The sequence below is a fragment of the Mesorhizobium sp. WSM4829 genome, from assembly GCF_055811475.1.
This window is the reverse complement of sequence record NZ_JBVVQJ010000004.1, coordinates 1-43101: the sequence shown is the minus strand read 5'-3', so window position 1 is coordinate 43101 and position 43101 is coordinate 1. Positions and strand designations below refer to the sequence as shown.

Annotated in this window: 40 protein-coding genes, 1 tRNA gene, 1 other RNA gene and 1 pseudogene; 18 read left to right on the top strand and 25 right to left on the bottom strand. The window is 62.3% G+C overall.

Features of this window, described 5'->3' with window-relative positions; translation table 11 throughout:
- From pdxR to AC0L17_RS05400, 4 genes and pseudogenes are all read right to left on the bottom strand, one after another.
- Positions 1–1563 (bottom strand): MocR-like pyridoxine biosynthesis transcription factor PdxR (gene pdxR, locus AC0L17_RS05415; protein ID WP_473515065.1); only part of this gene is annotated, 1563 nt, incomplete at its 3' end.
- Positions 1564–1752: 189 nt separating this feature from the next.
- Positions 1753–2367 carry a Fic family protein gene (locus tag AC0L17_RS05410; protein ID WP_473515064.1) on the bottom strand — a complete coding sequence of 205 codons (615 nt, stop codon included), beginning with the start codon at positions 2365–2367 and terminating at the stop codon, positions 1753–1755.
- A 48-nt stretch (positions 2368–2415) separates the two neighbouring features.
- The gene (locus tag AC0L17_RS05405; RefSeq protein ID WP_473515063.1) at positions 2416–2631 is read right to left on the bottom strand and encodes a hypothetical protein; all 216 of its coding nucleotides are present in this window, start codon (positions 2629–2631) and stop codon (positions 2416–2418) included.
- 215 nt (positions 2632–2846) lie between these two features.
- Positions 2847–3713, bottom strand: a pseudogene (locus AC0L17_RS05400) (IS1 family transposase).
- A 124-nt stretch (positions 3714–3837) separates the two neighbouring features.
- On the opposite strand from AC0L17_RS05400, the gene AC0L17_RS05395 reads away from it, so the two are divergent.
- Positions 3838–4914 carry a P63C domain-containing protein gene (locus tag AC0L17_RS05395; protein ID WP_473515062.1) on the top strand — a complete coding sequence of 359 codons (1077 nt, stop codon included), beginning with the start codon at positions 3838–3840 and terminating at the stop codon, positions 4912–4914.
- A 205-nt stretch (positions 4915–5119) separates the two neighbouring features.
- Here the strand turns inward: AC0L17_RS05395 and AC0L17_RS05390 are convergent, their stop codons facing one another.
- On the bottom strand, positions 5120–5320 hold the full coding sequence (locus tag AC0L17_RS05390; RefSeq protein WP_473515061.1) for a hypothetical protein: 201 nt from the start codon (positions 5318–5320) through the stop codon (positions 5120–5122).
- Between the two features lie 247 nt (positions 5321–5567).
- Between AC0L17_RS05390 and pgi the strand changes: the two genes are divergently transcribed.
- Positions 5568–7211 (top strand): glucose-6-phosphate isomerase, encoded by a 1644-nt coding sequence (pgi, locus tag AC0L17_RS05385; RefSeq protein WP_473515060.1) that lies wholly within the window; start codon positions 5568–5570, stop codon positions 7209–7211.
- A gap of 5 nt (positions 7212–7216) precedes the next feature.
- Positions 7217–7939 (top strand): HAD family hydrolase, encoded by a 723-nt coding sequence (locus tag AC0L17_RS05380; protein ID WP_023802893.1) that lies wholly within the window; start codon positions 7217–7219, stop codon positions 7937–7939.
- Here AC0L17_RS05380 and AC0L17_RS05375 read toward each other — a convergent pair.
- Together AC0L17_RS05375 and AC0L17_RS05370 are read right to left on the bottom strand one after the other, a co-directional pair.
- Positions 7923–8690, bottom strand: a complete 768-nt coding sequence (locus AC0L17_RS05375) for a class I SAM-dependent methyltransferase (protein ID WP_473515059.1) — start codon at positions 8688–8690, stop codon at positions 7923–7925. The two genes, AC0L17_RS05380 and AC0L17_RS05375, sit on opposite strands and share 17 nt — an antisense overlap.
- Before the next feature lie 29 nt (positions 8691–8719).
- Positions 8720–10669: a long-chain-fatty-acid--CoA ligase gene (locus tag AC0L17_RS05370; protein WP_473515058.1), complete on the bottom strand. Its 1950-nt coding sequence runs from the start codon at positions 10667–10669 to the stop codon at positions 8720–8722.
- A gap of 429 nt (positions 10670–11098) precedes the next feature.
- Between AC0L17_RS05370 and AC0L17_RS05365 the strand changes: the two genes are divergently transcribed.
- The 5 genes from AC0L17_RS05365 to AC0L17_RS05345 are packed head-to-tail and all read left to right on the top strand — an operon-like array spanning position 11099 to position 16381.
- Positions 11099–12691, top strand: a complete 1593-nt coding sequence (locus AC0L17_RS05365) for an ABC transporter substrate-binding protein (protein ID WP_023802896.1) — start codon at positions 11099–11101, stop codon at positions 12689–12691.
- 58 nt (positions 12692–12749) lie between these two features.
- A complete protein-coding gene (locus AC0L17_RS05360) occupies positions 12750–13757 on the top strand; it encodes an ABC transporter permease subunit (protein ID WP_027151636.1) in 1008 nt (335 codons plus the stop codon).
- A 1-nt stretch (position 13758) separates the two neighbouring features.
- The gene (locus AC0L17_RS05355; RefSeq protein ID WP_023802898.1) at positions 13759–14676 is read left to right on the top strand and encodes an ABC transporter permease subunit; all 918 of its coding nucleotides are present in this window, start codon (positions 13759–13761) and stop codon (positions 14674–14676) included.
- 2 nt (positions 14677–14678) lie between these two features.
- Entirely contained in the window at positions 14679–15554 is an 876-nt protein-coding gene (locus AC0L17_RS05350) for an ABC transporter ATP-binding protein (protein ID WP_287050970.1), read from the top strand.
- Positions 15551–16381, top strand: coding sequence for a dipeptide ABC transporter ATP-binding protein (locus AC0L17_RS05345; protein WP_473515057.1), 831 nt, complete (start codon positions 15551–15553; stop codon positions 16379–16381). Before AC0L17_RS05350 ends, AC0L17_RS05345 begins: the two co-directional genes overlap by 4 nt.
- A gap of 75 nt (positions 16382–16456) precedes the next feature.
- On the opposite strand, the gene AC0L17_RS05340 is transcribed toward AC0L17_RS05345, so the two are convergent.
- The 3 genes from AC0L17_RS05340 to AC0L17_RS05330 form a co-directional block, all read right to left on the bottom strand.
- On the bottom strand, positions 16457–16990 hold the full coding sequence (locus tag AC0L17_RS05340; protein WP_473515056.1) for a DUF2380 domain-containing protein: 534 nt from the start codon (positions 16988–16990) through the stop codon (positions 16457–16459).
- Positions 16991–17117: 127 nt separating this feature from the next.
- A complete protein-coding gene (locus AC0L17_RS05335) occupies positions 17118–17444 on the bottom strand; it encodes a hypothetical protein (protein ID WP_027151640.1) in 327 nt (108 codons plus the stop codon).
- A 65-nt stretch (positions 17445–17509) separates the two neighbouring features.
- A complete protein-coding gene (locus tag AC0L17_RS05330) occupies positions 17510–17935 on the bottom strand; it encodes a globin family protein (protein WP_023802903.1) in 426 nt (141 codons plus the stop codon).
- Positions 17936–18224: 289 nt separating this feature from the next.
- Between AC0L17_RS05330 and AC0L17_RS05325 the strand changes: the two genes are divergently transcribed.
- Positions 18225–19352, top strand: a complete 1128-nt coding sequence (locus AC0L17_RS05325; RefSeq protein ID WP_473515055.1) for a PQQ-dependent sugar dehydrogenase — start codon at positions 18225–18227, stop codon at positions 19350–19352.
- Between the two features lie 124 nt (positions 19353–19476).
- On the opposite strand, the gene AC0L17_RS05320 is transcribed toward AC0L17_RS05325, so the two are convergent.
- Positions 19477–19552, bottom strand: a tRNA-Thr gene (locus AC0L17_RS05320).
- Between the two features lie 331 nt (positions 19553–19883).
- Between AC0L17_RS05320 and AC0L17_RS05315 the strand changes: the two genes are divergently transcribed.
- On the top strand, positions 19884–21116 hold the full coding sequence (locus tag AC0L17_RS05315) for a hypothetical protein (RefSeq protein ID WP_473515054.1): 1233 nt from the start codon (positions 19884–19886) through the stop codon (positions 21114–21116).
- A gap of 106 nt (positions 21117–21222) precedes the next feature.
- Here the strand turns inward: AC0L17_RS05315 and AC0L17_RS05310 are convergent, their stop codons facing one another.
- Positions 21223–22824 (bottom strand): cisplatin damage response ATP-dependent DNA ligase, encoded by a 1602-nt coding sequence (locus tag AC0L17_RS05310; RefSeq protein WP_473515053.1) that lies wholly within the window; start codon positions 22822–22824, stop codon positions 21223–21225.
- A 76-nt stretch (positions 22825–22900) separates the two neighbouring features.
- Positions 22901–23911: a ligase-associated DNA damage response exonuclease gene (locus AC0L17_RS05305; RefSeq protein ID WP_473515052.1), complete on the bottom strand. Its 1011-nt coding sequence runs from the start codon at positions 23909–23911 to the stop codon at positions 22901–22903.
- Positions 23912–24127: 216 nt separating this feature from the next.
- Between AC0L17_RS05305 and AC0L17_RS05300 the strand changes: the two genes are divergently transcribed.
- Positions 24128–24460: a hypothetical protein gene (locus AC0L17_RS05300; RefSeq protein ID WP_027151648.1), complete on the top strand. Its 333-nt coding sequence runs from the start codon at positions 24128–24130 to the stop codon at positions 24458–24460.
- Here AC0L17_RS05300 and AC0L17_RS05295 read toward each other — a convergent pair.
- From AC0L17_RS05295 to AC0L17_RS05255, 9 genes are all read right to left on the bottom strand, one after another.
- Complete coding sequence (locus tag AC0L17_RS05295) at positions 24457–25398, bottom strand: 2-hydroxyacid dehydrogenase (RefSeq protein ID WP_473515051.1); 942 nt, start codon at positions 25396–25398, stop codon at positions 24457–24459. The genes AC0L17_RS05300 and AC0L17_RS05295 overlap by 4 nt on opposite strands.
- A 31-nt stretch (positions 25399–25429) precedes the next feature.
- Positions 25430–27058, bottom strand: a complete 1629-nt coding sequence (locus AC0L17_RS05290; RefSeq protein WP_473515050.1) for an ABC transporter ATP-binding protein — start codon at positions 27056–27058, stop codon at positions 25430–25432.
- On the bottom strand, positions 27055–27555 hold the full coding sequence (locus tag AC0L17_RS05285; RefSeq protein ID WP_473515049.1) for a type II toxin-antitoxin system VapC family toxin: 501 nt from the start codon (positions 27553–27555) through the stop codon (positions 27055–27057). Before AC0L17_RS05285 ends, AC0L17_RS05290 begins: the two co-directional genes overlap by 4 nt.
- On the bottom strand, positions 27555–27788 hold the full coding sequence (locus AC0L17_RS05280) for a hypothetical protein (protein WP_473515048.1): 234 nt from the start codon (positions 27786–27788) through the stop codon (positions 27555–27557). Before AC0L17_RS05280 ends, AC0L17_RS05285 begins: the two co-directional genes overlap by 1 nt.
- A gap of 139 nt (positions 27789–27927) precedes the next feature.
- Positions 27928–29067: an ABC transporter permease gene (locus AC0L17_RS05275; RefSeq protein ID WP_473515047.1), complete on the bottom strand. Its 1140-nt coding sequence runs from the start codon at positions 29065–29067 to the stop codon at positions 27928–27930.
- Positions 29067–30161 (bottom strand): microcin C ABC transporter permease YejB, encoded by a 1095-nt coding sequence (locus tag AC0L17_RS05270; protein ID WP_473515046.1) that lies wholly within the window; start codon positions 30159–30161, stop codon positions 29067–29069. Before AC0L17_RS05270 ends, AC0L17_RS05275 begins: the two co-directional genes overlap by 1 nt.
- Before the next feature lie 279 nt (positions 30162–30440).
- Positions 30441–32327 (bottom strand): extracellular solute-binding protein, encoded by a 1887-nt coding sequence (locus tag AC0L17_RS05265; RefSeq protein WP_473515045.1) that lies wholly within the window; start codon positions 32325–32327, stop codon positions 30441–30443.
- Positions 32327–34204 (bottom strand): extracellular solute-binding protein, encoded by a 1878-nt coding sequence (locus AC0L17_RS05260; protein WP_473515044.1) that lies wholly within the window; start codon positions 34202–34204, stop codon positions 32327–32329. The genes AC0L17_RS05265 and AC0L17_RS05260 overlap by 1 nt, the downstream gene beginning before the upstream one ends.
- A 158-nt stretch (positions 34205–34362) precedes the next feature.
- Complete coding sequence (locus AC0L17_RS05255) at positions 34363–35058, bottom strand: c-type cytochrome (protein ID WP_473515043.1); 696 nt, start codon at positions 35056–35058, stop codon at positions 34363–34365.
- A 193-nt stretch (positions 35059–35251) separates the two neighbouring features.
- On the opposite strand from AC0L17_RS05255, the gene AC0L17_RS05250 reads away from it, so the two are divergent.
- The 4 genes from AC0L17_RS05250 to AC0L17_RS05235 all read left to right on the top strand — a co-directional run bounded on the left by AC0L17_RS05250 (position 35252) and on the right by AC0L17_RS05235 (position 38462).
- The gene (locus AC0L17_RS05250) at positions 35252–35980 is read left to right on the top strand and encodes a 3-deoxy-manno-octulosonate cytidylyltransferase (RefSeq protein ID WP_027151656.1); all 729 of its coding nucleotides are present in this window, start codon (positions 35252–35254) and stop codon (positions 35978–35980) included.
- Positions 35981–36007: 27 nt separating this feature from the next.
- Positions 36008–36871: a prephenate dehydratase gene (locus AC0L17_RS05245; protein WP_473490553.1), complete on the top strand. Its 864-nt coding sequence runs from the start codon at positions 36008–36010 to the stop codon at positions 36869–36871.
- Between the two features lie 44 nt (positions 36872–36915).
- Positions 36916–37719, top strand: a complete 804-nt coding sequence (locus tag AC0L17_RS05240; RefSeq protein ID WP_473515042.1) for an alpha/beta hydrolase — start codon at positions 36916–36918, stop codon at positions 37717–37719.
- Positions 37720–37811: 92 nt separating this feature from the next.
- The gene (locus tag AC0L17_RS05235; protein WP_473515195.1) at positions 37812–38462 is read left to right on the top strand and encodes a glutathione S-transferase family protein; all 651 of its coding nucleotides are present in this window, start codon (positions 37812–37814) and stop codon (positions 38460–38462) included.
- On the opposite strand, the gene AC0L17_RS05230 is transcribed toward AC0L17_RS05235, so the two are convergent.
- The 3 genes from AC0L17_RS05230 to AC0L17_RS05220 are packed head-to-tail and all read right to left on the bottom strand — an operon-like array spanning position 38459 to position 40166.
- Positions 38459–38752 carry a Dabb family protein gene (locus AC0L17_RS05230; protein WP_128170948.1) on the bottom strand — a complete coding sequence of 98 codons (294 nt, stop codon included), beginning with the start codon at positions 38750–38752 and terminating at the stop codon, positions 38459–38461. The genes AC0L17_RS05235 and AC0L17_RS05230 overlap by 4 nt on opposite strands.
- 18 nt (positions 38753–38770) lie before the next feature.
- A complete protein-coding gene (gene nudC, locus AC0L17_RS05225; RefSeq protein ID WP_473515041.1) occupies positions 38771–39712 on the bottom strand; it encodes an NAD(+) diphosphatase in 942 nt (313 codons plus the stop codon).
- Between the two features lie 34 nt (positions 39713–39746).
- Positions 39747–40166, bottom strand: a complete 420-nt coding sequence (locus AC0L17_RS05220; protein WP_023802081.1) for an HIT domain-containing protein — start codon at positions 40164–40166, stop codon at positions 39747–39749.
- 365 nt (positions 40167–40531) lie between these two features.
- Between AC0L17_RS05220 and ffs the strand changes: the two genes are divergently transcribed.
- The 3 genes from ffs to AC0L17_RS05205 all read left to right on the top strand — a co-directional run bounded on the left by ffs (position 40532) and on the right by AC0L17_RS05205 (position 42981).
- Positions 40532–40628: signal recognition particle sRNA small type (ffs, locus tag AC0L17_RS05215), an RNA gene on the top strand.
- A gap of 105 nt (positions 40629–40733) precedes the next feature.
- Complete coding sequence (locus AC0L17_RS05210) at positions 40734–42575, top strand: DNA polymerase III subunit gamma/tau (protein ID WP_473515040.1); 1842 nt, start codon at positions 40734–40736, stop codon at positions 42573–42575.
- Positions 42576–42657: 82 nt separating this feature from the next.
- Positions 42658–42981 (top strand): YbaB/EbfC family nucleoid-associated protein, encoded by a 324-nt coding sequence (locus tag AC0L17_RS05205; protein WP_023802083.1) that lies wholly within the window; start codon positions 42658–42660, stop codon positions 42979–42981.
- Positions 42982–43101: the final 120 nt, after the last annotated feature.

The window sequence follows — 43101 nt, the reverse complement described above, 5'->3', positions numbered from 1 at the left end:
CCCCGCGCGCGCTCCGATGCGGGGCGGCCCCCCCCCCGCGGGGGGGGCCCCCCCCCCCCGCCCCCGGGCGGGGGGGGGGGGGGCCCCCCCCCCCCCCCCCCTCGCCAGTTCGCGGATGCCGGGCTCGATGTGCTGCAGCGCGATCGAGGATATGCCCAGCCGCATGAAGCGCGACGGCTTTTCGGTGCGGTCGAAGAAACGGTCGCCGGGCTCGATGATGACGCTGCGCGAGGCGGCGGCCTCCGCCAGCCCGCGCGAATCGGTGCCGCGCGGCCCTTCGAGCCAGAGCGACGCGCCGCCGGCGGAATCGGTCGAGCGCCACTCCGGCAGGAAGGCGGAAATCGCATGGATCAGACGCTTGCGCCGTTCGTCGAAGGCGCTCGACAGCCGCCGCACCAGCGCCTCGTGATGGCCAAGCGACAGGAACAGCGCGACCGCGCGCTGGTTGTTGGCCGGCGGATGACGCAGCATGAAGCGGCGCAGCGCGCGAAGCTCGGAGATCAGCCCGGCCGAGGCGACGATGTAGCCGAGCCTAAGGCCCGGAGCCAGCGTCTTCGACATCGAGCCGACATAGATGACGCGGCCGGAACGGTCGAGGCTCTTCAGCGCCTGCTGCGGCGCCTCGTCCAGAAGCTGGCTGTCATAGCCGTCCTCGATGATGATCTGGTTGTGGCGATTGGCGCGCGCCAGCAAATCCTGCCGGCGCTCCGCCGACAGCGGCACCATGGTCGGGCAATGGTGGCTGGGCGTCACGAAGACGAAGCCGGAATCGTTGGGAATAGAAGCGGTTACAATGCCGGAATGGTCGACCGGGACCGGTGCGACGTCGGCACCCGCCAGCCGGAAGATCGAGCGTGCGTCGGGATAGCCGGGGTCTTCCATGGCCACCTTGGAGCCCTTGGTCATCAGCAGCGTCGCCAGCATGTAGAGCGCGTTCTGCGCGCCGAGCGTGACGATGATCTCATCGGGATTGGCGAAGATGCCGCGCCGCGGCAACAGCCGCGCCTGGATCTGCTCGATCAAAAGCGGATCGTCGCGGTCAACCATGTCGGACGCCCAATTGCGGATCTCGAGCACGGCCAGCGCCATGCGGTTGCACTCGCGCCACTCGGCTGTCGGGAACAGTGCCGGATCGAACTGGCCATAGACGAAGGGGTAGGACGACTTGATCCAGTTGTCGTGCTTGGCCGGCGGCGGCATGTCGCTGGCCGCGATCTGCCGGCGCGCCTTCCAGTCGATCTCATTGGCCTGGTCTGGCGCCTTCTGGTGCGGTTTGGCAGGCGTCGCCAGCACGTCCGGATTGACGAAATGGCCGCGCCGTTCGCGCGCCACCAGAAAACCCTGGTCGACGAGCTGCTGGAAGGCCAGCACCACGGTGCCGCGCGCCACGCCGAGTTTCTCGGCCAGGATCCGGCAGGACGGAAGCGGCATCGAAGCGGCGATCTGCCGGTCGAGGATGGCGGCGACGATCGCTTGGCGGATCTGCGCCTGCAGGGTCTGGCCGGATTCCGCCGAAATCCGGAACAGGCCGGACCATATGGCCGTGTCGTTTCGCTGTGGCATGGGAGATGTTCCTCGATGGCCAGCCTTTTCACCTGGCTGGACCAGTCGAATGTACCGGTGGCACAAGCTGTTGCGCCAATCAATTTTTCTGATTGCTGGGATTTACGCCAGTGATCCTTCCCAAGGGTGACGCAAAGCGTCATCGCGGTGCGATGCAACGCGTCATCCCCGGGTAGTGTCTCTGTTGAATTACTGGCCCTCGTAGGGCAAACCGTCATCGTCAATCTGAGCGTCAACGAGAGCGGCCAAATAATCCTCCATCTCGGTGAAATCGAGGTCGCCAGATTCCCAAGCAGCGTCTGCCGCCTTGAGTGCTTTCTCGTATCCGTCGCGATTTTCGCGAATACGCTCTGGAACTATCTTGCGGCCGGGCAATAGTGAACCTGTGCGAACGCACAAAAGATAGTAGCACGTTGCTCTTGCTGTTCGCCCATTTCCTTCTACAAAAGGATGAATCCAGTTAAGACGCCATAACCCGTAGGCGGCCAACTCGGTCGGCGTCCAGATATACCAATTTTCATGGATCGTTGAAATAAACCGGTCCATCCAATCGCGCACATCTCTAAAGTGCGGTGGCCGATGGTCGCCCACATAGATTGGTTCTTCTCGAAAACGCCCGCCAAAGGCAGAAATATTTGCCACCGCCACCGCGTTTAGAGACCACAGCATATACTTGTCTATCGCGGTTGGCCCCTGCTGCAAACCAATCTCGATGCAATTGGTCATCAGATCGTATTGACGCAGCAGGTTCTGCTCTTGAACACGGTCATATAAGTCGGGGTCGTCCTGCTCTAGAACCAGCATAAAACAAGGCCCGGCGCTTTGGCCGGGCCCTCCCTCTTTCTGTTGATACTAAGCCGCCGGAGCGGCGACGCGAATGTGCTTCGTTGCCCTGAGTGCGGACTCTTTTGTGATCCGCGATCCCTTCGGCGCATTCCCGTACACGAAACTTGCGCGCTGCTCCTGCAACTGCTCTTCGGTCAACACAACTGTCTTCGCGCGTTCCAGCTTCGCTTTGAGTTCTGGGCGTTCTGGTGCTCGCTTAAGGGCTGATTTTCGTTCGGCCATTGTGATTCTCCCTTGGTGCAATGAGATCGTAAATACGAAATCGTTAACATCCGCCATTGTTCCGCTCGGAACATTTGCGCGTCGTCTCATTGTTTCAATCAATGATGGCTTCGGCGCAGCTTCCCGAATGGGTGCGTTTGCCTATTGAACATTAACTGCTTCGCTGTCGTTCTGCCAGCGGTATGTGATCGCGATGGCGACGTTTTTTCGCGAGCCTATGGACGTGTTTTGTGCGGTCCACGCTTCCTGGTTTGGCGCAGTTGCGTCCATCGCCGTGCAAATATCGTCCATTGACCAAGGGGTTTTGGACACGCCAGCGGCCATTGCCGGCGACGTTTTCAGTGTCTTGTGAATGCGGATGAAGTTTGTACCAGACGGTGTAGAGCGCGACCATTGAACGCGATTTTCGAACTTCTTCGAAAAGGCGTTGGTCAACCGCGTGAAGCGGCGCATCTGCATACGCATGGTGAGGTTCTGTCGTTCGACATGTGACGTGCTGACATGCGCTAGATCGGGTTCGCCTTATCCGGGTCTTCTTCGCGCCAGTGCAGGCGGCGGGCTGTAGCGGCGTTCCTGTGGCGCGGCACGGTCTTCCGGCTCGCCGTACATCTTTACCAGCATTGCATAGTCATATCCGCCCCAAAGGCTTTCTCGCCCGCGTTCAGGTATGCCTTGTGACCGTTGGTCGTAAGTTGGACGCGGTTGGAAGACGGTCCCTCACGTCATCCATGAAGGCCAGCGCATATTCGCCGTCACGTCCGCCGACCACCCAGGAAATGATAAGCTTGCTGTCGCTGTCCAGGTCCATGTGCCGCCCGCGCCATCAACGGTATTTTTCATCGCGGCGACGTTCTTCTGCTTCACTGCTGTAAATGACCAAATCTCATCATATTGAACGCGCTTGGCGTTCACGTTGCGGACTCCGCGGTTGTGCAGATCGGCGCAGAACTTGCCGGCATCAACCAGAAGCTTTGAAGCCGTGTTTGATCGAAACATCGGCAAGGCGAGATCGAACGCATCGACGATCCCTCGCAAAGCATGGAAAGGATTTGCACACCGGTTTTGCGCGGCAGCCCGTTCAAGTCCCCAGTATCTGAACTTTTATGCTTAGTGTAAAGCATGAATGCAAGCATTACTGAAAATAATGCTTGCATACAACAGCGAGTCGCCATAACTTGCAAGCATCATAGTCGGAGTGCTTGCAAAATGAACGATGAACAGGAAGCGGTGGGCAAGGCCAAAGGTGGTCATGCTCGTGCCGCGAAACTTTCAAGCGAAGAGCGTTCAGCGATTGCCAAGAACGCGGCAAAGAAGCGGTGGGCCGAGAGCGATCAGGCCGTTGACGGCGCACCGCGCGTTCTTGAGAGCTTCAAGAGCAAAGTAAATATAGCAGGCGTGCTTATTCCCTGTGCGGTCGTCATGGGTCCTAATGGCGTCCAGCGCGTGCTAAGTGAGACCGGCATCACCAATGCCGTGCTAGGGGAGCGAAGCGGTGCATCGAAGCGGCTCAAGAAGGCGTCTGCGGAAGGCGGGGCCCCCTTGCCTATATTCTTGGCACCCAGCCAACTAAAGCCATTTATTTCCAGGGACTTAATTGAAGGGCCCCTACAACCGATCGATTATATCGACGGATCGCGGATTGTGCGCGGATACGATGCGCAGATTTTGCCCGCCATCTGCAATGTATGGCTTAAAGCCAGAGAAGCTGGAGCGCTCCAAGGCCAACAGCTCGATAAGGCTATGAAAGCCGAGATTCTCACGCGGGCTCTGGCAGAGACCGGTATTGTCGCTCTTGTTGATGAGGTCACGGGTTATCAAAGTGTCCGACCTCAAAACGCACTCCAGTCATATTTGGAGCTCGTCATCCGGCGGGAATTGGCTGTCTGGGCCAAAAAATTTCCGGATGAGTTTTATGAGAATATCTACAAGCTAAAGGGCTGGAAATGGCCTGGCATGAGTAAGAACCGTTTCAGCGTTTGCGCAAGCTACACGACTAACTTGATCTATGATCGCTTGGGGCCGGGCATCACAGAAGAGCTAATCCGAAAGACGCCGATGACGGATAAGGGCTATCGTCCAAATCGGCTGCACCAATGGCTTTCAGAGGACATCGGCGATCCGATGTTGGCCACCCATATGCACTCGGTTCTGATGTTCCAGCGGCTGGCTATTGCAAACGGATATGGGTGGAAGCGCTTTTTGCATATGGTCGATCAAGTGCTGCCTCGAAAAGGAAGTACGCTAGAACTTCCGCTGGAGTTTACCGATTCCAGCGAGCGCTAGCCGCCCTCTTGGAGATCTCGGACCGCCGCTCTGGCGTCATGTTCTCGCCGCGCTTCTTTCCGCCCTTGGTTCCTAGAGCCTTGGCAGCAGGTCTTTGCCGTCGTCAATCACGGTGCCTTCTTCCTCGCCAGTCGCAATGCGCATGACCTTAACGGCATTGCCGATCCGTCGGCGGGGCGCTTCTGGCCTTTAGGTCCGGTTGGCATTAGAACCACCCTTTTCTGTCGCCATCGCGATAAAGCCGCTCGGCATATTGTTCGGGGCTTATCTCGTGCTTGTTGCTCTTGCGCTGGACAATGCCGTCGCGTTCGGCTTTGGCGTATAGCGGACAAACCGCCTCGGGCTTCCGGCCATGGTTGGCCACAAGCTCCCTCATGAAATCGACCTGCTTGATGATCTGGGACATGCCCCAGAGATAATGCTTGGCGGTAAGCTGTCAATTGGGCGTCAATTTCAAACTGAGACACTACCCATCACCATCGTGACGCAGCGCGGCATGCCCAGCGATGACGCCTTGCGTCATCGCTGCCTGGCGCAACGCGTCATCGCGGCGCATTGAAACCAGTGGATTTCGGCTAGATAGTTCGCCGCGACGACACGCGCCGGAAACACCCGGTCTGTTATGTTGGCATTTCAAGGCTCGGAGTGAGGCAGTGGATCAATCGTCCTTTCAAAAACAACTCGACGCCCTGCGCGATCACCGTGCGGCCAAATCGGGCAGCATGCGCGAGGCCTTCGCTGCCGATCCGCAGCGCTTCGAAAAATTCTCCGCCACCGACGGCGACCTGCTGCTCGACTGGTCGAAATGCGCGGTCGATGCGCAGACGATGGATCTGCTCGAGCAGCTGGCGGCAGCCGCGGATCTCGAAGGCCGGCGCGCGGCGATGTTCTCGGGCAAGAAGATCAACGTCACCGAAGGCCGCGCCGTGTTGCACACCGCGCTGCGCAACCTGAACGGCAAGGGCATTGTGCTCGACGGTCAGGACGTGAAGGCGCAGGTTGTCGCCGTGCTCGATGCGATGGGCGGCTTCGCCGATGCCGTGCGATCCGGCAAGGCGGCCGGCGCCACCGGCAAGAAGATCACCGACATCGTCAACATCGGCATCGGCGGGTCCGACCTTGGCCCGGCCATGGCGACGCTGGCGCTGGCGCCCTATCACGACGGGCCGCGCACGCATTACGTGTCGAACATCGATGGCGCCCATATCCACGACACGCTGAAGGGCCTTTCCGCCGAAACCACGCTGTTCATCGTTGCTTCCAAGACCTTCACCACCATCGAGACGATGACCAATGCCGAGACGGCGCGCGAATGGGTGCAGAAGGCGCTCGGCAAGGAAGCGGTCGGCAAGCATTTCGCCGCCGTCTCGACGGCGCTCGACCTGGTGGCCAAGTTCGGCATTGCGTCCGACCGCGTCTTCGGCTTCTGGGACTGGGTCGGCGGACGCTATTCGGTGTGGGGCGCGATCGGCCTGCCGGTGATGATCGCCGTCGGCCCGAAGAATTTTCGCGCCTTTCTCGATGGCGCGCATGCGATGGACGAACATTTCCAGACGGCGCCGCTGGCCAGCAACCTGCCGGCGCTGATGGGGCTGATCGGCTGGTGGCATCGGGTGATCTGCCAATACCCCGCCCGCGCCGTCATTCCCTACGACCAGCGCCTGTCCAGGCTGCCGGCCTATCTGCAGCAGCTCGATATGGAATCGAACGGCAAGAGCGTCACCCTCGACGGCGGCGCTGTCACCACGCCGACCGGCCCGCTGGTCTGGGGCGAGCCGGGCACCAATGGCCAGCACGCCTTCTTCCAGCTGCTGCACCAGGGCACCGATTTCATTCCGGTCGAATTCCTCGCCGCAGCCATCGGCCATGAGCCGGATCTCAAGCATCACCACGACCTGTTGCTCGCCAACTGCCTGGCGCAGTCGGAGGCGTTCATGAAGGGTCGCACGCTGGAGGAAGCGCGTGCGCAGATGCTGGCAAAGGGCATGGCGCCCGCCGAGGTCGACAGGATCGCCCCGCATCGCGTCTTCTCCGGCAACCGGCCCTCGGTGACGATCCTCTACAGACAACTCGATCCGCATACGTTCGGACGGCTGATCGCGCTCTATGAGCACCGCGTCTTCGTCGAGGGCACGCTCTTCAACATCAATTCCTTCGACCAATGGGGCGTCGAGTTGGGCAAGGAACTGGCGACCGGGCTACTGCCTGTCGTGGAAGGCAAGGAGAATGCCGCAAAGCGGGACGCTTCGACTGCCGGACTGGTGGGACACATCCATCGATTGCGCGGATCGGAGTAAGCGGCTTGGCCGAGATCAAGGGAATATTGTTCGACAAGGACGGCACCCTTGTCGACTTCAACGCGACGTGGCTCGGCGTTGCCGATTTCATGGCGATGGATGCGGCGGAGGGCGACCGCTGGAAGGCCGACAGGCTGCTTGCCGCGGCGGGCTACGATTTCGCCACCAAACGCTTCAAGCCCGATTCCATCTTTGCCTCCGGCACCAACATGGATGTCGTCGAGCTTTGGTTTCCGCGACTGTCGGATGAAGACCAGATGCTTGCCGTCGCCCGCTTCAACGAGATAACCTCGGTGCAGGGCTCGTCGATGGCGGTGGCGCTGCCGGGCATCGTCGAGACGCTTGGCGTTCTTCACAGGAAATCCTACCGGCTCGGCGTCGCCACCAACGATTCGACCACTGGCGCTGAGAAGACATTGCTCACGCTGGGCGTCGCGCAGCTGTTCGACGCCGCCTATGGTTACGACGCGGTGGCCAATCCGAAACCGGCGCCCGACACGATCCTCGCCTTCTCGGACCTGACCGGCCTGAGGCCTGCCGCGATCGCCGTGGTCGGCGACAATCGCCACGATCTGGAGATGGCGCGGGCCGGCGGCTGCGGTCTGGCGATCGGCGTGCTTTCCGGCACCGGCACGCGGGAATCGCTGTCGCAGATCGCCGATGTCATTCTGGATTCGGTTGCCGATCTGCCCGACTTTCTTTCGGCAAAGGTCAAGGAGACGATCTGAACTCGCCTCCGAGTTGCTCCGGCTCGAACGAGAAGACGCCGCTCGGCTTCGTCGCCGCGCCTTTTGCTTGGCCGACATCCGGCACCTGGTATTCGGCCAATTGGCGAAGCCGGGAGCGGGGCAAGTAGGCGCGGCCCGGGTCGCCGATCAGCACGTTGATGCCGGCGGCCAGGCAGCGGTCGAGGAAGGGGATGACCCGGTCGGCGAGATCTTGCCGGTAAAACAAGTCGCCGGCTGCCACGACGTCCACGGGCGGCGGCGGACCAGCGGTGATGTCCTCGCCGACGACCGTGATTTCGACGCCGTTCGCCGCCGCATTGAGACCGAGCGCGGCGACGCCGTTGCGGTCGATCTCGGATGCAATCACTTGGCTGGCGCCGGCCCTTGCCGCGGCGATACCGACGAGGCCAGACCCGGCGCCGAGATCGAGCACGCGAAGCCCAGCCACGGTCTCCGGTCGATCGAGGATGTAGCGGGCAAGCACCGCGCCGCCGGCCCAGGCATAGGCCCAGTAAGGAGGCTGCGACTCGGGGCCATCCTCGTCGGCTTCGTTTGCTTCTTCTTCCGGCTCGGCTGCTCGTCCTTGTGGACGCGTCAGCCGCCACAGTCCGCTCGCTGGATGGGCTGCATAAAGCCGGATTTCGGGAAGCGCGGCAACAGGGGCGATACGCATGTTCGCCTTGATGAACGTTAGCGGATCGGGACGGGAAAGCGTATCCGCCGCGTCATCGACAGTAAGGCTATCGGCCAAAATTGTCCCTATTCCCGCCCAAACTCTTCCTATTCCCGCAACGCCCGCCGCAGGATCTTGCCGACCGGCGTTTTCGGCAGTTCGGTCCGAAACTCGATGTATTTTGGCCGCTTGTAACCGGTCAGGTTCTCGCGGCAATACACAGTCAGCACCTCTGCGGTCAGCAACGGGTCCTTCTTGACGACGAACAGCTTCGGCACTTCGCCTGAATGCTCGTCCGGCACGCCGATCGCGGCCACTTCGAGCACGCCCGGATGCAGCGCCACCACTTCCTCGAGTTCGTTCGGATAGACGTTGAAGCCGGACACAAGGATCATGTCTTTCTTGCGGTCGACAATCTTGGTGAAGCCGCGCTCGTCCATGAAGCCCATGTCGCCCGACTTGAAGAAACCGTCCTTGGTCATCACCTTGGCGGTCTCGTCCGGCCGGTTCCAGTAACCGGCCATCACCTGCGGTCCGCGGATGCAGATCTCGCCGACTTCGCCGGGCGGCAAATCATTGCCGTCTTCGTCGCGAATGGCGATCTCGGTCGAGGGCAGCGGCAGGCCGATCGTGCCGGTGAAGTTGCCGTCGCTGAATGTGTTGGCGGTTGCCACCGGCGAGGTTTCCGAAAGCCCGTAGCCCTCGGTGACCGGGCAGCCGGTCAACGCCTTCCAGCGTTCGGCGACACCCTTTTGCACCGCCATGCCGCCACCCAGCGTCAGGATCAGCGGCTTGAAGTCGAGCTTACGGAAATCCTCATTGTTGAGCAGCGCGTTGAACAGCGTGTTGAGGCCAGGAAAGATGTGGATCGGGTATTTGCCGAGTTGCTTGACGAAGCCGGGAATGTCGCGCGGATTGGGAATGAGAATGTTCTGGCCGCCCAGTTGCATGCCCATCAGTGCGTTCACCGTCAGCGCGAAGATATGATAGAGCGGCAGCGCGCAGATGAAGTTGAGATGCGCCGGTTTTGGCTTGACCGTGAAGGCGTCCTCGATCCACAGCGCGTTCTGCGCCACGTTGGCCAGCACGTTGCTGTGCAGCAGCACCGCGCCCTTCGAGATGCCGGTGGTGCCGCCGGTATATTGCAGGAAGGCGACGTCGTCGGCAGCGACATGCACCGGCTTGAAATTCATGCCGGCGGCTGCCTTCAACGCGGCATTGAACTTGACATGGCCCGGCAGCGACCAGGCCGGCACCATCTTCTTCACGCGGCGCACGACGAGATTGACGATCGTCCCCTTCAGGCCGCCAAGCATGTCGCCCATCGCCGCGACCACGACATGCTTGACCGCCGTTTTGGCGATCACCGCCTGCAAGGTGTTGGCGAAATTCTCGAGAATGACGATGGCTTGCGCGCCGGAATCCTTGAGCTGATGTTCCAGTTCCCGCGGCGTGTAGAGGGGGTTGATGTTGACCACGACATAGCCGGCGCGCAGCACTGCCATCATCGCCACCGGATATTGCAGCACGTTCGGCATCATCAGCGCCACGCGTGCGCCTTTCGGCAGTCCCGTCGATTGCAGATAGGCGCCGAAGGCGGCCGATTGCCTCTCGACTTCCGCATAGGTGATGGTCTTGCCCATGCAGGTAAAGGCGGGCCGGCTGGCGTACTGCTTGCAGACGTCGGCGAGCAGATCGCCGATGGAGCCGAAGGGCAGAGCGCCGATCTCGGCCGGAACGACTTTCGGATAGCTTTTGAGCCAAGGTTTTTTGAGCCAAGTTTTTTCCGGCAATCCGGCGGCAACCACATTCGGCAACCTTGTGGCCGGACCTGGGTTTGACGCCGATGCAGCCGCTGTCGGTGCCGCCTTCGCCGCCGGTTTGACGGCGGCGGGCTTTGCGCCAGGCTTCGCGGATACATTGGCCTTCGCGGGCACCGCGGCCGCCTTCGGCTTGGCTTTGGCCGTCGGCGCTTTTAGCTTGTCGGGGCTGGCCGGTTTCGCAGCTGGTTTGGCCTGGGCTGTCGCTGGTGCCGTCGTCCTTGGAGTTTTTGCCACTCGTCCCTCCCTCGATTGTTCTTATTGTCTCTGCCTGCTCGCCGCGTCGCCTCCGAATGACAGAGACGTCCTCCGCTGCTGCCGGCATCCAGGAAATCCAGCCTCTCATCTATGTATTGCGACTATCGGCAGCCGTGCAAGTCTGCCCCTGCGGCAAGGTGGGAAGAAATCGTCCGCAGCAACGACCAGCCGATGGTCGCAGTTCCTCACCAACGCCGGGTTGAAAGATCAATAAAAAAATGCAGTCGTTAACATTACCGTGATAGGCGGTAATTGACATTTCCTTCTCCTTTTTGGCGAGTGCGCAGAAATAAATTCTGCTTCCCATGGGGTAGGCAAACGGGGTGTTCCAAAGCCGGAAAAACGGTGCTTATATGCGCGCTTCACGAGCCTGATAGAGGGGCTTGGAAGAACATCAGGGAGTCCTCCATGAAAAAGAAACTGACTTTTGCGGCCGCGTTGCTGGCCGCAAGCGTCCTCGGCGGCATGGCCAATGCGAAACAGCTGGTCTACTGCTCGGAGGCGTCGCCGGCCGGCTTCGACCCGTCGCCGTGGAGCGGTGGCAACGATTTCGACGCGTCGTCGCGCACCATCTATTCGCGCCTGGTCGAGTTCGAACACGGCAAGACCACCATCACGCCTGGCCTCGCCGAGAGCTGGACGGTTTCCGACGACGGTCTCGAATACACGTTCAAGCTTCGGCCGGGCGTGAAGTTCCAGACCACCGACTACTTCACGCCGACGCGCGATCTCAACGCCGACGACGTGATCTTCTCCTTCGAACGCCAGTGGAAGAAGGAAAACCCGTGGTTCGACTATCTGGCAGGCACCGGCTGGGAGTATTTTGCCGGCATGGGCTTCCCGGATCTTCTCAAGGAGATCGTCAAGGTCGACGACCTGACGGTGAAATTCGTGCTGAACAAGCCTGAGGTCGCTTTCCTGCCGGATCTCGGCATGGATTTCGCTTCGATCGTCTCCAAGGAATATGCCGACCAACTCGACAAGGCCGGCACCAGGCAGCAATTCACCCAGAAGCCGATCGGCACCGGTCCGTTCCAGTTCGTCGACTACCAGGTCGACGCGGTCATTCGCTATGCGGCATGGGACGGCTACTATGGCGGCCGCCAGAAGATCGACGATCTGATCTTCGCCATCACGACCGATCCGGCCGTGCGCGCGCAGAAGCTGAAGGCGGGCGAGTGCGATATCATGTCGTACCCGGCGCCGGCCGACATTGCCGGCCTGAAGGCCGACCCGAACCTCAAGGTCGACGAGCAGGAAGGCCTGAACATCGGCTACATGGCCTACAACACGACGCAGGCGCCCTTCGACAAGGTCGAGGTCCGCAAGGCCCTCAACATGGCCGTCAACAAGCAGGCCATTCTCGATGCGGTCTATCAGGGCGCTGGCCAGGCGGCGATAAACCCGATCCCGCCGACGATGTGGTCCTATAACAAGGAGGTCAAGGACGATCCGTACGATCCGGACGCGGCCAAGAAGATGCTGACTGATGCCGGCGTCACGGATCTGTCGATGAAGATCTGGGCAATGCCGGTCAGCCGCCCGTACAATCCGAACGCCCAACGGGTCGCGGAACTGATCCAGGCCGACTACGCCAAGATCGGCGTGAAGGCCGAGATCGTCAGCTACGAATGGACCGAGTATCGCGAACGCGGCAAGCAGAAGGACCGTGACGGCGCCTTCCAGCTCGGCTGGACCGGCGACAATGGCGACCCGGACAACTTCCTGTTCCTGCTCGGCTGCGATGCCATCGGCCAGTCCAACTATGCGATCTGGTGCAACCAGGAGTTCGAAGCCCTGCTGCAGAAGGGCAAGGCGACCACGGATGTCGCCGAGCGCACCAAGATCTACGAGGAGGCTCAGGTCGTGTTCAAGCGTGAGGCGCCGTGGCTGACCATCGCCCATTCCAAGGTCTTCATGCCGATGAACAAGAAAGTTACCGGCTTCGTCATGGATCCGCTCGGCATCCATCGGTTTGACGGCGTCGACGTCGCCGAATAACTGCTGAGAAATAGAACGGCGACGCTGGACTTAAAGCGCCGCCGTTCTATGAAGCAAGATGCTCCGCTATCTCCTCCACAAGCTCGCCTTGATCATCCCGACCGTGTTCGGCATATCGCTGGCGGCGTTCGCTTTCGTCCGGCTTCTGCCGGGCGACCCGATCACGGCCCTGGCCGGCGAGCGCGGCGTCAGCCCGGAACGCTACGCCGAGCTTGTCGAGCGGTTTGGCTACGACCGGCCCTATGTCGTCCAGTATCTCGAGTATATCGGCAGGGTCCTGACCGGCGACTTCGGCATATCGCTCGCCACCAAGCGGCCGGTGCTCGGTGAATTCCAGGCGCTGTTTCCGGCGACGCTGGAACTGGCGACGATCGCGCTGATCATCGCCGTGCTCATCGGCATTCCCGCCGGCATCTTCGCCGCGGTCAAGCGCGGATCCTGGTTCGACCAGGCGACGATGGGCGTGGCGCTGACCGGCTATTCGATGCCGATCTTCTGGTGGGGGCTGCTGCTCATCATCTTCTTCTCCGGCTATCTCGGCTGGACGCCGGTGTCCGGCCGCATCGGCCTTCAATATTTCTTCAAGCCGACGACGGGGTTCATGCTGATCGACAGCCTGATCTCCGGCAAGAGCGGCGCTTTCAGGTCCGCCGCCAGTCATCTTGTCCTGCCGGCGATCGTGCTTGCGACAATCCCGCTCGCCGTCATAGCGCGCCAGACGCGGTCGGCGATGCTGGAGGTGCTGGGCGAAGACTACGTCCGCACCGCCCGCGCCAAGGGCCTGGCGCCGCGTCGCGTCATCGGGCTCCACGCTTTTCGCAATGCGCTGATCCCCGTCGTTACCACCATCGGCCTGCAGGTCGGCACGCTGATGGCGGGCGCCATCCTTACCGAAACGATCTTTTCCTGGCCCGGTATCGGCAAGTGGATGATCGACGCGATCGCCAAGCGCGACTATGTTGTCGTCCAGAGCGGCTTGCTGATCATCGCGCTGATCGTCATGGCGGTGAACCTGATCGTCGACGTGCTCTACGCCGTCATCAACCCACGTATCCGGGTGCAGTGAGATGACCGACCAAACCACTGCAGAAGCCACCGCCGCCTCCATTCCGACCGGCGGCCGGCAACGCGCCTTCACCGAGTTCTGGCATTACTACTCGATGAACACCGGCGCCGTCATCGGCCTGGTCGTGTTCACTGCGCTGGTGCTGGTGGCGATCTTCGCGCCGCTGGTCGCACCGCATTCGCCTGACGAACAGTTTCGCGATGCGCTGCTGGCGCCGCCGGCCTGGCAGGAGGGCGGCAGATCGACGTTCCTGCTCGGCACCGACGCCGTTGGCCGCGACATGCTTTCGCGGCTGATTTTCGGGGCTCGGTTCTCGCTGTTCATCGGTCTGGTCGTCGTTGTTTTCTCGCTGACCAGCGGCATCGTCCTCGGCGTGCTCGCCGGCTATTTCCGCGGCTGGGTCGATACGCTGATCATGCGCGTCATGGACGTCATCCTGGCCTTCCCGTCGCTGCTGCTTGCCCTGGTTCTGGTGGCGATCCTCGGACCCGGCCTGTTCAACGCCATGCTGGCGATCGCTCTGGTGCTGCAGCCGCATTTCGCGCGGCTCACCCGTGCGGCGGTGATGGCCGAAAAGAACCGCGAATATGTGATCTCCGCCAAGGTGGCCGGTGCCAGCCATCTCAGGCTGATGGTGAAGACGATCCTGCCGAACTGCATGGCGCCGCTGATCGTGCAGGCGACGCTGTCCTTCTCCAACGCGATTCTCGAGGCCGCGGCTCTCGGCTTCCTTGGCGTCGGCGCGCAGCCGCCAACGCCGGAATGGGGTACAATGCTGGCCACGGCGCGCGAGTTCATCCTGCGCGCGCCATGGGTGGTGACCTTCCCCGGCCTTGCCATCCTGATCACGGTGCTCGCCATCAACCTGATCGGCGATGGCCTGCGCGATGCCTTCGACCCCAAGCTGAAGCGGTCGTGACCATGCCTCTTCTCGACATCAAGAACCTCACCGTGTCGTTCGATACCGCCGCCGGACCGTTCATGGCCGTGCAAGGCATCGACCTGTCGATCGAGCCGCGCGAGGTGCTGGCGATCGTCGGCGAATCCGGCTCCGGCAAATCGGTGGCGATGCTGGCGGTGATGGGGCTGTTGCCGAACACGGCGACGGTAAAGGCCGATCGCATGGCCTTCGACGGCATCGACCTGCTTGAGCTCAGCCCGTCCGAGCGCCGCAAGATCGTCGGCAAGGACATCTCGATGATCTTCCAGGAGCCGATCGCCAGCCTCAACCCGTGCTTCACCGCCGGCTTCCAGATCGAGGAGGTGCTGCGCTTCCATTTGGGCATGGACCGCGCCCAGCGCCGGGCCCGAGCCATCGAACTGATGAAGCTGGTCGGCATCGCCGATCCGGAAGAGCGGCTGAACTCGTTCCCGCACCAGATGTCGGGCGGCCAGTGCCAGCGCGTCATGATCGCCATCGCCATCGCCTGCAATCCCAAGCTGCTGATCGCCGACGAGCCGACCACCGCGCTCGACGTCACCATCCAGAAGCAGATCCTCGATCTTTTGGTCGGCCTGCAAGCCAAATACGGCATGGGGCTGATCATGATCACCCACAATATGGGCGTCGTCGCCGAGACAGCCGACCGCGTCATCGTCCAGTACAAAGGCCGCAAGATGGAAGAGGCCGACGTTCTGTCGCTGTTCGAGCAGCCGAAGAGCAACTACACCCGCGCGCTGCTGTCGGCGCTGCCGGAAAACGCCGTCGGCGACAGGCTGCCGACCATTTCCGACATGCTGTTCGAACCGGCCCCCTCTGCTGCTGGGAGCGGGCCTGCAACGGGAGCCGCGTCATGAGCGCGACGGTTCTCGAAGGCAAGAACATCGTGCGCGACTACCATGTCGGGGGCGGCCTGTTTCGCCCCTCGCGCACGGTGCACGCGGTCAAGGGCGTTTCGTTCAGCGTCGAAAAGGGCAAGACGCTGGCCATCGTCGGCGAAAGCGGCTGCGGCAAGTCAACGCTCGCACGTATCATAACCCTGATCGATCCCGCGACGGCGGGCGAGCTCTTCATCGACGGCAACAAGGTCGACATCGCCAGGGATGGGCTGACGAAGGAGATGCGCCGCAAGGTGCAGATCGTCTTCCAGAACCCTTACGGTTCGCTCAATCCGCGCCAGAAGATCGGCGACGTTTTGGGCGAGCCGCTGCTCATCAACACCGACACGCCGGCCGACGAGCGGCGCGATCTCGCCATGAAGATGCTGAAGAAGGTCGGCCTCGGACCCGAGCATTACAACCGCTACCCGCACATGTTCTCGGGCGGCCAGCGCCAGCGCATCGCCATTGCCCGCGCGCTGATGCTCAATCCGAGCCTTTTGGTGCTCGACGAACCGGTCTCGGCGCTCGATCTGTCGGTGCAGGCGCAGGTGCTCAACCTGCTCGCCGACCTGCAGGACGAGTTCGAGCTGACCTATGTCTTCATCAGCCACGACCTGTCGGTGGTGCGCTACATCGCCGACGAGGTGATGGTCATGTATTACGGCGAGGCCGTCGAATACGGCTCGCGCGACGAGGTCTTTGCCGACCCCAAGCACAGCTACACCAAGACGCTGTTTGCGGCGACGCCGCGCGCCGACGTCGCCAGCATCAAGGCGAGGCTGGCGAAGAAGAAGGCCGCCTGACGCCGCAATTGCGGTACCCAGCCCATGCTGAGGTTCAGGGCACCGGCTGATCAAAGGCTACAGCGACCGCGATTCCTACGGAATGCAGTGCTTCTCGACGTCACGCGCCGTGAAGTCTGCTGCTCGCCGCCATGCTTCGTCGGTATCTCCCCGGTAAGTCAGGTATCTATCGCAGACAGGTTTGTTGTTGCTCAAATCCAGCACTGCAAACTTCACCCAGCCGACCAGCGTGCTCATCTTGTGCACCTGACCGATCAGGAGATATTTCGCGCTGGCTGTTTTTGCCCGTTTCGAGAGATCGACAAGGCCGGGGTCCTTGATGGTGCACTGTTCTGCCTGACAGGGTAACGCGACGAGCTTGATCTTCTCTGAAAGGCCATCCTGCAACGCAACGCCAAATGCCTTCAGTCGCGCTTCGTGTTCGGCGGTCTGGTCCCTGACTTCGCCTGATGTATCCCTGAACTCGAAATCCGCGACGGCGAGGGTCGCTGGCTCGACGACATCGGCAAAAGCGGCCGGCGCAAGTAGACCAGTGCCCATCAGGATCAGGAAAAATTGTCCACACTCAAAAAGTCGAAATCGAACTTCCGCACTTTGCAGCTTGAGCATCTCGTTTCTCCGAGGTTAGGACGATACCCATCCCAATGACGGTGCCGATTTGTCTCTTCGCGCTGTTGGAAGACGCGGAAGCGGGCGCAGACTACCCGGTTGCGTCGCGACGTCAACTTTCAACCCGTTACTGGGTGGACTCCACCTCCGCGACAACCAGCTTGCCTTTGGCGCGCGAGATTTCGAGTGCCTGGCCGGCCCCTGCCAACGCGCCCGGGACCGAGATCACGAATGCCTGGCCCTCGCTGAGGGTCGCGACGAAGCGTACTGGCAGGTTTTCTTCGCCCGCCGCCATCGTGGTGACCACCCGGTAGCCGTCATCCGCCTCCGTGTAGTAGACGACGCCATGAAAATTGCCGAGATCGACGGTCCCACCCTGACGGGCCGTGAGTTCGCCGGCAGAAGCGGAACCTGCCACGACGCAAAGCGCCGCAAGTGCTGTGTATCTGAACATCGTGTTTCTCTCCATTTGGAATTGTCGTTTGGGTGGGTGGTCGCCTGCGGCTGCATCCCCAAAAATTACGCGGCGAGCTGATCCTCACGGGCAGCCGCGATCATCACGCTGGCGAGCAACCCGTAGGCCGCCTCCCAAGCCTCGCGGACAGCCGGCGTAAAAGCCGTGCCGAGGCCGGCCGCCAGCGTCTCGATGAGCGCTTGCCCGACGATCGGGTAATGACGCTCCTCGACACCGTAAGTCACGTGACGCCTGGCGAGCACGCGCACCGTCGGCAGGATGGTGTCGGCTCGGTCCAGTCCATGCACGACGAAGCCGAGGCTCGCTATCAGCTTGGCGCCTTGCTTGGTCATGTCTGTCACCGGAAACAGCGCGCGAAGATCCGCGTCGATCGCGAACAGGCGCTCGTAGAACAGCGCGGCGGCGGCCACGCGGATCGGCACGATCTCGCGAAAACTGTCCTGGACAAGTCTGGTCTGGTCGGGTGTCATCGGCGACGCTCCTGCGTTCCTGGTCTTGCGGCGACCATCGCCCCAAAGCGTTTCGCATGCATGTCGCCTGCGCCTGGATGTGTTTCAGTTGTGTCTCAATTGGTTTTCAGTTCGCGCTCATTTGACTTCTTTATCGAGAGGCACGCCGAGAGTGCCAGGCCGAACTCTCGCGGACCTCGACCTGACCATAGCTGAAAACCTGGGGCGCGGCGCCAGCTTGGAACTGCATCGGCAGTCGGTCATTATATCGGGGAGCCGGTCCCTATGCCGCCGTTCGGATGGAGAGATCATGCTGCGGATATTCATTGCTTCGTCTTTTCTTCTCGCCTTCGGTGCGCCCTCGACCACGCTCGCGCAGGACAGCAGCATCGAGAGCGAAACAGGCCGCGTTGCGGTCGAGACCTTTGCCGAAGGGCTCGAGCATCCCTGGGGCGCGACCTACCTGCCCGACGGCGCGTTGCTGGTCACCGAGCGTCCGGGGCGCCTGCGGCTCGTCTCGACCGACGGGGCCGTTTCCGACCCGATCGACGGTGTGCCGGACGTCCTTGCCAGCGGACAAGGCGGTCTGCTGGATGTGGCGCTCGATCCGGACTTTGCCAACAACCGAACGGTTTATCTCTCCTATTCGGAGCAACGCGGCGGCGGCGCGGCCACCTCGGTCGGCCGTGGACGCCTGGACAAGAACGGCAGCGCGCTTTCGAACTTCGAAGTGATCTTCCGGCAGGAACCAGCCGTATCCAGCCGGCTGCACTACGGCTCCCGCCTGGTATTCGCGCCGGACGGCAAGCTCTTCGTCACGCTCGGTGAGCGCGGCAAGATGCGAGAGGCGCAGGACCCGAACAATCATCTCGGCACGATCGTCCGCATCAACCCCGATGGTTCCGTGCCTGACGACAATCCCTTCGTCGGCAAGGACGGCGCCGACGAGATCTGGTCCTACGGCCATCGCAATGTGCAAAGTGCTGCGCTCCAACCCGAATCCGGCGTGCTCTGGACGGCGGAAATGGGACCGCTCGGCGGCGATGAGCTGAACATTCCGCAAGCGGGCAAGAATCACGGCTGGCCCGTGGTCAGCTGGGGCCGGCACTATTCGGGCGAACGCATCCCCGAACCGTCGACGCGGCCGGAGTTTGCCGACTCCATCCATAGCTGGACACCCGTCATCTCGCCTTCCGGCATGACCTTCTACACCGGCGACATGTTTGCCGATTGGCGCGGCGACCTCTTGATTGGCGGACTGTCGGCGGAAGGCATCGTTCGTGTCAGGATCGACGGCAAGCAGGTCGCCGGCGAGGAAATCCTCGCTCTCGGCAGGCGTATCCGGGACGTGGTGCAGGCTCCCGACGGCGCGGTCATGGCGTTGACCGACGAACCAGCGGGAAAGATATTGCGACTGACGCCGGCAGCGTCGCAGTGATGCCGCGCGGTGGCGCTTGGAAAGGGCCGAACATCATCGCTGCCACACTTTTTGGCACACTTCCAAATCATTCGAAACGTTGCGTTTCGATACGACAGAAAGCGTAATGATATCAGGGTATTAGTGGTGCCGCTTAGGTGACTCGAACACCTGACCCCATCATTACGAATGATGTGCTCTACCAACTGAGCTAAAGCGGCCCGGGAAGCCAAGGCCTCCAAGATGCGCTGGGTGATAGACGCAACCCGCCACAAATTCAAGATGGGACTTGGCAATTCGTGTCGGCTCATCCCGGGCCTATAAGCGACCGCCCCTCCGACCGGCCATGCGGTTGCCTCAACTCCAGGTTGTGCTTGTCGCGTTGGCGATGCATCGGGAAACCGGCGAAAAATGTTGATTCTTTTACCGAAAACCGCCGAAATCGGCTTTCGATGCATCGCCAAGGCAGAATGCGGCCGATGGCCCGTTGATTGATCGGTCGCCTGCGGCTAACGATCATGACAATGTGACCATACGTGCAGGGGGTCCCCGTTGGACGCGATCGAAAAAGCGATCCGGAATGCCTTCGAGAAAGGCAATGCCGAAGACCGCGCGTTTCGCGAGCGGGTTTACCGATCGGCCTTCGCCGCACTTGACCGTGCCCTGCAGGCCAACCCGAACGTGACGGTGGAAGTCGCCATCAAGCGCCGCAAGGCGGTGCAGGCCAAGATAACCGAAATCGAATCCGAATTCCTGCCGGCGGTTCCCGCTGTCGGCCGGCCGACCGATGACGACGCTGCAGCACCGGCTGTGGAGCAGCCGGCTGGCAGCGAAGCCGATGCCGAACCCGAGGCCGATGCCGAACCGGATACCGGCGCCGACGCTGAACCAGCGCCGCCGCCTGAGGTCGTTGTCGACGGTCCGGCTGAGCCTCCTGCATCGGTCGCGCCTCCTGCTTCCGACGCACCCCCAGCTTCCGATGCGCCGCGCTCGCGCGTCTTGCCGGTCGTTCCCGACATCATGCCCGAAGCGGCTTTTCCCGATGCGCCGGAGATCGACTTGTCGTCCCCCCAATCGGCCGGGGACGGCGACGCAGAGGTGATGCCCGACCGCGACGACAGGCGGGTGAGAGGTCCCCGCCTGCCTCTCACCGCGATCTTCCTCGGCGTGACGCTGCTTGCAGCCGCCGGCATTGGCCTCTATTTCGCTGCCCAGACCGGCGTCTTCAAGTCGGCGGCCGAACTCGACACCGCCCCGCCGCAAACGCCACCGACGGTGGAAGACGATGATTTCACGCCGCCAGGCGACACCGCCCCGCCGCTGAACGCCGGCCAGGCGGATGAGGCGCGCGACTGGATCAATGTGTTTTCACCCAGCGACCCGACGCTTGTCAGCGCGCCTTCGGACGCCAAGGCCGAAGTCATGCAGGACGACAGCGGTTCTTTCCTGCGCATCCGGTCGGGCGCCTCCGGTTCGGCGATCAGCTTCGACGTCGAGCAAGGCGTCTTGGACAAACTCGCCGGCAAGCACGCCACGTTCGACATCATCGCCCGCTCCGAGGAGGGACAGGAGACGCAGATCTCCGTCGACTGCAATTTCGGCGAACTCGGCGACTGCGGCCGCAAGCGCTACGCGGTCGGCCACGAGCGCAACGAATACCTCTTCGATGTGCGGTTTCCCGACAAGCGTCCGGGCGCTGCCGGCACCATCGCCATCAATTCCGACTTCGGCAAGCAGGGCAAGTCGGTCGACATCTACGAGATCCGCGTCGCGATTGTTCCGTAGAGCTCAACGCATCGGCCCGAAAATCGGAATCGATTTTCGGAAAGCACGATGCGTAGATTATAACTGTTAGAGCGTACTTTGTGCGTCCAATTGGACGCACGTCGCTCTAGCTATCGAGCAGCGCCTGCAGCGTCTCAATGCGGTCGGCTTCGGCCGCCGGCTTGTCCCAGCGCAGTCGTGAAATGCGCGGAAAGCGCATGGCGACACCGGATTTGTGCCGTGTCGAGCGGTTAAGCCCTTCGAACGCCACCTCCAGCACCAGGCCTTGTCTGCGGTCGGCCCGCACCGAGCGGACCGGGCCGAAGCGCTCGATCGTGTTGTCGCGGACATATTTGTCGATCTGCCTCAGTTCCTCGTCGGTGAAGCCGAAATAGGCTTTCCCCACCGGCACCAGTTCCTCCGATCCTTCCGGGCCGGACCAGACGCCGAACGTGTAATCGGAATAGAAACTCGAACGCTTGCCGTGGCCGCGCTGGGCATACATCAGCACGGCGTCGATTGTGTGTGGATCGCGCTTCCATTTGAACCATGGACCTTTCGGCCGGCCGGTGAGATAGGGCGAATCCCAGCGCTTCAGCATCACGCCTTCGATCACCGGATGCAGCGGCTTGCGGCGCAATTCCTCCAGCGCCTGCCAGTCGGAGAATTCGACCAGCGGCGAAAGATCGAAGCGGCTCGGATCGAGCGTCTGCACGAAGCCTTCGAGGTGGCCGCGCCGCTCGCGGAAAGGGTGCATGCGCAAGTCCTCGTCGCCGATCTGAAGCACGTCGTAGCAGCGCATGAAGGCCGGGTATTGCTGCTGGATCTTCGGTGTCACGCTCTTGCGGTTCAGCCGCTGCTGCAGGTCGGAGAACGTGCCGGTCGCCTGCCGGGGATCGCCGACCAGAAGCTCGCCGTCGAGGGTGGCGGAGAAATCCATCGCCTCTGCGAGGTCAGGAAAAGCCCGGGAGACATCGTCGCCGGTGCGCGAGTAGAGCCGGCGAACACCGCCTTCCGATACCGCCTGGACGCGGATGCCGTCCCATTTCCACTCGGCGGCATAGTCGGCCGGATCGAGCTTTTCGAGGTCGCCGTCACCGATCGGGTTGGACAGCATCACCGGCCGGAACAGCGCCAGCGCTGTCTTTTTGGGTTTTTCCGCTTTGCCCTCCAGCCAGGCGAACAGCTCGGCATAGGGCGGCGTCAGCCCATGCCAGAGTTCTTCAATCTCGGCGACGTCGACCTTGCCGAGATCGGCCAGCGCCTGCTTGGCCAATCGCGCCGAAACGCCGATGCGCAGGCCGCCGGTGACCAGCTTGATGATGGCGAAGCGCGCCGAGATGCTGGCGCTGTCGAGCAGCCGGGCCAGCACCTTCGGCCCATCGGAACGGCTCGCCGCCTGCAATTTCGCGACGACCTCGGCGAGCGTCGGCTCATGGTTGGCGATATCCGCCGGTGATTGCGGCCAGACCAGCGACACGGTCTCCGCCAGGTCGCCGACATAGTCGTAGGAATAGCCGAACAGCACCGGGTCCATGCGCTCCATGACCAGCGCGCGCAGCATCGCCGGCTTGACCGCCGCGATGGTCAGGTCGCCGGTGATGGCAGCCAGCGCCAGACCGCGATCCGGATCCTCGACGCTGCGGAAATAATCGCTCAACAGCGTCAGCTTCCCGTTGCGCGACGGCGTCAGCACGAGGCGGTCGAGGAGTTCGGCGAAGCGGTTCATGATGCGGGCCGCGCCAATGGGCCAGCCTTGCGTTCTGTCGCGCCGCCGTAGAGCGCTACATCGGCCGTGAGCACCATCAATCGCCCTCGTCCTCGTAGCCGACGAGATGCAGCGGCCTGGCAGCGATCCCCTCGAGTTCGCACCAGCGCACCAGGGCCTCCTCGCGGCCATGCGTCACCCAGATTTCCCCGGCGCCGGTCTCCCTTATCGTGGCGGTCAGCTCGTCCCAGTCGGCATGATCGGAAATGATCAGCGGCAGCTCGACGCCGCCCTGCTTGGCACGCTGGCGGATGCGCATCCAGCCGGACGCAAAGCACGAGATCGGATCGGGAAAGCGCCGCGCCCAGCGGTCGGCGAAGGCCGAGGGCGGGCCGACGACGATGGCGCCGGTGAAATCCTGCTTGCCACTGCTTTCGACGGTCGCCGGCTCCAGCGCCCCGAGCTCGATGCCCTGGCTCTGATAGTAGTCGCTGAGCTTGGCCAGCGCGCCGTGGATATAGATCGGCCTATCGTAGCCGGCGTCGCGCAGCAAGCGCATGACGCGCTGCGCCTTGCCGAGCGCATAGGCGCCGACCAGATGCGCGCGTTCGGGAAACTGCGCCGTCGATTTCAGCAGCCGAGCGATCTCTTCGGTATCGGGCGGATGACGGAACACCGGCAGGCCGAAAGTCGCCTCGGTGATGAACACGTCGCACTTGACCGGTTCGAACGGCTCGCAAGTCGCGTCCCTCTGGCGCTTGTAGTCGCCCGAAGCGACGATGCATGAGCCCTGATGCACGACCTCGATCTGCGCCGAGCCCAGCACATGGCCGGCCGGATGGAAGGTTACGGTGACGCTGTTCAGCGCAATCGCCTCGCCAAGTGCTGCCGCTTGCGTCGTCCCGGCAAAACCCTCGCCGTACCGCAGCCGCATGATGTCCAGCGTCTGTTGTGTAGCCAGCACCGAGCGGTGGCCGGAACGGGCATGGTCGGAATGGCCGTGTGTGATCAGCGCCCGGCTGACCGGCCGCACCGGATCGATGAAGAAATCGCCGGGCGGGCAATAAAGGCCCTCGGGCCGAGGGTGAAGCAGGTCGCTGGCGCGCATGGCTCCAAGATAGTTGCTAATTCCGGCGCGGGAAGCCTGTTGCAAGTGACTGCTGACTCGGCATACAGGCAACTGCCGGCGGGATCTCCATCACGAAATCGCATCAGGCCTAGTCCGGCGACCCTTTTCGCTCACCTGCGCCACGCGTGGCGGCGGCTGCGAAAAAGTCCGATTCGCATGCCCGAAAGGGCAGGACACCGACACGGAGGACGTTGCATGCGCTGGAACTTGGTGGTCTTGGCATCTTGCCTGGCAATAGCCGGTTGCGTCGGCACCTCGATTGCCGAGCGACAGGACGCGAATGTCCAGTCCTCGCTGCAATATGACAGCGTGCCTTGCGATCAATTGCTGGCGCAACGAAACCGGCTGGCGCAGCAATACCGCCTTCCACTGGATGCCAAGCCGTCCTTCTCCGATCCCGGGGTGGGCCTCGGCCCGTTCACGCCGGATGCCCGTTCCAAGGCCCAGCGCGACGTCGAACAGGCAAGTGGCCGGATCGACGCCATGAACCGGTCGATCGCCCGCCGCGAATGCGGCAAGCCGGGTTAATACCCGGCGTTGCGATCGACGACGTTCTCGAGCTTCTCGCCGCGCTCGAAGGCGGCCATCTGGCGCAGCATGATCGGCACCAGATGCACGGGATCGGAGGTCGCCGCCGCATGCGGGGTCACGAACACCTTCGGGTGGTTCCACAGCCGGCTGGTCTTCGGCAGCGGCTCGACCTCGAACACGTCGAGGCTCGCCTCCTTGAGCGTACCGTCCTCCAGCGCACGCAGAATGTCGGCGTCCTTCTGCAACTTGCCGCGCCCGGCGTTGATCAGCACTGAGCCGCCGAGGCCGTTGCGTTTCCTCAACTCCTTCAGCACGCCGTAATTAATGATGCCTTGCGTCTGCGGCGTAAGCGGCAACAGCACCACCAGGATATCGGTGGCGTTGAGGAAGGGGATCAATCCGGCCTCGCCGGCATAGGTCGAAACGCCTTTCACCGGCCTGTCGCTGCGCGACCAGCCATTGACCGCAAAGCCGAGCGACAAAAGCACCGACGCCGCCGCGCGGCCAAGCGTGCCGAGCCCCATGATGCCGACGGAGATGTCGCCGGCCGGCCGCTGCGGCGACTCGTGCCAGATCTTCCTTTGCTGCTGCGACCGGTAAAGCAGGCCCTGCCGATGGTGATCGAGCACCCGCCAGACGACATATTCGGTCATGTACTGGGTCAAATTGTCGGCCACGACCTTGACGATCGGCACGTCGGGCAAAGTGGGATCGGCGAAGATGTGGTCGACGCCGGCGCCGATCGAAAAGACAGCGCGCAGATTGGGCAGGGACAACAGAAGGTTCGGCCGCTGCTTCCAAACCACCGCATAGGTGATCGAAGGATCGCTGGCGCCTTCCGGCTCCAGCACCACCTCGCGTTCGGCCGCCAAGAGTTCGCGCCAACGGCCTGGATGGATACCGGTGAGGGCAAGCAGGACACGGCCTTTTTCCATGGCGGGTTCTTTTTCCTTTATGCGGTACAGCCTACTCGCTGACGATGCCGACCGGTGCCGTTTCGATCCTGAATGCGGCCGAGATCAGCGCCTTGGTATAGTCGGTCTGCGGCCGTTCGAAAATCTGTTCGGACGGGCCGGCCTCGACGATCCTGCCATTGCGCATGACGATGACGTCGTTGGCAAGCGCACGGATGACCTTCAGGTCGTGGCTGATGAACAGATAGGCGAGGTCGTGCTTCGCCTGCAGGCTACGCAGAAGGTCGACCACCTGCGCCTGCACGCTCATATCGAGCGCCGAGGTCGGCTCGTCCAGCATGACGAAGCGCGGGTTGAGCACCATGGCGCGGGCGATGGCGATGCGTTGGCGCTGGCCGCCGGAAAACTCGTGCGGATAGCGATTGCGCGTGGCGGGATCGAGCCCGACTTCACCAAGCACATCGACAATGCGATTGTCGCGCTCATCGGGCGACAGTTTCGGCTCGTGGATCTTCAGCCCTTCCTCGATGATCTCGGAGACCGACATGCGCGGGCTCAGTGACCCGAACGGATCCTGGAAGACGATCTGCAACTCGCGCCGCAGCGGCCGCATGGCGTTGAATGACAACTCGTTGATATCGCGCCCATCGAACTGAATGGTCCCGGTCGACGAGATCATCCTGGCCAGCGCCAGGCCGAGGGTCGTCTTGCCCGAGCCGGATTCGCCGACGACGCCGAGCGTCTGGCCGGCGCGCACGGTGACGTCGATGCCGTCGACCGCCTTCACATTGTCGACGGTGCGCCGGAAAAAGCCTTTCTTGATCGGAAACCAGACTTTTATGTCCTGGCCGGTCATCACTGGCCTGGCAGCAGCGTTGGCGGCGGGCGGCTTGCCCTTGGGGTCGGCGGCAAGCAAATGCCGCGTATAGCTGTGCTGCGGGTTGGCGAAGATTTCTTTCGTCGGCCCGGTTTCGACGATCTTGCCCCTGGTCATCACGCAGACCCGGTCGGCGATCTTTCTGACGATGCCGAGATCGTGGGTGATGAACAGCATCGACATGCCTTTGCGGCTCTTCAATTCCGCAAGCAGTTCGAGGATCTGCGCCTGCACGGTAACGTCGAGTGCGGTCGTCGGCTCGTCGGCGATCAGCAGTTCCGGCTCGTTGGCCAGCGCCATGGCGATCATGACGCGCTGGCGCTGGCCGCCGGAAAGCTGGTGCGGATAAGCGTCGAGCCGCTTCTCCGGCTCGCGGATGCCGACCTCGTTGAGCAGTTCCAGCGTGCGCGCCTTGGCTTGGCGGTCACCCAGGCCCTGGTGCAGCGTCAGCACCTCGACGATCTGCTGCTCGATCGTATGCAGCGGGTTGAGCGAGGTCATCGGCTCCTGGAAGATCATGGTGATCTTGTTGCCGCGCACCCGGCGCAATGCCTTCTCGTCGGCAGCGAGCAGATCGGCGCCCTGGAACAGGATTTTTCCCGACGGATGGCTGGCGGCCGGATAGGGCAGCAGCTTCAGCACCGACAGCGCCGAGACCGACTTGCCGGAGCCGGATTCGCCGACCAGCGCCACCGTCTCGCCCTTGGCAATGTCGAAGGAGATGTGGTCGACGGCCATCGATTGGCGGCCTTCCTGCGCGAAGGCAACGCTGAGGTCTTGCACGGAAAGGAGAGGGGCGGTCATCGCTCAACTTCCGCTACAACCCTGTCCAAGGCGGAAATTTCCGGTCGTATGACCGAAATTTTGGCTGCCATTTGAGGGGGAACGAGACGATTTGGTGCGATGGAATAGGTCTCTTTCAATCTCGTATCCGCAGTCAGAAATTGTGTGCAGCCGAAGTGCATCGCTGTGGAAAGATGGATCGCGTCCGGCAATCTCAAGGAAAGGAATTCCGAACGCAACTGCGCTGCGTGCCAGAGAACCTCGCGAGTTATCGTCCCAATTGAGATGAAGGCATTGCCGATTGAAATATTGTCGTAGAGTTCGATTAGTCGCTCATTGTTCTTTTTCAAGGGATCGACCATCAACTCTGCGAGCACGAGTTCACTCGTCGCCAGGAACGGCTGCTTTCTGCCCTCGTTCAGCGAAATGAGCTGAAGCAGTTTTTTTGCAAGCGCATCATTGTTTTCAAAGGCATAGATGAAAATGTTGGTATCGACATAAAGCCGGACTGCAGCCATCAATCCTCCCACTCATCGCGGAGGGCACGAACACGCGCGACAGCCTCGTCGAGGCTTGTTCCCGGCGCGTTGGCCTGAGCATTCCGCATGAGTTCAAGCAATTGTTCGCGGCCAAGTGGCCTGATGGCCTCCTCCTCCACTGTCACTTTGACCGAGGCGCTCGGAGCTATGCCTTTTCGCAGTTCATCCGGGAGCTTCGATGCCGGGTAGTGTTCAAGGATGACCCTATTCATGACCCTGTCCTCTGCGGATTGACGGACTGAACGGACGCCAACGCACCGTCAAAGCCGCCGGTTCCTTGAGGTACGTCCGCTTTTTGTTGGGATTGCCATTTCCGAAACATAACATGTCAAATGCCAGCCTGCATCGCCCTCATCTGAACGTCTTGCGCGGATCGAAGGCGTCGCGGGTCGCCTCGCCGACGAAGACCAGCAGCGACAGCATCAGCGAGATGACGACGAAGCCGGAAATGCCCAGCCATGGCGCGTTGAGGTTGCGCTGCGCCTGCTTGAGAAGCTCGCCCAGCGAGGCCGAGCCGGGCGGCAGGCCGAAGCCAAGGTAGTCGAGCGAGGTCAGCGTCGAGATCGAGCCGCTGAGCAGGAAGGGCAGGAAGGTCAGCGTCGCCACCATGGCGTTGGGCAACAGATGCCGGAACATGATAGTACCGTTGGGTACGCCCAGCGCGCGCGCGGCGTTGACATATTCGAAGTTGCGGGCGCGCAGGAACTCGGCCCGCACCACGCCGACCAGCGCCACCCAGGAGAACAGCAGCATCAGCCCGAGCAGGATGAAGAAGCCGGGCGGCAGGATGGCGGCGACGATGAGGAGCAGATAAAGCACCGGGATCGCCGACCAGATTTCTATGAAGCGCTGGAACAGAAGGTCGGTCCAGCCGCCGAAATAACCCTGCAATGCGCCGGCCGTCACGCCTATCACCGCCGAGCCGGCGGTGAGGATCAGGCCGAACAGCACCGAGACCCTGAATCCGTAGATGACGCGCGCCAGCACGTCGCGGGCCTGGTCGTCGGTGCCCAGCCAGTTCCAGTTGCCGATGACGCAATTGGGATCGGCGGCGCCTTGCGGATACTGGTTGCAACGTGTCTTGGTGTCATAGAGCCAGGACGGCTTGGTTGGCGCCGCCTCGGGAATGGCGTTGTTGACGGTCCGGTAGGAGTAGCGGACGGGCGGCCAGATCATCCAGCCATGAGCATTGATCTCGTCCTGGATGACCGGGTCGCGATAGTCGGTGACCGCATAAAAGCCGCCGAACTTCTCTTCGGGATATGCGACGACGACCGGAAACAGGATTTCGCCCTTGTAGGAGACGAGCACCGGCTTGTCGTTGGCGATCCATTCGGAAAACAGCGACAGCACGAAAAGCACGAGGAAGATCCACAACGACCAGTAGCCGCGCCGGTTGGCCCTGAAATTCTGCAGTCGCCGCTGGTTGAGCGGCGACAGCCAGGGCCGTGCGCTCCGGCCCGGCGCCGTTTCGGCTGCGGCCCCGGCCATCAGACGTCCCTCCGCTCGAAGTCGATGCGCGGGTCGACCCAGGTATAGATCAGGTCGGACAGCAGCCCGACGATCAGGCCAAGCAGCGAGAAGATGTAGAGATTGGCGAACACCACCGGATAGTCACGCTCGACCACCGACCTGAAACCGAGCAGGCCGAGGCCGTCGAGCGAAAAGATGTTCTCGATCAGCAGCGAGCCGGTGAAGAAGGCCGAGATGAAGGCGCCGGGAAAGCCGGCGACGACGATCAGCATGGCGTTGCGGAAGACGTGACCGTAGAGAACCCGCCGTTCCGACAGACCCTTGGCGCGCGCGGTCACCACATATTGCTTGCGGATTTCCTCGAGGAACGAATTCTTGGTCAACAGCGTCGTGGTGGCGAAGGCCGACAGCACCAGCGCCGTCAGCGGCAGGGTCATGTGCCAGAGATAGTCGACGATCCGCGCCGGCCAGGACAACTGGTCCCAATTGTCGGAGGTGATGCCGCGTAGCGGGAACCAGTCGTAGAACGATCCGCCGGCAAACAGCACCATCAGCAGGATGCCGAACAGGAAGCCCGGGATGGCGTAGCCGACAATGACGACGCCGCTGGTCCATACGTCGAATGCCGAGCCGTCCTTGACGGCCTTGCGGATGCCGAGCGGGATCGAGATCAGGTAGGACAGCAGAGTGATCCACAGCCCGATCGAGATCGACACCGGCATCTTCTCCAGGATCAGATCGATCACCGAGATGTCGCGGAAATAGCTGTCGCCGAAATCGAACCGGATGTAGTTCCACAGCATCATGCCGAAGCGCTCGAGCGGCGGCTTGTCGAAGCCGAACTGCTTTTCCAGCTTGGCGATGAATTCTGGGTCGAGCCCTTGCGCGCCGCGATATCTCGAACCGGCGTCGCCGGCCACGTCGAAATTGCTGGCGCCGGCGTCACCACCGCCGCCGCCAAGGCGATCGCTGCCGCCCTGGTTGGTCAGCCGGGCGATGACCTGCTCCACCGGCCCGCCCGGCGCGAACTGGATGACGGCGAACGACACTGCCATGATGCCGAACAGGGTCGGGATCATTAGCAGGATGCGGCGCAGGATATAGGCGCCCATCAGAAATTGTCCTCCTCGAGGAGGAGCACTGTGTCTGGACGGTCCCCAAAGGCAATCGCGTCAGACCAATTGTCGACGGCAGCGCCGCCCCTCATTGTCCTGCCGGACATTTCTGCCCGTATAGTGACGGGGAGAAAGGGGCTGGCCGCAATCTCGGCGCTTTCATTGGCACGCTTGTGATTGGCGAAACCCTCGATGAGAGCGCCCCTCTCCCCGTTACTATACGGGGAGAGGATGCCGGCAGGCAGGTGAGGGGCGGCGCCGACGCCTGCGAGAAATTCACCCTTTGCCAATCTTTGCCGCCTTGTCCTTGTCGAACCACCACAGCGTCTCGACCGGAAAGCCGAAATCGGGCTTCTGCTCGGGAAAGCCGAACATGTCCCAATAGGCGACTCGGTGATTCGCGAGATAATATGTTGGAATCCAGTCTAGCCGCGCGCGCAAGACCCGGTCGAGTGCTTTGAGCGCCGTGACCAGTTCGTTCCGGCTCTGCGCCTTGCCGGCTGCCTCGATCAGCGCATCGATGGCCTTGCTTTCGGTGCCGGGATAGTTGCGCGTTCCCGGTGTTTTCGCCATCCGGGAGTGATAGAGGTTTTCCAGGCCATCGACAGTCGGCGTCGCCCCGATCGACGATCTGAACAGGTTGAAATCGAAATCGAAATTGCTCTGCCGCGCTTCGTATTGCGTCGAGTCGACCTGCCGGATCGAAGCGTCGATGCCGATCGCCTTCATATTCTCGGACCACGGCGAGAACAGCCGAACGATGCCATCGTCCTCGGCCAGCATTTCCACCCGCAGTCGCTCGCCTTTTTCATTGACGACGAAATTGCCGGCTCGCTTCCAGCCGGCCTCGGCAAGCAGTCTCGAAGCCGCGCGCAGCAGTTTGCGGTCGTGCCCCGAACCGTCGGAGACAGGCTGCATCACCGCTTCGCCGAAGGTTTCCGGCGGCAACTCGGCTCGGAACGGCTCCAGCAAGGCCAATTCCTCGGGCGAAGGCAGGCCCTCGGCCTTGTAATCCGACGGTTCGAAGTTCGATTGCGAGCGCTCGTAAGAGCCGTAAAACAGAACCCGCTTGCTCCATTCGAAATCGAAGCAATTGGCGATAGCCCGTCTGACGCGCACATCGCGAAATTGCGGACGACGCTGGTTCAGCGCGACCGCCTGCATGTCCGGCGCTTTCTCGCCGGGAAATTCACGTTTGACGACCCTGCCGACCTGTAGCGCCGGAAAGTCGTAGCCGGTCGCCCATACCCGCGAGGTAAATTCTTCGCGAAAATGCGTGTCACCCTTTTTCAGGGCTTCAAACGCTGCCTGGCGATCGAGATAAAAGTCGATACGGATGCGGTCGAAATTGTAGAGGCCGCGGTTCACCGCCAAATCCCTGCCCCAATAGTCGGCGACGCGCTCATATTCGACGGTCTGTCCGGCCGCCACGCGCCCTATTTTGTAGGGTCCGGAGCCGAGCGGCGGTGTCATCGTCGAGGCATCGAATTCGTTGGCCGTATAAAACACTTTGGACACGATCGGCATTGCGACGATCGCAAGGATATTTTGCGCCGACTGCTTGCCGTCGAAGGTGAGGTTCACGGTAACCGGATCGACCGCGGCCGCGTCCGTCATATGCCGCAACGCCTGGGAAAGGTTCGGATGACCCTTGTCCTTGTAAAGCTTCAATGCGAAGGCGACGTCCTCGGCGGTCAGTGGCGTGCCGTCATGGAAGCGCGCTTGCGGTCGCAGATTGAAGCGGAAGCCATTGCGGTCTTCAGACAGGATAACGGACTCGGCAAGCAGCCCATAGAACGCATCCGGCTCATCGAGCGCGCTTGCCATCAACGAATCGAAACAGAGTTCGGTGCGCGGCGGCGATTCCCCTCTCAACACCAGCGAATTCAGCGTGTTGAACGTCAGGAAGCTCTGGTTGAAGGTGGCGTTCGGCGGTGCGAAATTCATCTGGCCGCCCTTGGGCGGGTCCGGATTGACATAGTCGAAATGCGTGAAACCTGGGGAATATTTGAGGTCGCCGAAGGCCGACAGGCCGTGCAGCTTGACGCCGGTCGGGATGGCGGCGAAGGCCCGGCCGGGCAGCAGCGCGGCCGCCGCGGCAGCAGTGCCCAAGGCCAGAAAGTCGCGGCGGGCCAGAGGGGCGCGGCGAGGCAGCGCCGCCATCAATTGCCACTCTTGTATTTTGCCGCCAGCGCCTTTTCCTTGTCCGCATCGATCCACCAGGAATTCTGGTCGACGCCGCTATAGGTCGGTTGCTTTTCCGGGATGCCGAACTTATTCCAATACGCTATCCAGACCGCCGACCGATGGTGTTGCGGCACGACATAGTAATTCCACAGCAGCACCCGGTCGAGCGCATGGGTGGCAGCAACCAGATCGTCACGGTCGGTCGCAAAGATGACGCGGTCGACCAGCGCATCGACGACCGGATTCTTGATGCCGGCGTAGTTGCGGGATCCAGGCGTGTCTGCGGACTTGGAACTCCAGAAGTCACGCTGCTCGTTGCCAGGCGAATCCGACTGCCCCAACTGCGATATGGTGACGTCGAAATCGAAATTGTTGAGGCGGTTGATGTATTGGGTCTGGTCGATCAGCCGCAACGTGGCGTCGACACCGATCTTGCGCAGATTGGCGATGTAGGGACTGGAAAGGACCTGGTCGGTGTCGTTCCAGCCGAGGATTTCGAATTTGAAAGGCTCGCCGGTCTTGGCATTGACCATCTTGCCGCCCTTGATCACCCAGCCCGCCTTGGCGAAGAGATCGACCGCAGTCTTGAGATACTTACGCTCCGCCTGCGGCGAATCGTAGACCGGCAGCTTGAATTCCTGGGTGAAGACTTCGGGCGGCAGCTTGTCGCGATATTGCTGAAGGATTTCCAGCTCCTTGCCTTGCGGCAGGCCGCTCGATGCCAGTTCGGTGCCTTGGAAGTAACTGCTGGTACGGGTGTTGGAACCGAAGAACAAGGTACGATTCATGGCTTCGAAGTCGAGCGGGTAAGTCAGCGCGGCGCGCACCAGACGATCCCCAAACAGCGGACGCCTCGTGTTGAGCATGAAGGCCTGCATCGGTTCGGGTGAGGCGGTCTTGAATTCCTGCTTGATAACGTCGCCGGCCTGGACCGCCGGGAAATTATAGGCGGTGTTCCAGCGCCTCGAACTGTTTTCCGGCCTGATGTCATGCAGTCCGCCCTTGGTGAAGGCTTGCCAGGCGGCATTGTCGTCGAGAAAGTAGCTGAAACGCTGCCTGTCGAAATTCTCGCGGCCGATCTTCACCGGCAGTTTGGCACCCCAGTAGTCCGGAACCCTCTGCCAGATGATTTCAGAGCCCGGCTTGAAACTGGCGATCTTGTAGGCGGCCGAGCCGAGCGGCGGCTCCTGCGTCGGTCTGGTGACGTCGCGCTTCTTGCCGGTGGCGTCGGTACCTTCCCACCAGTGCTTTGGCAGCACGACGAGATCGCCGAGAATCTTGGGCAGTTCCCGGTTGCCCTTCTGGTCGAAATGGAATTCTACCTCGCGGTCGGAAACCGCGACCGCATCGGTGACATTCTCGAAATAGCGGCTGTACATCGGGCTGTTGGCCTTCAGCACCTGAAACGACCAGATTACATCGTCGGTGGTGATCGGCTTGCCGTCATGCCATTTGGCCCGCGGATCAAGACGGTAGGTCGCCGACGAATAGTCGTCGGGATGTTTGTAGGCGTCGGCGATCAGCGGATGGCTGACGCTGCCTTCGTCAGTCGCCTGCTCCATCAGCGTGTCGTAGAGCAATCCGCCGCCGAACGGGGCGAAGCCAGCCGCGGCGGAACCCTGGACGATATAGGGATTGAAGCTGTCGAACGTGCCAAGCACCACCGAATTCAGCGAGCCGCCCTTCGGCGCGTTCGGATTGACGTAATCATAGTGCTGGAAGTTGTCGCCATATTTGGAGTCGCCGATCAGCGACGAGGTGGTGCGCCATGCATCCGCCAAGGCTGCCTGCGGGCCGCCGGCAAAAGCCGCCACAACCAGCATCGATCTGAGAAACGTTCGGCCAACCGTCATGCCTTCTCCTCTGTGCGATAGCTGTTAGCGGACAATCTAGTTCATTTGACGCTCATGAAAACCGCGACAGGCCGGCTTTGTCGCCGCACATGCGCTTTTCCAATTGAAAAAGCCGGGCTGAACCCGGCTTTTCTAAGAGTTTGTCCATGACAATTGCGTTATTGCGCTGGAGCCGGTGCGGGAGCAGCAGGGGCCGGTGCGGGAGCAGCAGGGGCCGGAGCTGGTGCGGCCGGTGCCGCACCCTCTGCCGGCTTGGCCGGCGCCGCGCCTTCGGCGGGCGCGGCTGCATTCTCGGCCGAAGCGCCGGGTGTCGGCAACGGCTTCGGACTGTCCGACAGCGTGCGCAGATAGGCGATGACGTTGGCACGGTCCTCGTCCTTCGGCAGGCCGGCGAAGCCCATCGCCGTGCCCTTCACCAGCTTCTTCGGCGAAAGCAGAAAGTTATTGAGGTGGTCGTACGTCCATTTTTCCGCGCCGCCCTTGGAAAACTCTTTCATGCCGGCCGAATAGGCAAAGCCCGCATGCTCGGCGATGGGACGGTCGACGATATCCCAGAGATCAGGGCCGACCTTGTTCGGTCCGCCTTTTTCGCCGGTGTGGCAGGCCTGGCACTTCTTGAACACGGACGCACCCGCCTCGGCATTGGCGTTGGCCAGGAGGTCGGCGATCGGCTTGGCTTCGGCGGGGGCTGCCGGGCCGCCCTCGGCAGGCTCCTCGGTCGCCTCGATGGCGTAGCCGGGTTTTTCCGGTGCTGGGGAGGCGAACAGCGCGTCGGATATGATGCCGACCGAGAAGACGACGAACACGGTTCCGAGCAGGCCGCCGATCAGCTTGTTGATTTCGAAAGAGTCCATACGCCCCAGGCTCCCTTTTCCGGCGGACCGATCCGTCCACTCCGTCCGTCGGTAATCGTGAACCACCCCGCGAGGCGGTCAAATCGGGCGGAAACTAGGTCTTTTGCTCTGGCGTTGCAACACCTATAAGGGCGCTTCCAGTGAGACCTTTTGCCACTTTTCCCTTCCTCTTTTTCGGATGCTTTATCACCCGATGTCCACGCTGATCCTCATCCCGGCCCGCATGGCCTCGACCCGCCTGCCGGGCAAGCCGCTGGCCGACATCGCCGGCGTTCCGATGATCGTCCATGTCGCCCGCCGCGCCGCCGAGGCCGGGCTCGGCCGGGTGGTGGTCGCTACCGATACGGACAGCGTGGCGGACGCGGTGCGGACGCACGGTTTCGAGGCGGTGATGACGCGCGTCGGGCACGAATCGGGCTCCGACCGCATCTTCGAGGCGCTGGCCACGCTGGATCCCGGGCGCAAGGTCGAAACCATCGTCAATGTGCAGGGCGACCTGCCGACAATCGATCCCGACATCATCAATGCCGCACTGAGGCCTTTCGAGGATGCGACGGTCGACATCGCCACGCTTGGCATCGAGATCGTCCGCGACGAGGAAAAGACCAATCCGAATGTCGTCAAGATCGTCGGCTCGCCGCTGTCGGAGACACGGTTGCGGGCCCTCTATTTCACCCGCGCCACCGCACCCTGGGGCGAGGGGCCGCTCTATCATCACATCGGCCTCTATGCCTATCGCCGCTCGGCGCTCGAGCGCTTCGTCGCGCTGAAGCCGTCGCCGCTGGAACGGCGCGAGAAGCTCGAGCAATTGCGGGCGCTTGAGGCCGGCATGCGCATCGACGCCGAGATCGTGCAGTCGGCGCCGTTCGGCGTCGACACGCCGGACGATCTCGAACGCGCCAGAACCGTCCTTTCAACCTGAGACATCTGGACACCTGAGACATTTGGCATGCCTGAGAAAACCAACAGAATAGCCTTCCAGGGCGAGCCGGGCGCCAATTCCGACACCGCCTGCCGCAACATGTTCCCTGATATGGAGCCGTTGCCGTGTCCGACCTTCGAGGATGCTTTCAACGCGGTCGAGACCGGCAAGGCCGACCTCGCCATGATCCCGATCGAAAACACGATTGCCGGGCGCGTCGCCGACATCCATCATCTCCTGCCGGAATCGAAGCTGCACATCGTCGGCGAATATTTCCTGCCGATCCATTTCCAGCTGATGGTTCTGCCGGGCGTCAGGCGCGACGAGATCAAGACCGTGCACAGCCACATCCATGCGCTCGGCCAGTGCCGCAAATATATCCGCAAGAACGGCTGGAAGCCGGTGGTCGCCGGCGACACGGCGGGCGCCGCCAAGCTGGTTGCCGAGCTGAAGGACCGCACCATGGCCGCGCTGGCGCCGGCGCTGGCTTCGACGCTCTACGGGCTCGACATCATCGAGCAAAATGTCGAGGACACCGACAGCAACGTCACCCGCTTCGTCGTGCTGACCAGGAACAGGCAGTGGGCCGAACGTCCCTCGGTCGAGGCCAGGATGATGACGACGTTCATCTTCCGCGTCCGCAACGTGCCGGCCGCGCTCTACAAGGCGATGGGCGGCTTCGCCACCAACGGCATCAACATGACCAAGCTGGAGAGCTACCAGCTCGGCGCATTCACGGCGACCCTGTTCTATGCCGACATCGAGGGTCATCCCGACGATCCGCTGGTAAAACTGGCGCTCGACGAGCTTGCCTTCTTCTCGCGCGAAATGCGGATTCTGGGCGTCTACCCGGCCAGCCAGTCGCGCGAGCAATGGAAGGTGGCGGACTAGCGCAGCGCCTTGCCAGGTGACGAGCATCGGGCGACATTCCTGCGATGTGGCTTTTGAAACTGACGCTCGCGGTCGCTGGATTGTATGCGGTGATTGTTGCCGTCGTGTACGTGCTCCAGTCCTGGCTGATCTTTCCGGCCGGCCTTGCGGGGTTCGGACCCGATCTGCCGGCTGGGGCCCGCCATGTCGAACTGGCGACAGAGGGTGGCGAGCGCGTCGTTCTGGTCCGCCTGCCGGCAAGGCAGGCGCCGGCCGAGCCACGCCCGCTGCTGCTGGGGTTCGCCGGCAACGCCTGGAACGCCGACGCACTTGCCCTCATGCTGCACCAGCTGTTTCCCGAACATGAGGTCGCTGCGCTGCACTACCGCGGCTATGCGCCGAGCAGCGGCAGCCCGTCGGCCGCCGCCCTGTTCGAGGACGCCCGACGCGCCCATGACCAGCTGGCCAGCGATGCCAAAGCCGGCATCGTCGCCATCGGCCTTAGCATCGGCGCTGCGGTTGCGGCCGATCTGGCGACGGCGCGGCCGTTGCGCGCTATCGTCATGGTGACCCCCTTCGATTCGCTCAGAGAACTCGCCGCTCACCACTATCCCTGGCTGCCGGTGCGCCTCTTGCTGCGGCACCGCATGGAGACGGCAGAAACGTTGCGCAACCTCGATGTGCCGACGGCCGTCATCACCGCCGAGAACGACACCATCGTACCTTCGGCGCGTTCGGCACCTCTGCGCGAGGCTGCCCGTGACCTGCGCAGCCACATCGCCATTGCGGCTGGCCACAACGACCTCTATGGCCATCCCGACTTCGCCGGAGCGCTACGTGCCTCCGTCGCGGCGGTCATGAGCGATTGAAAAACAATTCGCAGATGTCGGAATTCCGGCGCGACATTCGTCCTTTGCTTGCCGCAATCGAAGAAGGGAGACGACGAGATGAAGGCCTGCCCATGACCCCCACCATCACTGCCTTTGAACGGTCGCCCGATCGCGGCAGGGGACTGGCGCGCGACATGCGTGTTCGCTGGGCGCTCGAAGAAGTCGGCCAGCCTTACAAGGTTCGTCTCGTTTCGTTCAAAGCGATGAAGGAACCCGCGCATCTCGCGCTTCATCCTTTCGGGCAGATTCCGACCTTTGAAGAAGGCGATCTCGCGCTGTTCGAATCGGGGGCGATCGTGTTCCATATCGCCGAGCGCCATGCGGGCCTGCTGCCAGACGAGGCGAATGCCAGGGCGCGCGCGATCTCATGGATGTTTGCCGCGCTAAACACCGTGGAGCCGCCGATCCTTGAACGCCAAACCGCCGTGCTCCTGGAGCGCGACGAGACCTGGCACGAACAGCGCCTGCCTATGGTCGATGATCGCATCCGTGACCGGCTGGGCGAGCTTTCCGGTCGCCTTGGCGATGCCGACTGGCTCGATGGCGCGTTCAGCGCCGGGGACCTGATGATGGTGCACGTGCTGCTAAGGTTGAGCGGGTCGGGTCTACTGGACGAATATCCGAACCTCTCCGCCTATGTCGCCCGCGGCGAAGCCCGGCCCGCCTACCAGCGTGCTTTCGCCGCTCAACTGGCGGTTTTCACCGGCAAGTCACCAACTTAACTCAGCGGCGCGTAGTCGATCTCCAAAAACGCCGCGACTTCCGGGATCCAGCGGTCGCGGACGAAGGCGACGTGGTCGGGATGGTCGTTGTAGCCGGAATAGGCAGCCTGGTCGGCGAACTCCATCGAGAAGCCGAAGCGATAATCGTTCTTCGGGCTGACCTGCCGCAACTGCTCGAATTTCTCGACGCCCGGTATCGCCGCCAGTATTTTGGCGTCTGCCAGAAATTTTGCCTCCTCGGCCGAGCTCTCCTTGTGCTTCAGCCTGAACACCACTGTATGACGGATCATTTCTGCTTCCCCTGCAGGCTATGCGCTGTCGGCCCAGGCGCGGATGAGGTTGTAGGCGATCGCCCCCTTCGGCGGCGTGACCAGGCCGCCCGGATGCTCGCGGGCCAGCATCGACAGCACCTCGTCGCGAAAGAACCAGCGGCAGTCTTCCAACTCGTTGAGGTCGGCCTGGATGTCGTCGTTGAGCGGCTCGCCGAAGCAGCCGATCATCAGCGAATAGGGAAACGGCCAGGGCTGGCTGGCGTGATAGACGACGCGGCCAAGCCGGATACCGGCTTCCTCCAGCGTTTCCCGGCGCACCGCCGCCTCGATCGTCTCGCCCGGCTCGATGAAGCCGGCAAGCGCCGAATACATGCCGGGCGCGAAATGCCGGCCGCGGCCGAGCAGGCATTTTTCACGCGTCGCCGTCAGCATGATCGCCACCGGGTCGGTTCGCGGAAAATGCTCGGTGGCGCAGGCCGGGCAAAGCCGCTTGTAGCCGCCGGCCCGCATCGCGGCTTCAGCGCCGCATTTGCTGCAGAAGCGGTGGCTGGCATGCCAGGCGAGCAGCGCTGCTCCTTGCGCCATCGCGCCGGCCGCCGCCTCGTCGATCAGCCCCTGCATGTAGACCGAGCGATAGTCGATGGCCTTGATGGTATCGGGCAGCTGTTCGGGGTCGATGCCGGCCGGTACGGCGAGCACCGGGCCGCTGTCGGAAAAACCGAGCAGGACGCCACGGTCGAGCGACGCCTCGAGCGGCCGGCTTTCCTCGGCGCCGAACCAGGGGTCGAAGCCGCCACCAATGAGCTTCAGGTAGAGCCGCCCGCCATGCATCAGCAAAAGCCTGGCTGAAGGATCGGCGAGCGCCTTTTCGACGGAATCGTCGGCGCGGTTTTCCGATTGCCGGTCGATCATGTTGCCGGCAAAGCCGACGAACTGGCTCGGCTCGCGCAAGGGCGCGTCAAACAGGCGGAAGCTCATCGAGACTCAACTTCAGGATGGACACGGGACAGGCTTATAGCGCCGCCTTTATCTTCTGCGCAAACCGGCGGAGGTCCGAGCGCTCGTAGGGCTCGCGCATACCGTGCCCCCACACCGGGCCCGGCCAGCCGGGATCGCCTTCCGAGCGCGCGATGACATGGACATGCAACTGGCGGACGATGTTGCCAAGTGCGCCGCTGTTTATCTTGGTGCAGCCGGTCACGCTTTTCAGCGCCTGCGCCACCATATTGGTCTCGAAGGTCAGCATCGCCTGGTCGAGCGGCGTCAAATCATGGATTTCCTCCGCGCCCGGCCGCTGCGGCACCAGAAGCAGCCACGGCCAGCGGCGGTCGTTCATCACGCGCAACTCGCACAGGCCGAGCCACATCAACTGCTCGCTGTCGGCCTCCAGACGAGCATCCAGCGTGAATCCGGCCTCGAGGCCCGGCGACATCGGCGTTTCCTTCACTTTTGTAGTATTTTTTTACTCCATGGACGCTAGAGCGGCCGCCGTTAGCCCGCAAGAGGGCGGCAAGCGAATCAAGGCCTATCGTGGCGATGATGGTCCGGCGAAGAACTCAGGGTATGGCCTGCCAAGACTTTGGGCTGGAATGAAGTCACCATCTCGCCCCCTCTGGTCTGCCGGCCATGGCTTTCGCTCATCTGTTCTTGCTTTGTGCCGGCCACTATGCCAGTAGTTTCAACATGGTGCTTATTCGCGCCAGCGATCCGCCTCCGAGGCTGTTTTTTTATTTTCTGGTTTCGCCGCCTGTCACTGCGCCCTTGCATTTCATCGCCGGATTGCCGATATGGGAGCCGGGAGGTTGGTGGTGGACGGTCCACTCGCCAACCGGGTCAGGTCCGGAAGGAAGCAGCCCTAACGAGCCCGGAACGGGTCATTGTTCCAGCCTCCCACCTCTTCGCCTTTCTCCCGCGACATTGACGGCGCCAAGCCCTGCGGGCGAAACTATGCGCAGGAATCGGCCGCCTTGAGCCGCGGCCCTTGGAGCTTTACGGGCGAATGAGCGAAGCCGGAAATTCGGGAACGGAAAAGGCCGCTGCCTATCGCGTTCTGGCGCGCAAATACCGTCCTGCCAATTTCTCCGAACTGATCGGCCAGGAGCCGATGGTCCGCACCCTCACCAACGCTTTCGCCACTGGCCGCATCGCCCAGGCCTGGATGCTGACCGGCGTGCGCGGTGTCGGCAAGACGACGACGGCGCGCATACTCGCGCGGGCCCTGAACTACAAAACATCTGATGTCGACCAGCCTTCGGTCCATCTTGCCGTGCCGGGCGAGCATTGCCAGGCGATCATGGAAGGCCGCCATGTCGACGTCATCGAGATGGACGCCGCCTCGCACACCGGCATCGATGACATCAGGGACATCATCGAGCGCGTGCGTTACGCGCCGGTGTCGGCGCGCTACAAGGTCTACATCATCGACGAAGTGCACATGCTCTCGACGCAGGCCTTCAACGGCCTGCTGAAGACGCTGGAAGAGCCGCCGCCGCACGTCAAATTCATCTTCGCCACCACCGAAATCAGAAAAGTTCCGATCACCGTTCTGTCGCGCTGCCAGCGCTTCGATCTCAGGCGTATCGATGCCGGCACGTTGGTCGCGCACCTCTCCTCGATCGCCGCAAAAGAAGGCATCGCGGTCGATGACGACGCGCTGGCGATGATCGCCCGCGCGGCCGAGGGCTCGGCGCGCGATTCGCTGTCCATTCTCGACCAGGCGATCGCCCATGGCAGCGGCGCGGTCAGCGCCGAAGCGGTGCGCGCCATGCTCGGGCTTGCCGACCGCGCCCGCATCGTCGACCTGTTCGAACATGTGATGAAGGGCGATGTGGCGGCCGCACTGGCCGAATTCCGCAACCAGTACGACACCGGCGCCGATCCGGCCGCTGTGCTGACCGACCTGGCCGAGTTCAACCATCTCGTCACCCGGCTGCGCTTCGTGCCGACAGCCCTCGATGACGCCTCGCTGTCGGAAGACGAGCGCCGGCGCGGCGCCGATTTCGCCAAGGCGCTGTCGGTCAGGGTGCTGTCGCGGACCTGGCAGATGCTGTTGAAAGGCATTCCCGAGGTGCAGTCCTCCAACCGGCCGGTCAGCGCCGCCGAAATGGTGCTGATCCGGCTGGCGCATGCCGCCGACCTGCCGACACTGGACGAGGCGCTGAAATCGCTGGAGGGCGCAGCGTCGGTGCCGAATGGCGCGCCACGCTCGAATGGTGCACCCGCAACCTCTGCCGCCGCAAATCCCGGCCCGGCAAATCCCGGCCCAGCAAATCCCGGTAATGGCGGCGCCAGCGTGGCGCAGACGCGGATGCCGGCGGCCAATGGCGGCGCCCAGACCATGCGGCTGGTCGAACCCGAGCCGATGCCTGCGCCTTTCGTTCCGGCGCCGGAGCCGGTCGCCGATGCGCCGCCGGTGCCGGTGAAATCGCTGGCCGACATCATCGCCCTTGCCGACGCCCAGCGCGACATCGCCTTCAAGGTGCTGGTCAAGCGCTGCGTGCGCCTGGTGCGCATCGAGCCGGGCCGCATCGACGTCAGCCTGACCGATGACGCGCCGAAGATGCTGCTCAACGATCTGACCGCCAAATTGCGCGCCTGGACCGGACGCAGCTGGCTGGTGTCGCTGTCAAAGGAAGAGGGCGGCCAGACGCTGGCCGAGATGGAATCGACCAAGCGCGAAAACGCACTCCTCGATGCCAAGAGCGACCCGACCGTCGCCGCCATCCTGGCGCGTTTTCCCGGCGCCAAGATCATCGACGTGCGCATTCCCGACGCACCGGAAGCCGATGCGGTGGAGGCCGAGGTTCCGATCGAGCCGGCCACCGACGAAGACGAAACCTGAGCATGATTCCGAAGGGTGGGAGCCGGTTTTCGGAGAAGATCGTGCTTAAACAAGAAACAAGTCAATCGTAGAGGACAACGCGATGAAAGATCTTCTCGGCCTGATGGGCAAGGCGAAAGAAATGCAGGCCAAGTTCCAGGCCATGCAGGACGAGATCGCCACGCTGGAAGCCACCGGACAGGCCGGCGGCGGCCTGGTCAGCGTGACGCTGACCGGCAAATTCGAGATGAAGTCCCTGAAAATCGACCCGTCGCTGTTCAAGGAGGACGAGGTCGAGATTCTGGAGGATCTGCTTCTCGCCGCCCACAATGACGCCAGGGCCAAGGTCGAACAGATGATGCAGGAAAAGACCCAGGCACTGACCGCAGGACTGCCGATACCGCCGGGAATGAAGCTGCCATTCTAAGAGGCTTGGAAACTCTACTCCGGCGGCCATCTGATGGCGGTTTCTGCGCTTCCGGTGCTCATATGTGGACGGCCCCCTGCTTGCAAGCGTTGGCTGAGATAGTTTGATCGGATCGCTTGC

Bases quoted from the DNA above. Each gene is read 5' to 3' on its own strand.
- AC0L17_RS05410 (WP_473515064.1), bottom strand. From the start codon at position 2,367: ATGCTGGTTCTAGAGCAGGACGACCCCGACTTATATGACCGTGTTCAA.
- AC0L17_RS05405 (WP_473515063.1), bottom strand. From the start codon at position 2,631: ATGGCCGAACGAAAATCAGCCCTTAAGCGAGCACCAGAACGCCCAGAA.
- AC0L17_RS05395 (WP_473515062.1), top strand. From the start codon at position 3,838: ATGAACGATGAACAGGAAGCGGTGGGCAAGGCCAAAGGTGGTCATGCT.
- AC0L17_RS05390 (WP_473515061.1), bottom strand. From the start codon at position 5,320: ATGTCCCAGATCATCAAGCAGGTCGATTTCATGAGGGAGCTTGTGGCC.
- AC0L17_RS05365 (WP_023802896.1), top strand. From the start codon at position 11,099: ATGAAAAAGAAACTGACTTTTGCGGCCGCGTTGCTGGCCGCAAGCGTC.
- AC0L17_RS05360 (WP_027151636.1), top strand. From the start codon at position 12,750: ATGCTCCGCTATCTCCTCCACAAGCTCGCCTTGATCATCCCGACCGTG.
- AC0L17_RS05355 (WP_023802898.1), top strand. From the start codon at position 13,759: ATGACCGACCAAACCACTGCAGAAGCCACCGCCGCCTCCATTCCGACC.
- AC0L17_RS05350 (WP_287050970.1), top strand. From the start codon at position 14,679: ATGCCTCTTCTCGACATCAAGAACCTCACCGTGTCGTTCGATACCGCC.
- AC0L17_RS05345 (WP_473515057.1), top strand. From the start codon at position 15,551: ATGAGCGCGACGGTTCTCGAAGGCAAGAACATCGTGCGCGACTACCAT.
- AC0L17_RS05340 (WP_473515056.1), bottom strand. From the start codon at position 16,990: ATGCTCAAGCTGCAAAGTGCGGAAGTTCGATTTCGACTTTTTGAGTGT.
- AC0L17_RS05335 (WP_027151640.1), bottom strand. From the start codon at position 17,444: ATGTTCAGATACACAGCACTTGCGGCGCTTTGCGTCGTGGCAGGTTCC.
- AC0L17_RS05330 (WP_023802903.1), bottom strand. From the start codon at position 17,935: ATGACACCCGACCAGACCAGACTTGTCCAGGACAGTTTTCGCGAGATC.
- AC0L17_RS05325 (WP_473515055.1), top strand. From the start codon at position 18,225: ATGCTGCGGATATTCATTGCTTCGTCTTTTCTTCTCGCCTTCGGTGCG.
- AC0L17_RS05310 (WP_473515053.1), bottom strand. From the start codon at position 22,824: ATGAACCGCTTCGCCGAACTCCTCGACCGCCTCGTGCTGACGCCGTCG.
- AC0L17_RS05305 (WP_473515052.1), bottom strand. From the start codon at position 23,911: ATGCGCGCCAGCGACCTGCTTCACCCTCGGCCCGAGGGCCTTTATTGC.
- AC0L17_RS05300 (WP_027151648.1), top strand. From the start codon at position 24,128: ATGCGCTGGAACTTGGTGGTCTTGGCATCTTGCCTGGCAATAGCCGGT.
- AC0L17_RS05295 (WP_473515051.1), bottom strand. From the start codon at position 25,398: ATGGAAAAAGGCCGTGTCCTGCTTGCCCTCACCGGTATCCATCCAGGC.
- AC0L17_RS05290 (WP_473515050.1), bottom strand. From the start codon at position 27,058: ATGACCGCCCCTCTCCTTTCCGTGCAAGACCTCAGCGTTGCCTTCGCG.
- AC0L17_RS05285 (WP_473515049.1), bottom strand. From the start codon at position 27,555: ATGGCTGCAGTCCGGCTTTATGTCGATACCAACATTTTCATCTATGCC.
- AC0L17_RS05280 (WP_473515048.1), bottom strand. From the start codon at position 27,788: ATGAATAGGGTCATCCTTGAACACTACCCGGCATCGAAGCTCCCGGAT.
- AC0L17_RS05275 (WP_473515047.1), bottom strand. From the start codon at position 29,067: ATGGCCGGGGCCGCAGCCGAAACGGCGCCGGGCCGGAGCGCACGGCCC.
- AC0L17_RS05270 (WP_473515046.1), bottom strand. From the start codon at position 30,161: ATGGGCGCCTATATCCTGCGCCGCATCCTGCTAATGATCCCGACCCTG.
- AC0L17_RS05265 (WP_473515045.1), bottom strand. From the start codon at position 32,327: ATGGCGGCGCTGCCTCGCCGCGCCCCTCTGGCCCGCCGCGACTTTCTG.
- AC0L17_RS05260 (WP_473515044.1), bottom strand. From the start codon at position 34,204: ATGACGGTTGGCCGAACGTTTCTCAGATCGATGCTGGTTGTGGCGGCT.
- AC0L17_RS05255 (WP_473515043.1), bottom strand. From the start codon at position 35,058: ATGGACTCTTTCGAAATCAACAAGCTGATCGGCGGCCTGCTCGGAACC.
- AC0L17_RS05250 (WP_027151656.1), top strand. From the start codon at position 35,252: ATGTCCACGCTGATCCTCATCCCGGCCCGCATGGCCTCGACCCGCCTG.
- AC0L17_RS05245 (WP_473490553.1), top strand. From the start codon at position 36,008: ATGCCTGAGAAAACCAACAGAATAGCCTTCCAGGGCGAGCCGGGCGCC.
- AC0L17_RS05240 (WP_473515042.1), top strand. From the start codon at position 36,916: ATGTGGCTTTTGAAACTGACGCTCGCGGTCGCTGGATTGTATGCGGTG.
- AC0L17_RS05235 (WP_473515195.1), top strand. From the start codon at position 37,812: ATGACCCCCACCATCACTGCCTTTGAACGGTCGCCCGATCGCGGCAGG.
- AC0L17_RS05230 (WP_128170948.1), bottom strand. From the start codon at position 38,752: ATGATCCGTCATACAGTGGTGTTCAGGCTGAAGCACAAGGAGAGCTCG.
- nudC (WP_473515041.1), bottom strand. From the start codon at position 39,712: ATGAGCTTCCGCCTGTTTGACGCGCCCTTGCGCGAGCCGAGCCAGTTC.
- AC0L17_RS05220 (WP_023802081.1), bottom strand. From the start codon at position 40,166: ATGTCGCCGGGCCTCGAGGCCGGATTCACGCTGGATGCTCGTCTGGAG.
- AC0L17_RS05210 (WP_473515040.1), top strand. From the start codon at position 40,734: ATGAGCGAAGCCGGAAATTCGGGAACGGAAAAGGCCGCTGCCTATCGC.
- AC0L17_RS05205 (WP_023802083.1), top strand. From the start codon at position 42,658: ATGAAAGATCTTCTCGGCCTGATGGGCAAGGCGAAAGAAATGCAGGCC.